General features: G+C 73.5%; 50 protein-coding genes and 4 tRNA genes. 15 read left to right on the top strand and 39 right to left on the bottom strand.

From position 1 onward, the window contains the following. Window positions 1-374: 374 nt before the first annotated feature. From rplL to ACIQPQ_RS04685, 9 genes are all read right to left on the bottom strand, one after another. Entirely contained in the window at window positions 375-758 is a 384-nt protein-coding gene (gene rplL / locus ACIQPQ_RS04725; protein WP_401299769.1) for a 50S ribosomal protein L7/L12, read from the bottom strand. Between the two features lie 125 nt (window positions 759-883). Next, complete coding sequence (gene rplJ, locus ACIQPQ_RS04720) at window positions 884-1,414, bottom strand: 50S ribosomal protein L10 (protein ID WP_383773782.1); 531 nt, start codon at window positions 1,412-1,414, stop codon at window positions 884-886. A 298-nt stretch (window positions 1,415-1,712) separates the two neighbouring features. Then, window positions 1,713-2,570 (bottom strand): DUF1396 domain-containing protein, encoded by an 858-nt coding sequence (locus ACIQPQ_RS04715; protein WP_401299766.1) that lies wholly within the window; start codon window positions 2,568-2,570, stop codon window positions 1,713-1,715. A 206-nt stretch (window positions 2,571-2,776) separates the two neighbouring features. Beyond that, window positions 2,777-3,694, bottom strand: a complete 918-nt coding sequence (locus ACIQPQ_RS04710) for a hypothetical protein (protein ID WP_401299763.1) — start codon at window positions 3,692-3,694, stop codon at window positions 2,777-2,779. Window positions 3,695-3,846: 152 nt separating this feature from the next. After that, entirely contained in the window at window positions 3,847-4,572 is a 726-nt protein-coding gene (rplA, locus tag ACIQPQ_RS04705; protein WP_383773776.1) for a 50S ribosomal protein L1, read from the bottom strand. Between the two features lie 102 nt (window positions 4,573-4,674). Continuing rightward, entirely contained in the window at window positions 4,675-5,109 is a 435-nt protein-coding gene (rplK, locus tag ACIQPQ_RS04700) for a 50S ribosomal protein L11 (RefSeq protein WP_020135826.1), read from the bottom strand. A 180-nt stretch (window positions 5,110-5,289) separates the two neighbouring features. Further along, the gene (gene nusG / locus ACIQPQ_RS04695; RefSeq protein ID WP_401299760.1) at window positions 5,290-6,207 is read right to left on the bottom strand and encodes a transcription termination/antitermination protein NusG; all 918 of its coding nucleotides are present in this window, start codon (window positions 6,205-6,207) and stop codon (window positions 5,290-5,292) included. A gap of 80 nt (window positions 6,208-6,287) precedes the next feature. Beyond that, window positions 6,288-6,575: a preprotein translocase subunit SecE gene (gene secE, locus ACIQPQ_RS04690; protein ID WP_383773772.1), complete on the bottom strand. Its 288-nt coding sequence runs from the start codon at window positions 6,573-6,575 to the stop codon at window positions 6,288-6,290. A gap of 108 nt (window positions 6,576-6,683) precedes the next feature. Continuing rightward, a tRNA-Trp gene (locus ACIQPQ_RS04685) sits at window positions 6,684-6,756 on the bottom strand. A 304-nt stretch (window positions 6,757-7,060) separates the two neighbouring features. Between ACIQPQ_RS04685 and ACIQPQ_RS04680 the strand changes: the two genes are divergently transcribed. Both ACIQPQ_RS04680 and ACIQPQ_RS04675 read left to right on the top strand, forming a co-directional pair. Then, complete coding sequence (locus ACIQPQ_RS04680; protein WP_401299757.1) at window positions 7,061-8,287, top strand: pyridoxal phosphate-dependent aminotransferase; 1,227 nt, start codon at window positions 7,061-7,063, stop codon at window positions 8,285-8,287. 143 nt (window positions 8,288-8,430) lie between these two features. Continuing rightward, window positions 8,431-9,465, top strand: a complete 1,035-nt coding sequence (locus ACIQPQ_RS04675; protein ID WP_401299754.1) for an adenosine deaminase — start codon at window positions 8,431-8,433, stop codon at window positions 9,463-9,465. Between the two features lie 31 nt (window positions 9,466-9,496). Here the strand turns inward: ACIQPQ_RS04675 and ACIQPQ_RS04670 are convergent, their stop codons facing one another. Then, window positions 9,497-10,087: a TetR/AcrR family transcriptional regulator gene (locus tag ACIQPQ_RS04670; protein ID WP_401299752.1), complete on the bottom strand. Its 591-nt coding sequence runs from the start codon at window positions 10,085-10,087 to the stop codon at window positions 9,497-9,499. Between the two features lie 131 nt (window positions 10,088-10,218). Here ACIQPQ_RS04670 and ACIQPQ_RS04665 point away from each other — a divergent pair, with 131 nt between their 5' ends. Beyond that, window positions 10,219-10,851: an NAD(P)-dependent oxidoreductase gene (locus ACIQPQ_RS04665; protein WP_401299749.1), complete on the top strand. Its 633-nt coding sequence runs from the start codon at window positions 10,219-10,221 to the stop codon at window positions 10,849-10,851. Between the two features lie 169 nt (window positions 10,852-11,020). Here ACIQPQ_RS04665 and ACIQPQ_RS04660 read toward each other — a convergent pair whose 3' ends face one another. From ACIQPQ_RS04660 to ACIQPQ_RS04650, 3 genes are read right to left on the bottom strand one after another with little or no spacing between them, the layout of a single operon-like run. Continuing rightward, window positions 11,021-12,577: a hypothetical protein gene (locus tag ACIQPQ_RS04660; protein ID WP_401299746.1), complete on the bottom strand. Its 1,557-nt coding sequence runs from the start codon at window positions 12,575-12,577 to the stop codon at window positions 11,021-11,023. Then, window positions 12,552-13,370, bottom strand: coding sequence for a hypothetical protein (locus tag ACIQPQ_RS04655; protein ID WP_401299743.1), 819 nt, complete (start codon window positions 13,368-13,370; stop codon window positions 12,552-12,554). Before ACIQPQ_RS04655 ends, ACIQPQ_RS04660 begins: the two co-directional genes overlap by 26 nt. Further along, complete coding sequence (locus ACIQPQ_RS04650) at window positions 13,367-13,945, bottom strand: hypothetical protein (protein WP_401299740.1); 579 nt, start codon at window positions 13,943-13,945, stop codon at window positions 13,367-13,369. Before ACIQPQ_RS04650 ends, ACIQPQ_RS04655 begins: the two co-directional genes overlap by 4 nt. 441 nt (window positions 13,946-14,386) lie before the next feature. Here ACIQPQ_RS04650 and ACIQPQ_RS04645 point away from each other — a divergent pair, with 441 nt between their 5' ends. Continuing rightward, window positions 14,387-15,181, top strand: a complete 795-nt coding sequence (locus tag ACIQPQ_RS04645; RefSeq protein WP_401299737.1) for a 4Fe-4S single cluster domain-containing protein — start codon at window positions 14,387-14,389, stop codon at window positions 15,179-15,181. A gap of 167 nt (window positions 15,182-15,348) precedes the next feature. On the opposite strand, the gene ACIQPQ_RS04640 is transcribed toward ACIQPQ_RS04645, so the two are convergent. Beyond that, window positions 15,349-16,446, bottom strand: a complete 1,098-nt coding sequence (locus ACIQPQ_RS04640) for a macro domain-containing protein (RefSeq protein ID WP_401299734.1) — start codon at window positions 16,444-16,446, stop codon at window positions 15,349-15,351. Window positions 16,447-16,823: 377 nt separating this feature from the next. On the opposite strand from ACIQPQ_RS04640, the gene ACIQPQ_RS04635 reads away from it, so the two are divergent. From ACIQPQ_RS04635 to ACIQPQ_RS04620, 4 genes are all read left to right on the top strand, one after another. Then, a complete protein-coding gene (locus ACIQPQ_RS04635) occupies window positions 16,824-19,517 on the top strand; it encodes a protein kinase (protein WP_401299731.1) in 2,694 nt (897 codons plus the stop codon). After that, the gene (locus ACIQPQ_RS04630) at window positions 19,514-21,172 is read left to right on the top strand and encodes a hypothetical protein (protein WP_401299729.1); all 1,659 of its coding nucleotides are present in this window, start codon (window positions 19,514-19,516) and stop codon (window positions 21,170-21,172) included. Before ACIQPQ_RS04635 ends, ACIQPQ_RS04630 begins: the two co-directional genes overlap by 4 nt. A 131-nt stretch (window positions 21,173-21,303) precedes the next feature. Then, window positions 21,304-23,373: an AAA family ATPase gene (locus tag ACIQPQ_RS04625; protein ID WP_401299726.1), complete on the top strand. Its 2,070-nt coding sequence runs from the start codon at window positions 21,304-21,306 to the stop codon at window positions 23,371-23,373. Further along, entirely contained in the window at window positions 23,370-23,993 is a 624-nt protein-coding gene (locus tag ACIQPQ_RS04620; protein WP_401299723.1) for an FHA domain-containing protein, read from the top strand. The genes ACIQPQ_RS04625 and ACIQPQ_RS04620 overlap by 4 nt, the downstream gene beginning before the upstream one ends. A 44-nt stretch (window positions 23,994-24,037) precedes the next feature. Here ACIQPQ_RS04620 and ACIQPQ_RS04615 read toward each other — a convergent pair whose 3' ends face one another. The 9 genes from ACIQPQ_RS04615 to ACIQPQ_RS04575 all read right to left on the bottom strand — a co-directional run bounded on the left by ACIQPQ_RS04615 (window position 24,038) and on the right by ACIQPQ_RS04575 (window position 32,243). After that, a complete protein-coding gene (locus ACIQPQ_RS04615; RefSeq protein ID WP_401299720.1) occupies window positions 24,038-24,700 on the bottom strand; it encodes an RES family NAD+ phosphorylase in 663 nt (220 codons plus the stop codon). Then, a complete protein-coding gene (locus ACIQPQ_RS04610) occupies window positions 24,697-25,485 on the bottom strand; it encodes a hypothetical protein (RefSeq protein ID WP_401299717.1) in 789 nt (262 codons plus the stop codon). The genes ACIQPQ_RS04615 and ACIQPQ_RS04610 overlap by 4 nt, the downstream gene beginning before the upstream one ends. Next, window positions 25,472-29,308 (bottom strand): CHAT domain-containing protein, encoded by a 3,837-nt coding sequence (locus ACIQPQ_RS04605; RefSeq protein WP_401299715.1) that lies wholly within the window; start codon window positions 29,306-29,308, stop codon window positions 25,472-25,474. Before ACIQPQ_RS04605 ends, ACIQPQ_RS04610 begins: the two co-directional genes overlap by 14 nt. Before the next feature lie 268 nt (window positions 29,309-29,576). Beyond that, window positions 29,577-30,632 (bottom strand): UDP-N-acetylmuramate dehydrogenase, encoded by a 1,056-nt coding sequence (locus tag ACIQPQ_RS04600; RefSeq protein ID WP_401299712.1) that lies wholly within the window; start codon window positions 30,630-30,632, stop codon window positions 29,577-29,579. Window positions 30,633-30,759: 127 nt separating this feature from the next. Next, window positions 30,760-31,194: a MaoC family dehydratase gene (locus ACIQPQ_RS04595; protein ID WP_401299709.1), complete on the bottom strand. Its 435-nt coding sequence runs from the start codon at window positions 31,192-31,194 to the stop codon at window positions 30,760-30,762. Window position 31,195: 1 nt separating this feature from the next. Beyond that, window positions 31,196-31,648 carry a MaoC family dehydratase N-terminal domain-containing protein gene (locus tag ACIQPQ_RS04590; protein WP_401299706.1) on the bottom strand — a complete coding sequence of 151 codons (453 nt, stop codon included), beginning with the start codon at window positions 31,646-31,648 and terminating at the stop codon, window positions 31,196-31,198. Window positions 31,649-31,791: 143 nt separating this feature from the next. Further along, the gene (gene rpmG / locus ACIQPQ_RS04585; protein ID WP_003948671.1) at window positions 31,792-31,956 is read right to left on the bottom strand and encodes a 50S ribosomal protein L33; all 165 of its coding nucleotides are present in this window, start codon (window positions 31,954-31,956) and stop codon (window positions 31,792-31,794) included. A 91-nt stretch (window positions 31,957-32,047) separates the two neighbouring features. After that, window positions 32,048-32,120: transfer RNA gene (locus tag ACIQPQ_RS04580), tRNA-Met, on the bottom strand. A gap of 50 nt (window positions 32,121-32,170) precedes the next feature. Then, a tRNA-Thr gene (locus tag ACIQPQ_RS04575) sits at window positions 32,171-32,243 on the bottom strand. Window positions 32,244-32,493: 250 nt separating this feature from the next. On the opposite strand from ACIQPQ_RS04575, the gene ACIQPQ_RS04570 reads away from it, so the two are divergent. Both ACIQPQ_RS04570 and ACIQPQ_RS04565 read left to right on the top strand, forming a co-directional pair. Continuing rightward, entirely contained in the window at window positions 32,494-33,870 is a 1,377-nt protein-coding gene (locus tag ACIQPQ_RS04570) for an amidohydrolase family protein (protein WP_401299703.1), read from the top strand. A 155-nt stretch (window positions 33,871-34,025) separates the two neighbouring features. Next, window positions 34,026-34,682 (top strand): NAD(P)H-binding protein, encoded by a 657-nt coding sequence (locus ACIQPQ_RS04565; protein WP_401299700.1) that lies wholly within the window; start codon window positions 34,026-34,028, stop codon window positions 34,680-34,682. 130 nt (window positions 34,683-34,812) lie between these two features. Here the strand turns inward: ACIQPQ_RS04565 and ACIQPQ_RS04560 are convergent, their stop codons facing one another. Next, window positions 34,813-35,025 carry a hypothetical protein gene (locus ACIQPQ_RS04560; protein ID WP_383773752.1) on the bottom strand — a complete coding sequence of 71 codons (213 nt, stop codon included), beginning with the start codon at window positions 35,023-35,025 and terminating at the stop codon, window positions 34,813-34,815. A gap of 97 nt (window positions 35,026-35,122) precedes the next feature. Between ACIQPQ_RS04560 and ACIQPQ_RS04555 the strand changes: the two genes are divergently transcribed. Continuing rightward, entirely contained in the window at window positions 35,123-35,440 is a 318-nt protein-coding gene (locus tag ACIQPQ_RS04555; protein WP_401299698.1) for a hypothetical protein, read from the top strand. An 86-nt stretch (window positions 35,441-35,526) separates the two neighbouring features. On the opposite strand, the gene ACIQPQ_RS04550 is transcribed toward ACIQPQ_RS04555, so the two are convergent. Both ACIQPQ_RS04550 and ACIQPQ_RS04545 read right to left on the bottom strand, forming a co-directional pair. Further along, window positions 35,527-36,375, bottom strand: coding sequence for a hypothetical protein (locus ACIQPQ_RS04550; protein WP_401299695.1), 849 nt, complete (start codon window positions 36,373-36,375; stop codon window positions 35,527-35,529). Window positions 36,376-36,492: 117 nt separating this feature from the next. Continuing rightward, window positions 36,493-36,574: transfer RNA gene (locus tag ACIQPQ_RS04545), tRNA-Tyr, on the bottom strand. Between the two features lie 245 nt (window positions 36,575-36,819). Here ACIQPQ_RS04545 and ACIQPQ_RS04540 point away from each other — a divergent pair. Beyond that, entirely contained in the window at window positions 36,820-37,308 is a 489-nt protein-coding gene (locus tag ACIQPQ_RS04540; protein WP_383773746.1) for a YajQ family cyclic di-GMP-binding protein, read from the top strand. 296 nt (window positions 37,309-37,604) lie between these two features. Here the strand turns inward: ACIQPQ_RS04540 and ACIQPQ_RS04535 are convergent, their stop codons facing one another. Then, the gene (locus ACIQPQ_RS04535) at window positions 37,605-37,871 is read right to left on the bottom strand and encodes a GlsB/YeaQ/YmgE family stress response membrane protein (RefSeq protein ID WP_401299692.1); all 267 of its coding nucleotides are present in this window, start codon (window positions 37,869-37,871) and stop codon (window positions 37,605-37,607) included. A gap of 365 nt (window positions 37,872-38,236) precedes the next feature. Here ACIQPQ_RS04535 and ACIQPQ_RS04530 point away from each other — a divergent pair, with 365 nt between their 5' ends. Then, window positions 38,237-39,469, top strand: coding sequence for an APC family permease (locus ACIQPQ_RS04530; RefSeq protein WP_401299690.1), 1,233 nt, complete (start codon window positions 38,237-38,239; stop codon window positions 39,467-39,469). Between the two features lie 152 nt (window positions 39,470-39,621). On the opposite strand, the gene ACIQPQ_RS04525 is transcribed toward ACIQPQ_RS04530, so the two are convergent. From ACIQPQ_RS04525 to ACIQPQ_RS04470, 12 genes are all read right to left on the bottom strand, one after another. Further along, a complete protein-coding gene (locus ACIQPQ_RS04525) occupies window positions 39,622-40,014 on the bottom strand; it encodes a YccF domain-containing protein (RefSeq protein ID WP_383773740.1) in 393 nt (130 codons plus the stop codon). Next, window positions 40,011-40,871: a zinc metalloprotease HtpX gene (gene htpX, locus ACIQPQ_RS04520; RefSeq protein WP_383773738.1), complete on the bottom strand. Its 861-nt coding sequence runs from the start codon at window positions 40,869-40,871 to the stop codon at window positions 40,011-40,013. The genes ACIQPQ_RS04525 and htpX overlap by 4 nt, the downstream gene beginning before the upstream one ends. 193 nt (window positions 40,872-41,064) lie before the next feature. Then, window positions 41,065-42,579, bottom strand: a complete 1,515-nt coding sequence (locus ACIQPQ_RS04515) for an NADH-quinone oxidoreductase subunit N (RefSeq protein ID WP_401299687.1) — start codon at window positions 42,577-42,579, stop codon at window positions 41,065-41,067. After that, window positions 42,576-44,156 carry a NuoM family protein gene (locus ACIQPQ_RS04510; RefSeq protein WP_401299684.1) on the bottom strand — a complete coding sequence of 527 codons (1,581 nt, stop codon included), beginning with the start codon at window positions 44,154-44,156 and terminating at the stop codon, window positions 42,576-42,578. Before ACIQPQ_RS04510 ends, ACIQPQ_RS04515 begins: the two co-directional genes overlap by 4 nt. 6 nt (window positions 44,157-44,162) lie before the next feature. Continuing rightward, window positions 44,163-46,157, bottom strand: coding sequence for an NADH-quinone oxidoreductase subunit L (locus tag ACIQPQ_RS04505; RefSeq protein WP_401299681.1), 1,995 nt, complete (start codon window positions 46,155-46,157; stop codon window positions 44,163-44,165). Continuing rightward, window positions 46,154-46,555 carry an NADH-quinone oxidoreductase subunit NuoK gene (gene nuoK / locus ACIQPQ_RS04500; protein ID WP_401299678.1) on the bottom strand — a complete coding sequence of 134 codons (402 nt, stop codon included), beginning with the start codon at window positions 46,553-46,555 and terminating at the stop codon, window positions 46,154-46,156. The genes ACIQPQ_RS04505 and nuoK overlap by 4 nt, the downstream gene beginning before the upstream one ends. Then, window positions 46,555-47,388, bottom strand: a complete 834-nt coding sequence (locus ACIQPQ_RS04495) for an NADH-quinone oxidoreductase subunit J (RefSeq protein WP_401299675.1) — start codon at window positions 47,386-47,388, stop codon at window positions 46,555-46,557. Before ACIQPQ_RS04495 ends, nuoK begins: the two co-directional genes overlap by 1 nt. After that, window positions 47,385-48,071, bottom strand: coding sequence for a 4Fe-4S binding protein (locus ACIQPQ_RS04490; RefSeq protein WP_401299673.1), 687 nt, complete (start codon window positions 48,069-48,071; stop codon window positions 47,385-47,387). The genes ACIQPQ_RS04495 and ACIQPQ_RS04490 overlap by 4 nt, the downstream gene beginning before the upstream one ends. A 2-nt stretch (window positions 48,072-48,073) precedes the next feature. Next, a complete protein-coding gene (locus ACIQPQ_RS04485; protein ID WP_401299670.1) occupies window positions 48,074-49,042 on the bottom strand; it encodes an NADH-quinone oxidoreductase subunit H in 969 nt (322 codons plus the stop codon). Then, entirely contained in the window at window positions 49,039-50,754 is a 1,716-nt protein-coding gene (locus ACIQPQ_RS04480; RefSeq protein WP_401299667.1) for an NADH-quinone oxidoreductase subunit C, read from the bottom strand. The genes ACIQPQ_RS04485 and ACIQPQ_RS04480 overlap by 4 nt, the downstream gene beginning before the upstream one ends. Then, window positions 50,751-51,362, bottom strand: coding sequence for an NADH-quinone oxidoreductase subunit B (locus ACIQPQ_RS04475; RefSeq protein ID WP_383773720.1), 612 nt, complete (start codon window positions 51,360-51,362; stop codon window positions 50,751-50,753). Before ACIQPQ_RS04475 ends, ACIQPQ_RS04480 begins: the two co-directional genes overlap by 4 nt. Next, window positions 51,353-51,835, bottom strand: coding sequence for an NADH-quinone oxidoreductase subunit A (locus ACIQPQ_RS04470; protein ID WP_401299665.1), 483 nt, complete (start codon window positions 51,833-51,835; stop codon window positions 51,353-51,355). The genes ACIQPQ_RS04475 and ACIQPQ_RS04470 overlap by 10 nt, the downstream gene beginning before the upstream one ends. Before the next feature lie 241 nt (window positions 51,836-52,076). On the opposite strand from ACIQPQ_RS04470, the gene ACIQPQ_RS04465 reads away from it, so the two are divergent. Continuing rightward, window positions 52,077-53,432, top strand: a complete 1,356-nt coding sequence (locus ACIQPQ_RS04465) for a sensor histidine kinase (RefSeq protein ID WP_401299662.1) — start codon at window positions 52,077-52,079, stop codon at window positions 53,430-53,432. Window positions 53,433-53,661: 229 nt separating this feature from the next. Beyond that, entirely contained in the window at window positions 53,662-55,083 is a 1,422-nt protein-coding gene (locus tag ACIQPQ_RS04460; protein WP_401299660.1) for a sensor histidine kinase, read from the top strand. The last annotated feature ends 174 nt before the right edge of the window (window positions 55,084-55,257 follow it).

The raw sequence follows: 55,257 nt of genomic DNA, 5'->3' as shown, positions 1-55,257 counted from the left end.
GATGTCCAGTGCGAGTATTTCGCGTCCCTCGTTGTTCTCAACGCCCTCGGTCTGCTAGCCCTCAACGCACGGTGATACTGCCCTCTTCGCCACCGATCCATGCCTCGGATACGGATTCTTGTGACGACGCGTCCTGAGAATTGCGCGCTGCGTGCGGTTCGTCAAGGCCCCCATGCCCGAACGCGGGGCGCCCGGAGACACGACGAAGATCACCATACCCCTCACCGACTCAGGTGCAAGGCAACCGTGGCCGGGCCCGGCAACGCCGAAGAGCGACCACCCGGATGGATGATCGCTCCTCGGTGCGTGAGCGTTACAGCCCCCTCGGGAACTGTTCTACGCCGCCGCTGCGGCCTTCGAGCGGCCGCGGGGTGTTACTTGACCTCGACGGAGGCGCCGGCGGCCTTGAGGGACTCGGCGGCCTTCTCCGCGGCCTCCTTGGCGACCTTCTCCAGGACGGGCTTGGGGGCGCCGTCCACGAGGTCCTTGGCCTCCTTCAGACCCAGGGAGGTCAGCTCGCGCACGACCTTGATGACCTGGATCTTCTTGTCGCCCGCACCGGTGAGGACGACGTCGAACTCGTCCTGCTCCTCGACGGCGTCGGCCGGGGCGCCGGGGGCGGCGGGGCCCGCGACGGCCACGGCGGCGGCGGCGGTGACGTCGAACTTCTCCTCGAAGGCCTTCACGAACTCGGAGAGCTCGATGAGGGTCATCTCCTCGAACTGCGCGAGCAGGTCTTCCTGGCTGAGCTTCGCCATGGTGGCGATCCTTCCACTAATTCGGCTGGTGCCGGATGTACATGTATGGCGGGCGTACGGTCGGCCCGCTACGACCTCTGCCTCAGGCGGGCTGCCCGGCGGCGGGGGTCATTTCGCGAGCCGAGTTACTCGGCACCGCCCTGCTCGTCCTGCTTGGCGCGAAGGGCGTCCACGGTGCGGACGAGCTTCGACGGGAGCGCCTGGAAGACCTGAGCAGCCTGAGTCTGCTTGCCCTTGAAGGCACCCGCCAGCTTGGAGAGCAGAACCTCGCGGGACTCGAGGTCCGCAAGCTTCTTGATCTCGTCGGCGGACAGCGCCTTGCCGTCAAGGACACCGCCCTTGATGACGAGGTTGGGGTTGTCCTTGGCGAAGTCACGAAGACCCTTCGCCGACTCCACCGGGTCACCGGTGACGAAGGCGACCGCCGTCGGACCGTTGAACAGGTCGTCGAGCGTCGTGATCCCGGCCTCGTTGGCCGCAATCTTGGTCAGCGTGTTCTTCACCACGGCGTACTGGGCGTTCTCACCGAGCGAACGGCGCAGCGTCTTGAGCTGCGCCACGGAGAGACCCCGGTACTCGGTCAGCACGGCGGCGTTCGAGCTACGGAACTGCTCCGTGAGCTCGGCCACCGCGGCAGCCTTGTCGGGCCTTGCCATGAGCGTCGGCCTCCTTCCGGGTGATGACGACCGCTCGGAAGGGGCTGGAACAGACGAAACGCCCCGGCGCAGGCGCACGGGGCGTAGCTCGACCGCACAGGATTCCGCGAGCGGATTCCGGTCCGGGAGCACTTCCACAGTCACCTGCGCGGGTCGTTCGCATAACAGCGAATCCTTCGGCCACCGCACCCTCTGCTGAGAACACGGCGACGACCAGCGGTCTTTGGCTTCGTGGGAAGCGTACGGGAACGGGTCGCCGTCAGGCAAATCCGCCTGAACGGGTGTCCGTCCCCGGTGCTCAGCTCTCGCCCGCCCCGGCCATCAGCTCGGCCAGATCGACCGTCTCGGAGGCGGGCGGGGCGGTCACCTTCACCGGCTTGTTGAGGTCGAGGAAGGTGATGGTCATGTCCAGCGGGCCCTTGTCGGCGGCGCCCCGCATGCGGAACTGGCGGGTGTGGTCCTCGCCGTCGATCCAGAGGTCCATGGTGAGCTTGTCGACGCCGAGCTTCTCGTACTGGTCGATGCTCTTCTGGCGCCGCTCGCGGGTGTCCTTCTTCTCGCCCTTGAGGGACTTCTCCAGGTCGGCGAGGGTGACGGTGCCCTTGTAGTGGGTGGTGCGCACGCCCTCGACGGTCTCGGTGCCGACCTTCTCGACGTCGTCGGCGCCGGTGAGGAAGGTGGACTCCACGGCCGGGTTGCGGTCGGCCTGCGAGGCGCCGCTCGGGCGGCCCGCCGTGTCGTCGCCGAGGCCGGAGAGGTCGAACTTGAGCCAGCTCTTGCCGTCCATCTCCTTGGCCGCCTCGGCGTTGCCGCCGATGTACATGGCCTGGTCGACGAGGCGGATCTCGGCGGAGGCGTCGGCGCCCTGGTCGAGGGCGGTCATCTTCATGCTCATCGCGATCTCGGGCTTCATCTGCATCGACGCCTCGGCGCTGACGCGGCCCTCCTCCGGCGTGCGGCCGGTCATGCGGTAGCGGAAGGACGTGATGTCGTCCGCGTTGGCCGAGGCGCGGGCGACGGCCGCCGCCGGGGCCATGGCGGGCGACTCCTCGGCCTTCTTGTCCTGCCCTGCGGAGCAGCTCACCGCACCGGCGGCGAGCAGGAGCGCGGCGAGGCCGGCCCCGGCGGGCGGGGACATGCGGACGGACAGCTTCAAGGTTCTCCCCCTGGGAACGAAGACGGTGACGCGCGCGGCGCGGATCGCCTGCGCGCGGACGTGAGCGTGAGCGTATCGGGACACGGTCGAACGGTCTTCCGCTTTTCCCGGAGCGACCGGCACCGTCCGGGACACGACGCGGCCCCGGCCGGACGGGGACGCCTGACGGCCCTGGCGCGCCCGCTGGGCCCCGGCCCCCGGCGGGCTCAGGACGTGCCGTCAGCCCCCTGTTGCTGAAGCAGCTCGGTGAAGTCGGCGGTGTCGCCCGCGGGCGGCTCCTCGACGTCGACGCCGACGCCGTAGTCGCTGTAGTAGGCGGTCTGGCTGTAGGGGCCGTTGGTCGTGTCGCCCTTCTCGACCTTCTTGACCAGGAGGTCGCGGTCGTTGACCCAGATGTCGACGCGCTCGGTGGTGACCCCGGCCTGCTCCAGCTGGCGCTTGAGGTCGGCGAGTTGGCTCGCGGTGAGTCCGGAGCCGTGGGCGGCGAGGTCGGCGACCTCGACAGTGCCCGCGTAGTGCGTGGCGCGCTCGCCGCGGACGGTCTCCTCGCCGACCCGGCGGACGTCGCCGGAGGCCAGCAGCAGCTTCACCGACTGGTTCGGGGTGGTGTTCTGCATCTGGTCCTTGAGATACGCGCCCGAGCCGCCGCCGAGCTTCTCCAGCGCGTCGTAGGGGTATCTGATCCAGTGCTTGCCGCCGGACTGGGCGGCGAAGGTGTCGCCCATGTGCGCGTAGTACGCGTCGGGCAGATAGCGGGCCTCCATGGAGGTCGCGCCCATCTGCCGCATCGAGTCGGCGACGCTGCCGCCGGTGTAGGTGAGGGTGAGGGTGCCGGTGAGGCCGTCCTCCCAGCCGAGGGCGCCGTCGGCCTCCAGCGTCATGAGGGTGCCGAGGACGGTGGTCGACTCGACCTTCGCGGAGTCCGCGCCGTCGGTGGACCGCTCGGCGCTGCGCAGCGCGGTCATCGCGCCGACCTGCTTCCCGGCGCTGCGGGCCGGTGCGGGGTCGTCCTCGCCGTCGGACGGTGTCCCGCCGCCGGAGCCGAGGCCGCAGGCGGTCGCCCCGGCCAGCAGTGTCATCGCGACGACCGGCAGCCCGGCCCTGCGCACCGACGTACTCCTCATGTGTGTCCTCCCCCACTGGTCCCCGTCCTCGAAAGGTAACCCACGGCACTGACAACCGTGCGGGGAACGTCGGGGCGGCCGTCGGAAAAGGGACGAGCCCCGCACCTCGGAGGGTGCGGGGCTCGCGCCGACGTGAAGTCGAACCGTCAGGTTCAGACCGCGGCCGGGTCCTCCTCGACGAGGAGGTTGCGGGTGCGGTTGGGGTCGATCTGGATGCCGGGGCCGATCGTGGTGCTGACCGCGGCCTTCTTGATGTAGCGACCCTTGGCGGCGGACGGCTTGAGGCGGAGGATCTCCTCCAGGGCCGCGCCGTAGTTCTCCACCAGCTTGCTGTCGTCGAACGACGTCTTGCCGATGATGAAGTGCAGGTTCGAGTGCTTGTCGACGCGGAACTCGATCTTGCCGCCCTTGATCTCGGTCACGGCCTTGGCGGTGTCCGGGGTGACGGTGCCCGTCTTCGGGTTCGGCATCAGACCACGCGGACCGAGCACGCGGCCGAGGCGGCCGACCTTGCCCATGAGGTCCGGGGTGGCGACGACGGCGTCGAAGTCCAGACGGCCCTTCGCGACCTCGTCGATCAGTTCGTCGGAGCCGACGATGTCGGCGCCCGCGGCCTCCGCGGCCGCAGCACGGTCACCGGTCGCGAAGACCAGGACCCGGGCGGTCTTGCCGGTGCCGTGCGGCAGGTTCACGGTGCCACGGACCATCTGGTCGGCCTTGCGCGGGTCGACACCCAGGCGGAAGGCGACCTCGACGGTGCCGTCGAACTTGCTCGTGGAGGTCTCCTTGGCGAGACGGACGGCCTCGAGCGGGGCGTACAGCTTCTCCCGGTCGACCTTGGCGTCCGCAGCGCGGAGAGACTTGCTGCGCTTGCTCACTACTGCTCCTGTGTGTTCTGAGGAGTCGTGGTGCGGGCCGAGCAGGCCCTGCCACGTGCGGCCGAGGCCGCGGTTTCTACGAAGGTGCTACGGGGCTGGAGGTCAGCCCTCGACCGTGACGCCCATGGAACGCGCGGTACCGGCGATGATCTTCGCGGCGGCGTCCAGGTCGTTGGCGTTGAGGTCGGGGAGCTTCGTCGTGGCGATCTCGCGGACCTGCGCCTGGGTGATCTTGGCGACCTTGGTCTTGTGCGGCTCGCCGGAGCCCTTCTCGATGCCCGCGGCCTTGAGGATCATCTTCGCGGCCGGCGGCGTCTTGGTGATGAAGGTGAAGGAGCGGTCCTCGTAGACCGTGATCTCCACCGGGATCACCCAGCCACGCTGCGACTCGGTCGCGGCGTTGTAGGCCTTGCAGAACTCCATGATGTTGACGCCGTGCTGACCCAGCGCGGGGCCGACCGGCGGAGCCGGGTTGGCGGCACCGGCCTGGATCTGGAGCTTGATGAGCCCCGTGACCTTCTTCTTCTTGGGAGGCATTGCTCTCTCCGGGTCCTAGTGAGAGTTTTCAGCCGTCCGGTCCGGATCATCCGGATGGAGGCATACCGCACAACGATAACGGGTATAGCTGCGCGGCCAAAAACCGAGCAGGTCAGACCGGCCGTGAAGGCCCGTCTGACCTGCTCGGAGGCGTGTGCTCCAGGAGGCGGCCCGTGCGGGCTAGTTCTTCTGGATCTGGTCGAAGCTCAGCTCGACCGGGGTCTCGCGGCCGAAGATCTCGACGAGGCCCTTGACCTTCTTCGAGTCGGCGTTGATCTCGTTGATGGTGGCCTGGAGGGTGGCGAAGGGGCCGTCGGTGACGGTGACCGAGTCGCCGACCTCGAAGTCCAGCACCTGGACCTCGACCTTGCGCTGCGGGGCGGGCTTGCCCTCGGCCTCGGCGGCCTCGCGGGCGGCCTTCTCCTCGGCCTCCGGGGCGAGCATCTTGACGATCTCGTCCAGGGTCAGCGGGTACGGGTCGTAGGCGTTGCCGACGAAGCCGGTGACGCCGGGGGTGTTGCGGACCACGCCCCAGGACTCGTTCGTCAGGTCCATGCGCACCAGCACGTAGCCGGGGAGCTTGTTCTGACGGATCGTCTTGCGGTCGCCGTTCTTGATCTGGACGACCTCTTCCTGCGGCACCTCGGCCTGGAAGATGTAGTCCTCGACGTTGAGCGAGACGGCGCGCTGTTCCAGGTTGGTCTTCACGCGGTTCTCGTAGCCGGCGTAGGTGTGGATGACGTACCACTCGCCGGGCAGGGTGCGCAGTTCCTCGCGGAGGGCGGCGACGGGGTCGACCGGCTCGGCGGGCGTCTCGTCCTCGGCCTCTTCGGCGTCGTCGTCGGCCTGCTCGCTGTCGTCCTCGGCGGCGGCCTCGTCGGCGTCGTCGTCCTGGTCGGACGCGTCGGCGTCGGTGTCGCTCTCGTCGTCGGCGGCGTCGGACTCTTCCGTGTCGTCCTCGGCGGCGGCCTCGGCGTCGGCAGCCTCGAACTCGTCCAGTTCCTCGTCCGCGCCCTCGACGGTGTCGAGCTGCTCGTCGGCCGGGTCGACGGCCTCCGTGCGAGGCTCCGTGGCGTCGTTCAGGTTCTGGTCAGACACGGTGGCTGCTTCTTCCTGGATACATAGGGGTGGAACACGCGAAAGGGGCGCCGATCACCCGGCGCCCTTCGCTATTCGGCTCAGCCGAATACGTACTTCGCGGCGTGATCGAGTCCATAGTCAATCACGGTCACCAGACCGATCATGACGATCACGAAGACGATCACGACGGTGGTGTACGTCGACAGCTGCCCCCGCGTCGGCCAGACAACCTTGCGGAGTTCCGCGACGATCTGCCGGTAGAAGAGCGCGAGCCGCTTCAGCGGGCCCTTCTTGGCGCGCTTGCCGCCCTTGCGGGTCTTCTTCTGCGCCTCAGGCACCTCGTCCTGGGCATCAGGCGTGTCGATGGAGCCCACGGCGTCCGCCATCCGTCCTCACCTGTTCCCGGGTCGTGGCCGTGCCGCGCCCGGTGTGAGCCGCACGGCGGTGCATTGCTGTACGTTCCTGCGCACACATCCTGAAACAGAAGTGTGTAGCAGGGCCGGAGGGACTTGAACCCCCAACCGCTGGTTTTGGAGACCAGTGCTCTACCAATTGAGCTACGACCCTTTGTGTGTTCCCCAACGTACCGCATCCGACCGGATGCTCGGTGTGCACCGGTGCAGGCACGGCTGTCGAAGGCCAACGACGTAGGAGTGTACGTGCTCCGGCGGGTCCCGTCGAACGGAAAGTGGCGCGTGGGGTGCCGTGCGCGCAAGATCGCCGGGAAACGACCGGAAGATCACCGGCGGACCGGCGGCGGGGGCGGCGGCGGGCGGCGGGATACGGACGGGTGTTCAGAGTGCGGCCCGTGCATGTTCAGTCTGTGAAACCCGTGTGCCGGGCGGGTTTCGGGTCTGAAACCATGGGCCCCATGAGCGCTGCAACCCCTCCCACCGAGCGCCGGGTCTCCGCGCGTATCGGTGCGATCTCCGAGTCCGCCACCCTCGCCGTGGACGCCAAGGCCAAGGCCCTGAAGGCCGCCGGGCGTCCGGTGATCGGCTTCGGCGCCGGCGAGCCCGACTTCCCGACCCCGGACTACATCGTCGAGGCCGCGGTCGAGGCGTGCCGCAACCCGAAGTTCCACCGGTACACCCCGGCGGGCGGTCTGCCCGAGCTGAAGGCCGCGATCGCCGCGAAGACCCTGCGGGACTCGGGCTACGAGGTGGACCCCTCGCAGATCCTGGTCACCAACGGCGGCAAGCAGGCCATCTACGAGGCCTTCGCCGCGATCCTCGACCCGGGCGACGAGGTCATCGTCCCGGCGCCGTACTGGACGACGTACCCCGAGTCGATCCGGCTGGCGGGCGGTGTCCCGGTGGAGGTGGTCGCCGACGAGACGACCGGCTACCGGGTCGGCGTCGAGCAGCTGGAGGCGGCGCGCACCGAGAAGACGAAGGTCGTGCTCTTCGTCTCGCCGTCCAACCCGACCGGCGCGGTGTACGGCGCGGCCGAGGCCGAGGCGATCGGCCGCTGGGCCGTCGAGCACGGCCTGTGGGTACTCACCGACGAGATCTACGAGCACCTCGTCTACGGCGACGCGACGTTCACCTCGCTGCCCGCGGTCGTGCCGGAGCTGCGCGACAAGTGCGTCGTCGTCAACGGCGTCGCGAAGACGTACGCGATGACGGGCTGGCGGGTGGGCTGGGTGATCGGCCCGAAGGACGTCGTCAAGGCGGCCACCAACCTCCAGTCGCACGCCACCTCCAACGTGTCGAACGTCGCGCAGGTCGCGGCGCTGGCCGCCGTCTCCGGCGACCTGACGGCGGTCGCGGAGATGCGGGAGGCCTTCGACCGGCGCCGCCGCACGATCGTGCGGATGCTCAACGAGATCGACGGCGTGCTCTGCCCGGAGCCCGAGGGCGCGTTCTACGTCTACCCGTCGGTGAAGGCGCTGCTCGGCAAGGAGATCCGCGGGAAGCGTCCGCAGGACTCGGTCGAGCTGGCGGCGCTGATCCTGGACGAGGTCGAGGTCGCGGTGGTGCCCGGCGAGGCCTTCGGCACCCCCGGCTACCTGCGGCTGTCGTACGCGCTCGGGGACGAGGACCTGGTGGAGGGCGTGAGCCGTATCCAGAAGCTGCTGGCGGAGGCCAAGGACTGACGTCCGTAGCCGAAGCACCCGCCGAAGGGGCCGCGTCCGACACCGGGCGCGGCCCCTTCGTGTGGGCGGGGCGTGTGTGCGAGGGCGCGCCCGTTCGGGGAACCGGGTACCGGGAGGGGCCCGGCGTACGGCAGGATCTTTGGATGGAGCGTGTACGTGATGTCTCTGAGCTGCCGAAGGCGCATCTGCATCTGCACTTCACCGGGTCGATGCGGCCCGGGACGGTGCTGGAGCTGGCCGACAAGTACGGGGTGCGGCTGCCGGAGACCCTGAGTGAGGCCCTGACCAGCGGGGAGCCGCCGCAGTTGCGGGCGACGGACGAGCGGGGCTGGTTCCGCTTCCAGCGGCTGTACGACGCGGCGCGCTCCTGCATCCGGGAGCCCGAGGACATCCGGCGGCTGGTGCGGGAGGCCGCCGAGGAGGACGTGCGGGACGGCTCGGGCTGGCTGGAGATCCAGGTCGACCCGACGTCGTACGCGCCCCGGCTGGGCGGGCTGATCCCGACGCTGGAGATCGTGCTGGACGCGGTGGAGTCGGCGTCGCGGGAGACCGGGCTCGGGATGCGGGTGCTGGTGGCGGCGAACCGGATGCGGCATCCGCTGGACGCGCGGACGCTGGCGCGGCTGGCGGTGCGGTACGCGGACCGCGGGGTCGTCGGATTCGGGCTGTCGAACGACGAACGGCGGGGCATGGCGCGGGACTTCGACCGCGCGTTCGCGATCGCGCGGGAGGGCGGGCTGCTGTCGGCGCCGCACGGCGGGGAGCTGACCGGGCCCGCGTCGGTGCGGGACTGCCTGGACGACCTGCACGCCACGCGCATCGGGCACGGGGTGCGGGCCGCCGAGGACCCGCGGCTGCTGAAGCGGCTCGCGGAGCGCGGGGTGACCTGCGAGGTGTGCCCGACCTCCAACGTGGCGCTGGGGGTCTACGAGAAGCCCGAGGACGTGCCGCTGCGGACGCTGTACGAGGCGGGGGTGCCGCTCGCGCTGGGCGCGGACGACCCGCTGCTGTTCGGGGCGCGGCTGGCGGCGCAGTACGAGGTGGCGCGCGAGCACCACGGGTTCACCGACGAGGAGCTGGCGGAGCTGGCCCGGCAGTCGATCCGGGGGTCGGCGGCGCCCGAGGACACGCGGGCGAAGCTGCTGGCGGGCGTGGACGACTGGCTGGCGGCGGGCTGAGACGGCCGTCGGTGGGGCGGGCGGGCCGGGGTCAGGGGGCGATGCCCGCGAGGACGGTGCGGGCGACGCGGGCGGCGAAGTCGTCGGTGTCGGGGCGGGCGCCCTCGACCTCCCAGGCGAACGCGCGCTGGGCGCACGCCCCCACCAGGAGCGAAGCGGCCGCGAACGGGTCGGCGTCCGCGCGGACCCGGCCCACGCCCTGCTCGGCCCGCAGATACGCCTCGACCGAGCGGATCGGCAGGTGCGGGCCCGCGCCCAGTTCCCGCATCGCCTCGTCGTGCCGCCGCTTGAGCTGGGGTTCGGCGTAGAGGGAGGCGGCGATCGGGAAGCTCTGCTCGTAGAAGAGGGCGGCCCGGCGGGCGATCTCGGTGAGGTTGGCGAGGAGTTCGCCGCGGCCCGGTTCGGCGACGAGTTCGGCGAGGAGCGGGGTGAGCCGGGGCAGCCGTTCGGTGAGGACCCGGACGAAGAGGTCCTCCTTGCTGGGGAAGTACTTGTAGAGCGCGGCCTCGGAGCAGCCGGCGGCCCGCGCGATCTCCTTGGTGGTGGTCCGCGCCAGCCCGACGGTGAGCATCAGCTCGTGGGCGGCGTCCAGGACGCGCACGCGTGCCGGCTTGTTCTCCATGCGGTGCCCTCTCGGCCTTGACGCGGGATGACGGCGTGACCACCCTAGTGGGAGCAGGGGTGAGTGAACACTCACCCACCATGTCCGCCGACCGTTCCCCGCGTCCTTCGGCCACGTCCCCGGGAGATCCCATGAAACTCACCGTCGTCGGTGCCACCGGAGGCATCGGGAGCGAGATCGTCCGCCAGGCCCTGGCGGCCGGGCACGAGGTCACGGCGGTGGTCCGGGACCCGGCGCGGCTGGCCGCGGAGGGCGACCGGCTGAAGGTGTTCACCTCTGACCTGACCGGTCCCGAGGGGCTGTGGCCCGCCCTCGCGGGCCGGGACGCGGTCCTGTCGGGGCTCGGCGCCCGCACCCGCGCGGACGCCGGGATCACCACCCGGCTGACCCGGACCCTGCTCACGGCCATGGACTCGACGGACGTGCTGCGCCTGCTGGTGGTGAGCGCCGCCCCGGTGGGGCCCGCGCCCGCCGAGGACACCCTCCTGGACCGGGCGGCGCGCGCCGTGGTGTCGGCGGTGCTGAAGGACGTGTACGCCGATCTGCGGGCCATGGAGGCGGAGGTGGCGGCGAGCACCACGGACTGGACGGTGGTCCGCCCGCCCCGCCTCCAGGACAGACCGCTCACCGGCGCCTACCGGACGGTGATCGGCGGCTTCCCCTCGAAGGGCCGCTTCGTGGGCCGCGCGGACGTGGCCCACGCGATGCTGTCGCTGGTGCAGGACGGGCGGGCGACGAAGCAGGGGGTGGGGGTGGCGTACTGAGCCGCCCGGAGCGATCCGGGGCGGTGGGGCACGGGCTCACCGGGCGCGGTGACGGGCGCGCGGTGGGGTCCTTCGGGGGCGGTGTGCGCGGGTCTTGCCGGAGGGCAGGCGCGGGTCTCGCGGGGGTGGGTCCGCGGCCGCCCCGGTGGGACGGCCGCGGGGTGCCCGGTCAGCGCGGGGCGTGCGCGCGGGACGGGACGGGTTCGGGCAGCAGCGGGTAGCGGGCGGACAGCCGCATCGCGCCCTCGGTGACGGCGGGGTCCTGCGAGGCCGCCTGCGCCCCGTCCAGGTAGGCGTGCGCCGCCGCCTCGAACACGGCGTCCACGGCCGCGAGTTCGGCGGCGAGGGCCTCACCGCGCTCCCTGGCCCGCTCGGGCTGCGTCTCCTGCCTGCGGCGTGCCCCGGCCGCCGCCGCGGTCGCCTCGGCCAGCTTCTTCTCGGCCTTCTTGAGCGTGCGCCGGTGGTGGCGGTAGGCGGCGATGAAGGGGTGCTCCTCGGAGAGCGCCAGCAGGAAGGCGATGCCGCCGGAGAGCAGCAGCAGCGCGATGAAGGTGACGCTGACGGTGTGCAGGTCGAGGCCGAGCTGCTGCAACAGGGTGGGGGACGGCGGCAGTTCGACGTCCAGTTGGTCGGCCAGCTCGGTCATGCCGTTGTCGGGGGTGTCCCGGAAGACGATCCGGGCCCGCAGGTCGCCGAGGTACCAGGCCGCCCACGCCCAGACGGAGGCGAGCGCCGCCGCCACCGGCAGCACCACCCACAGCGACGCGGTGGCACCCCGGCGGCGCCAGCGGCGTCCGGCCTGGAACGGGCCGACCGCCATGGCGGCGCCGACGGCGGCCGAGAGCAGATAGGCGCTCATCCGCCCTTCGGCGGTGCCGTCGTGGATGGCGATGAAGAGCGTGACGTAGACCGGGAGTTCGACCAGGACGAGCAGGCCGGTGAGGGAGAGCCGGGGCAGACGGGCCATGGCGGAGGTCTCCGTCAGCCCCTCCCAGCGCGCCCCGGCGGCCGGGGCGTACGGCGGCGGGTCGTACGTGGGGGCGTCGTCGCCGTCCGCGTCGAAACCGTCGTAGCCGTGGGCGTCGTAGCCGTCGTGGGTGTCGGTGCCGCCGCGGGCGCCGTAGCCGCCGGGGCCTGCCGGGGCGCCGGCGGTGGTGCCGGGGCCGGTGTCCGGGTGCGCCGGGTCGTCCGGGGTGCGGCGGCGGGTGAAACGGCCCATGCCCCAGGGCGCGTCGCGGTCGCGCCGGTCCTCGCGGGCGGCGGTGCGGGCGGCGGCCCGGTCCAGCTGGGCCGCCGCGGCCTGCTGGCGCCGGGTCTCCTCGGCCTGGAGGTCACGGGCCCGGCGGGCCCGCTGCTCGTGGGCGGCCGTGTCGGCGTAGAGCCGCGCGGAGGCGCGCAGTTCGTGCTCCTCGCGCTCGTGGTGCAGGGCCACGAGCCGGTCCCGGGCGTGCCCGCGCAGTCCGGTGAGCCGCCCGAAGTAGGGCAGGCGGTGGACCGAGCCGAGGACGTACGGGTTGAGGGTGTGGTCGCCCGCCGCGCGGCGCCCCGCCTTGTCGGCCTCGGCGAGGAGGCTCCTGGCCTCGCGGGTCTCGGTGGGCGGGACCGGTCCGCGCGGCGCCGGGGTCCCGCTTCCGCCGAGGCCGGGGGCGCGGCCCTCGCCGCGCCGGAAGGAGAGCCGTTCGCGCAGCCTGCGCGGCTCGTCAGGCCCCGTACTCGTCGTCGACACCGACCTTCACCTCCTTCTCCAGGAGCTGCTGCCAGAACTGGCCCATCTGCTCGACCCGTTCCGGCGAGGCCCGGCCGCCGCGCATGGCGAAGCCGACGCGGTGGACGGTGGTGTCCTTCAACTCGGGCAGCCCGCGGCCCGCGACGAGCGCGTCCACCGCGGTGTCGCGCTGGGCGGCGGTCTCCAGCTCGAACTTGGAGAGCCGGAAGTCGGGGTCGGACTGGTCGAAGTCGCTGACCACCAGGACGTGGTAGGTGCCCTTGCCGTCCCGGGGCGCCTTCGCGGCGCGCTCCAGCCCGCCGAGGACGTCGGAGCCGGGCTGGCGCTGCCGGGCGCACGTCAGCATCTTCCGCGCGGCGGCCTCCGCGAGGACGCGGGTCTGCTTCCACAGGCTCTCGCGGTCGGAGCGCTTGTCGGCGTCCGGGTCGATGTCCATCCGGGCCACCTGGCAGGAGGAGGCGACGGACGCGGCGGTGATCGGCGCGTAGGAGACGTACCGGCACTTCTCCCCGGCGAGGAACTTCGGGACGGTCGACTTCAGCTTCTCCTCGGCGCCGAACCCCTTCGCCGTGTCGGCGCCGGAACCGGAGCCGTCCACGACGATCGCGCAGTCCGCGGAGAGGCGTTCCTGTTCGGGGACGCAGGCGGTGAGCAGGAGCGGTGTCGCCGTCAGCAGCGCGGTGAGGAGGCAGGTCGCGGTCCTGGCGCGGCGGGTGGTGGGTGTCGTGACGGTGGGTGTCGTGGGTGTGGTCGTGGTGATGGGTGTGGTCGTCGTGGTGGGTGTGGTCTTCATGCGGTCCCCCGTTCCGCGCGGCCCGCGTCCGGGCCGATCCTCTGGTGCAGCAGGTGCAGGGCCCTGCGGACGGGTACGTCGTCGAGCATCCAGTCCGGTGCCCCCGTCCAGACGTCGCCCGGGTCCGACAGGCCCGCGCCGCCGGGCGGGTACGGCACGTCCCGGCGGTCGGCGCGCGCGTACGCGGCCTCGTAGTGCGCCAGTTCCTGCTCGGCGCAGGCGGCGAGGGCCAGCCCGTGCCGCTGGCAGGCCGTCACCTCCGTGCGCCACTGCGACACCCAGCCGCCGTAGCGGGCCAGGGCGGCGGGCACGTGCTCGTGCCGGTGGTCGTACTCCGTCACGATCCGCGCCGACTCCGCGTGGACGCGGTCGATGAGAGCGGCGTGGCCGGTGACGAAACGGGACCGCAGCTCCTCCAGTGCCGAGCGCAGCCCGCGGTCGAGCTGACGGGCGTAGTGCTCGGTGCCTATGCCGGCCCGGCCGTCCCGCTTTCCGCGGCGGGAGGCCCGCCAGCGGACGCGCGCGGTGAGGCGGCCGCGGCCGTAGTCCGTCGGGACGGACTTCACCTCGCTCATTCTTCCCCCTAGGTCGATTCCCCGGATCGTTCCCCCGGGCCGCCGCGGCCGCCTCCGGCGCCTCTGGTGCTTCAGGCGCTGCCGGTGCTTCGGGCGCGACGGAGTCCTCGCCGCAGCGAAGGCTTCGGCGGAATCCGGGATTTCGCGCAGCCTAGGCGAAAAACGAACGCCGGAGGGAGGTATTTACGACAATCGATTTCCGCTCCTCCGGAAATCGACCGGGGTTCGACCGGGATGCGACCGGAGCGCGACCGGCACGGCCGTGGCGTTCCTGGAAAACTTTCGGAAAGCCAGGTGGGGCGGGGGGGAACTCGGAATAGTCTTCCCTTCCGCCGGGAGCCCTCGGGGTTCCGATCAGGCGAATACATCTTCGAATGCGGGCCGGGGCGATCCGGCGTGCGCGGAGCGTGGAGAAGGCGCGGGGGCGCGAAAGGGGGGCGCATGGCTGGAAACACCACGGGGGATCGCGGAGACCGGACAGACGGCGACGCGGCACGGGAGGTGCGGGTCGCCGACGGGTGGTTCCCCGTCGAGACCCTCGGGCCCGGACGGCGGCTGGTGCTGTGGTTCCAGGGCTGCGGCCTGGCCTGCGCCGGATGCATGTCCAGGCACACCTGGGACGCGGAGGGGGGCCGGACGACCACCGTCGGCGCGCTGCTGCGGCTGTGGGAGGCGGCGCTGGAGCGCGGGGCGGAGGGGCTGACGGTGAGCGGAGGGGAGCCGCTGGCTCAGCCGGAGGCGTTGGGGGCGTTGTTGAGGGGCGCGGGGGTGGTGCGGCGGCGGGCGCGGGGCGCGCAGGGGGCGCGGGAGGCGGGGCTTGTCGGTGGTGACGGAGGGCTCGGGGGGTTCGGGGGCCTCGGCGGAGGGTTCGGGGGTGCTGATCTGCTCGTCTACACCGGGTACGAGGCGCATGAGGTGCCGTCCTCGGTGTGGGCCGCGCTGAGTGGGGCGGACGCGGTGGTGACCGGGCGGTTCCGGGTCGGTGAGCCGACGGATCTGGTGTGGCGGGGGTCGGCGAACCAGCGGATCGTGCCGCGCACGCGGCTGGGGGTGCGGCGGTACGGGCCGCATCTGCGGCGGGTCTATCCGGAGGGGGCGCGGGTGAGTGTGCGGGGGCCGCTTCGTGGGGGTGGGGTGCGGTGGTACGGGGTTCCGGCGCGGGGGGAGATGCGGGGGATGGAGATCGGGGCGGCGGCGGTGGGGGTGCGGTTGGGGGGGTTGAGTTGGCGGGGGTAGGGGGTGGGGGCGTGGGGGGTGGTGCGGGGTCGGACCTCGGCTGCGGGGCGGTGGGGGTTGATCGCGCAGTTCCCCGCGCCCCTGAGGTGGGGGGTGGTGCGGGGTCGGACCTCGGCTGCGGGGCGGTGGGGGTTGATCGCGCAGTTCTCCGCGCCCCTGGGGTGGGGTCAGGGGGTGGGTGGGGTGGCTGTGAAGAGGGGGGTCGTGTCGGGGTGGCGGGTGACGATGTGGATGGTCCAGTCGGGGTCGGCGGTGAGGGCGTCGGCGAGGGACCAGCGGAGCCATTCCGCGCTGGTGTGGCGGTCGAGGCCGCCCCGGCCCGCGCCGAGCAGGGGGAAGCAGAGGGAGCGCAGACCGGGGTGGCCGTCGGCGCGTTCGCGGCGGGCGCGGCTGAAGCAGGCGGCGACGGCGGTGGCGATGCTCTGCGGGTCGACGCGGTAGCCGTGGCCGTCGGGCACCGCGACGGCCGCGTGGTAGACGCGGCTCACCCCCCGCTCGGCCAGGGCGCCGGGGCCGGTGGGCACCACCGTGCCGGGGCTCAGCGGGAGCACACCGGGGCGGGCCGCCACCCAGGCGGCCAGTTCCTCCGCCAGGACGTCCGTGACCGACGCCTCCGGGGCGCAGCCGACCACGGCGGCCCGGCGCAGCGCCCCCGACACGGTGGGCCGGAACGACTTCGACATCTCCAGGTGGACGTTCTCCGAGGACACGAGGACGTCGATGTCCCGCAGCAGTTCGATCGGCGAGACGTGCACGGTCACGGCGTGGTCGCCGACCCGGCCCGGCAGTCCCGGCGTCGGCACCCGCACCGGCCGGGTGCGCGCGCTGTCGGACCGCGGTGCGGGCAGGGAGGGGCGCGGCGGGCCCTGGGGGCGGCGGGCCTCGGCCAGGAGGGCTCCGGCGAGCTGCTCCATGACCCGCTTCTCCTGGCTGTGCCGGAAACGTTCGTCGCTGACGCCGTACACCAGGGCGGCCGCGCGGCGCCGGTCGGCCGCCGGATCACCCCGGCGGCCGGGCAGCAGGCCGAAGACGCACTGGGCGGCGCGGCCGATGAGGTCGTCGGGGCCGAGGCGTTCGGCGGCGGCGCGGATCATCCGTTCCGCGCCGTCGGCGAGGTCGTCCTCGCCGTCCGCGTACCCGGCGTGGAGGGTGACGTCGCGCAACGCCCGCGGCACCAGCGACTGGAGCGACGGCAGTCCGCCCCGGCGCAGAATCCGCAGTTCCTCTTCCAGCTCGGCTCGGTCCGGAAGGCCGTCAGGGTTCATGCCGGTCAACCTATCGGCGGCGGGAGACGGGGTGCGGGGAGTTTCCGGAGGGGGACGGAACAACGCGCGGAACGGGAGGAAGGGGCGGGGTGCGGGAGCGAGAACGCCATGGTCCGCCGGGAATCGTATGTGTATCCGAATATCGGAGGTGGAGGGCGGCACGGGAACCGCGGGGCGGGTAAAGCGGCCGCTTGACCTTTTCCGTCCGGTCCGAACCCCGGCCCTCTCTCTTTCTGCCCGCGCCCGGCCGCCCGCCCGCATCCCCCGTCCTTTCGAATCGCCGCCGCCCCCTTCGCGTTCGGCATTGCATATATCCATTTCCGTTGTCCTCGTCCGCTCCCGGACCGTACGGTCCTTTCCGTCCGCAGGTGAATTCCATGGCTCTCTCCGACGGCCCCGACCGTTCCGCCGCAGGCGACGCGGACGACCTGGCCCCGCCGACGCTCTACGAGCCCGAGGGCGCGGCGCCCGCCGGGATACCCGCGCCCGACCCGCGCGGCGACCCGGACACCCTCCCGCCCGACCTCGCCGACCGCTTCCTGATCCGCGAGCGGCTGCCCCGCCGGGGCGAGCGGACCGAGCACCGGGCCGGGGAGGAGGGCCGCTCCGCCGAGCTGCGCGCGGCCGTGTTCCGCGTCCTCGACCAGCACGCCGAGGGCCCCGACACCGAGCGGGTCCTGAAGTGGTTCCACCCGGACGCCGCCCCCGACGACACAGTGACCGGCCTGCTCTCCGCGCCCCTGCACGCGGGGCTGTCGCACGTCATGGAGCGGGGCGCGGCCCGCGGGGCGCCCTTCCACGTACTGCCCTCGCACGGCTCGACCGACCTGGCGACGTATCTCCGCGACTGCGGGCCGCTGCCCGCCGACGAGGTGCGGGCGCTGGTGCGGCGGCTGCACGGCGCGCTGGCCGCGCTGCACGCGACGGGCGTGGTGCACCGGGACCTGAAGCCGTCCAACCTCGTCCTCGGCGACCTGGCGCGGCCCGCCGAGGGCCTGGTGATCATCGACTTCGGCATCTCGCTGCTCGCCCCCGCCGCCCGCGAGGCGCCCGGCGCCTGGGCCGCGACCCCCCGCTACGCCTCCCCGCAGGCCCTGCTGCGCAGGCCGATGGTGCGGGCCGCGGACGACTGGTGGTCGCTGGGCGTCCTGGTCGCCGAGGCCGCGCGGGGCCGGCACCCGGTGGAGCGGCACCACGAGCCCGCCTCGGTCATGGACGCCGTCCAGGCCGGGGCCCTGGAGCTGGACGGCATCACCGACAGCGGCGTACGGCTGCTGTGCCGGGGCCTGCTCGCCCACCACCCCGAGGACCGCTGGGGCGCCGGGCAGGTCGGGCGGTGGCTCGCCGGGGAACGCCCGCGCGCCGTCGCCCACCTCGGCCCCGCCCCGCGCACCGTGCCGGGCGACGGCTCGGAGCCGGCCGGACCGGACACCCCCGAAGGGGCCGCTGCCAGAGGGCCCGCCCCCGGCACCCCGGACGGCCCGCCCCTCCCCGGCTACCAGCACGAGGGCCACACCTTCACCGACCCGGCCCGGCTGGGCGAGGCGTTCGACGCCAACTGGCCCGCGATGACCCGCAGGCTCGCCCGCGGCAAGGAACGCGCCGCGCTCGCCGAGTGGCTCACCGCGTTCCGCCCCGAGCGCGACCCCGGCCGGGCCGAGGAACTCGACCGGCTGCTCGGGGAGGGCCTGCGCCGTCGGCCCACCCCGCGCGTCCTGGTCGACCTCGTCGCCTGGATGGCCCCGCAGCAGGAACCCGCCTACCGGGGCGTCCCGTTGGGCCCCGGCGACCTGGCCGCCTTCGCCGGGCGGGCCGCGGACGGCGACCGCTGGTGCGCCGACGTGATGACCGAGGTGTATACGCACCGGCTGCTCAGGCGGCTGTCCTCCCGGCGCGGCGGCGAGGGCCTCCACCACGTCGACCAGCGCTGGCACGACCACCACGACCAGTGGGCCGCCGCCACCGCGCGGCTGCGCGAGACACCCGAACTGGACGACGAACGCGAGGCCCTGCGGGCGGCCACCGCGACCGGTCCCGCCCTCACCGCCGAGCTGCTGCGGCTGGCCGCGCTGCCGGGCCCGGCCACCCGCGCGCTGCGGTCCGAGCTGGGCCGGGCCCTGCGCGCCCTGCCCGCGCGCGTGCCCTGGTTCACCCGGCTCGCCCGCGACGCCCACGACCCCGTACCGCTGCTGCTCGCGCTGCGGCTGCATCCGGTCGCCCTGGCCCAGGCACGGGAGATCCGGCGGGCGCGGGAGCGGGACCGGGAGCTGGCCGCGATGGACGACCACGCGCGGCGGTTCCGGCTGGTGCAGCGGCGGTGGGAGCTGCCCGTGGTGGTCGGCCGGGCGGCGGGCGGGGCGCTGCTGCTGTTCTTCCCGCACGCCTTCGTGGTGATCCTCGCCGACTTCGCCGGGTGGGCCCCGCAGGACACGGTGCTGACCGCCTGGGTGCTGAGCGTGCCCGCGCTGGCGGCGCTCCTCGCGGTGGAGTGCTGGACCGCCTGGTACATCGGCGCCCGCTACCACCCCGACTACTCGATCATGGGCCAACTGACGCGCCGGGCGCTGCCGTTGACCCGCAGGGCGGCGGGGCCCCGGCCGTCGCGGGGGCGGCGCGGCGGGCGGTTCGTCGAGCGGCTGCGCAGACGGCTGTGGGCGCTCGTCGGACTCGCCGCGGTGGCGGGCACCGCGGCGGGCAGCTTCCTGCTCGCGGTGTGGATCTGGCCCGCGGGCACGGTGATCATCCTCGCCGTCTCCGCCGCCCTGCGCGTCCGGGCCTGGCACCGGCAGCTCGCCGAGGTGCGCGGACTGGGCCGCGGCCGCCCGGCCCCGGGCGGGCCGGGCACAGCGGTTCCGGGAGACGGTCCGGAGGCGACGGTTCCGGGAGACGGTCCGGGAGCGACGGTGCCAGGGGCGCGGCGGCCCGACACCCCCGCACCCGCATCCCCCTCCGCCGGGCCTCCCCCGACTCCTGACCCGACACCGGACGCGGCTCCCCCGGTGTCCCCTGCGGCCCCGTCCATGGGCCCGTCCCCGTCCCCTGAGGGTTCCCGTTCTGGAGGAGTGGCGTGAGCAACGCGTTCGCGAGTACCGAGCTGTCGACCGTCGTCCCGGACGTCTCGGCGTACGGCTACCCGGGCGAGCCGACCGGCGCGGACCTGGGCCTGGACACGGACCTGGACGTGGACCTGGGCATGGACGTCGGCCTGCCCGACCTGACCGACCTGACCGAACCGCTGACGCAAGCGGCGGGCCACGCCGTCGACCAGCTCCAGGACATGATCGTGCCCGCGCTGATCGGGCTGGCCGACCTCAGCGGGGCGCTGATGGTCACCCGGCTGGCGCTGCGGGGCACCGAGGCGCTCGCCGCGTTCAACAACAAGGTCGCCGCCGAGCAGGAGGCCATGTCCCGGCGGCAGGCGTCGCTGGAGACGGGCAGCGCGTGCTGGCGCCGGGCGGCCGAGACGGCGGCCGGGATCAACGCGCGGATCACCGTCCTCGGGCTGGAGCCGTCCGGCCCCGGCGATCCGCCGCTGCCCGCCCCCGTCGCGGCCGTCGGCGTCCCGCTCGACCTGCTCTGGCGGCGGATGGCCGCGACCGACCGCGCCGTACGGGTCCTGGAGGCGCGCCGCGCCGCCCGCGCCACGGCCCGGCTGCCGTCGGCGCACGCCGAGGACTCCGCGCACGCCGACTGGTACGACCGGCTGCGCGAACGGCGTCGCGCCGCGCTGCTGCGGTACGCGGAGGGCGGCCCCGAGCCGACCGCGCCCACCGGCGGGACCGGTACGGCGGCGGCCGCGCCCCCGTCCACCGGGGCCACGGAGCCGCCCCCGCCCGCCCTCACCGAGGAGGACGTCCTGCGGGAGGGCGCCGACCTGCTGGCCGGGCTGCCGCTGGCGTTCTCCTCGGCGAGCCGCGACCTGATCGACGACTGTCTGCTGGAGGCCCGGCGCGCGGTGGGACGCAGGCCCACCGCCGTCCGCCGCTATCTGGACGAGGCCTCGATCATCGCCCGCAAGGAGTCCGAGCGGGCCCTGGAGTCCGAGCGGGTCCGGCGCGACGCGGCCCTCCGGCTGGACGTCCTGCGGGCACCGGCGCCCGCGGGCGTGGAGCCGCTGCCCGAGGACCCCGCCGCCGTGGCCGTGCTGGAGCGCGCCCTGCGGGACGGCGTCGCGCCCGCGGCGGCCGACGACCGCACCGTGCGGCAGGCTCTCGTGGCCCGTTCGACCGCGCTGCAACGCGCCTACCTGGTCGCGGCGCTGCGCCGGGCGACCGAGGGGTGGGGCGCGGGCTCGACGCACGCCCGCGCCGACGCCGAGCACTGGGACTTCGCCCCGGCGGCGTGGGCCGGGCACTACTGGCTGCGGGTCCGCCTCACCGCCACCGGGCAGGCCCGCGTCTTCACGATGCGCCGCGCGCTGACCGCGGCGGAGGCCGCCGACCCGGAGACGGTGGCCCGCTGGGCGGCCCAGGACGCCGAACGGTGTGCCGAGAGCGCCAAGTACGTCGAGGAACTCGGTGTGCTCACCGAGGCGGAGGGCGTCCGGGCCGAGTTCACCTGGTCCACGAGCAAGGTCCACACCGGTGAACCCGCCCCGGGCCTGACCGCCACGTCCGGCGCGCAGACCGGCGGCACCGGCCGGGCGACCGGCACGGGCAGCAGCCGTACGGCCGCCTCACGCCGCACCCGCAGGCCCGCCCCGCGCGCCCGACGCCACGACGACTGACCCCACCCATCACCCACCGGCACCCATGGCACCCACCGGCACCCGACGACCCTGTCGGCACCCACCGTTCACACCCGTCCCGTCCCGTCCTGTACTACCCCGTCCCGTCCTGTCCCGTACTCGGAGGACCCTTGACCAGCTTTCCCCTCCAGAAGCCGCCCCTGACCGAGCCGACCGTCACCCGGACCGTCCAGCCCTCGTTCGCCGCCGAACTCCTCACGACGCTCAGCGTCCACTCCCAGTACGTCCTGCACGGCAACGTCCGCGACGACTACCTGGTGGCCGACGTCCGGGACGACGGCAGCCGCCGCAACCGCGCGCTGCCGCTGGTGGACCTGTTGTGGGAGGGGCTGTCCCGCAGCGGGTACCGGTGTCTGCTCCGCTACGACCAGGTGTCCGGCTTCACCGTCGCCCGCAGCGACGACAGCCTCGACATGGACACCCTGCTGCGGCGCGCCACCCGCCGGGTGCCCGGCCGCCCCGACGAGGACGACGGCGCGGACGTGGCCCGCGTCTTCGAGTCCCTCGCGCGGGGCTGGGTCGGCGAGCGGCCCGGCCCGCCGCCGGACAACCCGCGCTACGAGGACTACCAGAAGCCGGTGCACGCGGCCCTGCTGGTGGACTTCGCGTCCCGCATCCCCACCCAGGTCAACCAGCTCAGCGACGAGGAGCGGACCTTCTTCCTGCGCTGTCTGCGGACCGCCGAGGAGGCCCGCGCCTTCACCCGCCCCAAGTTCGGCCGCGCCCTGTTCAACCCGATCATCTGGCTCACCGACGGCGAACGCGACCTGCCCTCCTGGCTGGTGACGAGCAGTGTGCGGGTGCGCAGCATCGGCGTGCCGCACCCCGACCTGGGGCAGCGGCGCCGGATGGCCGGACTGCTCGCCGAGCGGGCGGGGGTCGCCGAGTCCGTCCTCGGGCTGGACGTGGGGCCGCTGCTGAAGGGGGCCGGGCGGGAGACGCCGACCGACGAGGACATCGCCCGGTTCGCGGGGGCGGCGGGCGGGCTCACCCTGCGTGGCATGCGGGAGAGCATGCGGTTCGCCCGCGCCCGCGGCATCCCGTTCACGGACATGGACCAGGCGGTGCGCCGGTACGAGCTGGGTGTCAGCCGCAACCCGTGGACGGGCGGCGCGGTCGCCGACAGCATCCGCGACGGCGAGGCGTACATCGCGCAGCGGGTCCGGGGGCAGGACAAGGCGGTCGCGCAGACTCTGGACGTGCTGAAGCGGGCCGCGCTCGGCCTGTCCGGCGCGCAGGCCTCCTCCACCTCGGTGCACCGGCCGCGCGGTGTGCTGTTCTTCGCCGGACCGACCGGCACCGGCAAGACCGAGCTGGCGCGGGCGGTGGCGACGATGCTGTTCGGCGCGGAGGACGCCTGTCTGCGGTTCGACATGAGCGAGTTCTCCACCGCGCACTCCGCCGACCGGCTGGTGGGGGCCCCGCCCGGATACGTCGGCTACGAGGCGGGCGGCGAGCTGACCCGCGCGGTGCGCGAGGACCCGTTCCGGGTGGTGCTCTTCGACGAGATCGACAAGGCCGACAAGGGTGTCCTGGACAAGTTCCTCCAGGTGCTGGAGGACGGCCGGCTGACCGACGGCCAGGGCGTGACGACGTACTTCAGCGAGTGCGTCCTCATCTTCACGTCCAACCTGGGCGTGCACGGACCCACCGGGCCCGACGGGCGGCCCCTGTCCTCCCCGGTCGGCCGCGACCGGCTGCCGACGACACCGCAGGAGCGCCTGGAGTTCGAGCAGGAGATCCTGGGCAACGTACGGCTGCACTTCGAGGAGACCCTGAAACGGCCGGAGCTGCTCAACCGGTTCGGCGGGAACATCGTGGTCTTCCAGTACATCGACGAGCCGACCGGTCGGCTGATCTTCGACGGGCAGCTGGAGAACATCGTCGCGCACATGCGGCGCCAGGGCGGGCTGCGGCTGCGGGTGCTGCCGGAGGCGCGGGAGGCGCTCGCGGCGGCCTGCGTCAGCGACCTGCGCAACGGCGGCCGGGGCATCGGCATGAAGCTGGAGACCCACCTGATCAACCCGCTCGCCCGCGGCATCTTCGACCTCCAGGTGGCCCTCGTGCCGGGGACCGTGGTGACCGTCTCCCGCGTCACCGTCGAACCGGACGGCGGGGTCCGGCTGGACCTCGACGCCGTACCGGGCGAACCGGCCCGCGAGCCGGAACCGACGTGGTGACGGACCCGCCCGAGCCCGGCGCCGGGGAGGCGCGCCCGCCCCGCTACGTCGACAAGACCCTCGCGGAGGACGTCTTCCTCGACGACGAACGGGAGCCGGACGAGATCCACGAGGTCTACGCGCCGGGCGGGGCGGACGAGGACGGGGAACACGCGCCGGAGCCGCCCCCGTGGCGGGAACCCGAGGACGCGGGCGAGGTCCCGTCCCGTGCCCACCCGTGCTGGTCCTGCGCGGCGCAGGTGCCCGCCGGGGCGGAGTCCTGCCCGGAGTGCCTGGAGTCGGCCCGCCACCTGCGGCTGATCAGCACCCGGCCGCGGGTCGACGTCCGGCACGGCAGCTGCGGCCCGCTGCACCTCGGCCGCCTGCCGAGCTGGGCGCCCCTGGTCGCGGGCGCCCTCGACGGCGAGCGGGGCGTGTCGCGGCGGCACGCCGTGCTGGAGCTGACCGGGGACGGCGCGCTGTGGCTGACCGAGAACGCGGAGGGCACCGTCAACGGCACCTTCGTCGACGACGAGCGGATCGCCCCGGGCGTCCGCGTCCCGGTCACCGACGGCGCCACCGTACGGCTCGGCACGCACTGCGCCTTCACGGTGCTGGTGGTCCGGCCGCCGCACGGCTAGGCGCACCCCTGCGCGGGGCGCGCCCAGCTGTGGTCGGCGGGGGGTCAGTCGGCCGGTAGCGGTGGGACGATCGCGGCGCGCAGGGGCGCCAGCAGCCGGTTCGCCGCGTCGACGCCCGCGAAGGTGGCGAGGTCGTGCCGGACGCCGGTCTCGGCGAGCACCGGCTTGGGACCGCACCGGTCGCCGAACAGGACGAGCGCCTCGCGCGGCCGGTGCCGCCGGGACTGCCAGAGCAGTCCGCGGGCCTCCGCCGACTGGCGCCGCAGCTCCTGCGCCCAGTACCGGGTGCGGGAGTAGTCGTCCGGCTCGCAGTCGAGGAGCCAGCTGGTCTGGCAGACCGCGGCGAGGTCCTCCTCGGCGCGAAGCGAGATGAGGGGCAGGTCGGCGGTGGTGACGACCTCGGTGAGGGTGTAGCGACTCGCCTGCGCCCACGGCACCAGCCGGTGTCCGCTGACGGCGTCGAACTCCATGGACCGCAGCAGCACTTCGGCCAGCGCGGTGGCGGGCTCGCGGGTGGCGTACAGGTAGGGGTAGGGGTCCTCGGCGGTGCTGTCGAAGCGGCTGCCGCCGAAGTGGGTGTGCGCCACGACGTCCTTGAACCCGGTCGCCCCGTAGCGGGAGCGGTGGCAGCGCCAGAGGGCGGTGCCGGTGGGCAGGACCGTGAAGCGGGGCACCATGTCGATCGTGGGAGGGGCCTGGCGGGTCATCGGCCGTCCTCCTCGACCAGCGCGCGGGCGGCGTCCGCCAGCAGGGCGTCCGGGACCTGGCCGAGCAGCGCGGCCGGGCGTCCGCCCAGCCAGGTGTTGCCGCCCAGCCACCAGTCGGCGGCTCCCCAGGGGTCGCGGTCGGCGAGCAGCATGCGGTTGATCCGTACGACGATGTCGCGCGGCCGTCCGGTGTCGGGGTCGAACTGGAACTCGGGGCTGCGGCGTCCGTCCTCGGGGTCGGTGAGCACGATGACGTCGGCCGGGCCCTGCCCCGCCTGCGGACTGCCCGCCGGGGCGGCGGCCCGTGAGGGCTCGCCGAGCAGCCGCCGCCGGGCCGCGGCGAGCACGGCCGCCGGGTCGACGGTGGCATCCGGAACGAAAGCGGGATCGGGGCCGGTGTCGGGCCGGGGGCCGGGTACGGCACCGTCCCCCGGCGGGGTCGCGAGAGGGGCCGTGGTCGTGTCCTGCTCCCCCGCCGCCGGGGCCGCGTAGAGCGCTTCCAGGGCCGCGAGGACCGCGTCCGCGGTGGGGACGGCGGCCGTGGCGGAGGCGTGGCCGCGCAGGCCGGACGCGTGGAGGGCCCGGCCGAGTTCGCCCGTGTCCGGGACGGGCCACAGCGCGCCCACCACGGCGGTCAGCACCCTGCGGACCCGTACGGGATCGTCTCCGGCGGCGCGCAGCAGCTCCAGCCGGCTCAGGAAGTCGGCGTACTGCTCGCCGTCCAGCCACCGCCGCAGCTCCGCGCGGTGCCGGACGAGCAGCGCCAGCAGCTCATCGGTGTCCAACGGTGTTCCCTTCGGGTCGTACGGGTGCGGGGTTGCCCTGGTGGATGAACGGCGCCCAGGCCGCCACGGGCAGCGCGGGGGCGCCCTCGACGCGGACGGCCAGCGGCCCGGGGAGTCCGGGGATCGCGGGCCGGTCGGCGTCCAGCGCCCACAGCTGGGCCGTCCGCAGCGCCCGCGCGGGGTCGGTGCCCGTGGCGAGCGCGTGGTGCAGGACGTACATGAGGACGGCGGAACTCGCGTCGCCGATCGACCACTTGGAGCCGATGACGTCGGCGGCGCCGCGCGCGACGAACGCCGTGGTCAGCGTCAGCGTCTCGTCGTGGTCGCGGGTGGTGAGGTCGGTCTCGCAGGCGCTGAGCACGATCAGCGGCCCCGCGCCCGCTGTCCCCGGCCCGCCGCCCGAGGGCGCCCCGAGCAGCCGCCGTACGGTGAGCAGGCCCGCGTCCTCGGCGCCTGCGCCGCCGTCGGGGGTGTGCAGGAGCAGGCCGGAGACGGTGGGGCGACCGCCCGCGAAGCCGTGCACGGAGAACTCGACGAGCGTGGCGGGCCGTTCCCCGCTCCCGCCGGGCAGCAGCGGAAGCAGCTCGTCCGGGGTGCCGTCCACGTCGAAGACGTTGCGGCTGAGGAAGCCGTAGCAGCGGGCGTCCCGGTAGAAGGAGCGCCGCAGCGCCTCGACCTCGTGCTCCGCGTACGGCAGCGTGGCGCGCGGGTCGGCGACGAGCACCGGTGCCCCGGCGAGCGGCAGCCGCTCCCGCCGGGTGGAGCGGACGAACTCGGCGCCCGAGGCGGCGTATCCGAGGACGGCGTGGTCCACGGCGTACAGCGTCCGCTCCCCCGTCGGCGTGCGGTCGGTGAGCCGGGCCGCGTGCCAGGGCACGGTGCCGAGGTTCCCGGCGGGCAGCAGCACCACCCGTACGGGGTCGTCGGGGCGGGCGGGCCGGCCGGGGCGGACCGTGTCGAGGACCGGGCCCATCACGGCGGGCCCCGCCCAGTCGCACAGGTCGGAGAGGGCCGCCTCCCAGGCCGCCACCGCCTCGGCCCGTCCGGGCGCGGTGGGTGGCACGTGGGGCGCGGTGAGCGCGGACCGGTCGCGGGCCGCGTCCAGGTACCGCTCCAGCGGGCCGCGTTCCCCGGCGGAGAGTCCGGCCAGCTCCAGCGGGAGCGGCGCGTGACCGGGCCGCACGACCAGCGCCCAGCCGGGCCCGTCGCCCTGCCCGACGAGCAGGTGCACCACGGCGTCCACCCCGGCCGCGTCCGCCGCGTCGGCGACCTCCTGCCAGGAGGGGCCCCCGCCGAGGGGCGGGACGGGGAGCGGGGTGGCGGGGAGCGGGGTGGCGCCCGGTCCGTCCCCGAGGGCCCCGGAACCGCCGTCGGCTCCGGGACCCGGTCGGCGCAGCGCGCGCAGGGCCCTGCGGCGGAGCGTGCTCGGGATGAGGGAGTCGGCGTCCACCTCGGGCCGGGCCGGGCCGTCGGCGGCCTCCGCCTCCGGGGCCGCCGGACCTGAGGCAGGCGTACCCGAGACGGCCGTGGCCGGGGCGGCCGTACCCCTGGTCGCCGTGCCCGTGTCGGTTCCCGCGCGGGCGGCGGCCCGCCACTGCTCGGCGAGGTCCGGCTCGCCGCACGCCTCCAGTTGCTCCGGGACGCTCGCGGACGCGGCGACCGCGCGCAGGACGAGGGCGCGGCCCGCCTCCAGGACGCGCAGGGCGGTGGCCGCGTCGCCGGTCTCCGCGGCCCAGGCGGCGGCCGTGACCCCGCGGTCGGCGGCGCGGCGGGCGACGTCGAGGCCGTGCTCGGCGCCGATCTGGAGCAGGACGTCCTCCGCGATCAGCTCCAGCAGCCGTTCCGTCGCCGCCAGGGCCCGCCCGGTGTCGCCGGGCGCGCCGCGCCGCCGGTAGTGGTCGGCGAGCATGCGGTGGATGTCCTGGGCGGTGGCGGAGCCGGTGTGGTCGCCGATCTCGGCGCGGGCCGTCTCCAGCTCGCGCACGGCTTCCTCCAGGACGGCCGGGTCGCCGCGCCGCTCGTGCTCGGTGTCCAGGACGATGGCGATGCCGAGGCGGGCCCGGAGGTCCTGGTCGGCGGCGACGCGCGGCCCCCCGAGGGAGGCGCGGACCCGTTCGATCTCCGCGCGGAGGCTCCCGGCGGAGGGGTCGAGGTACTGCTCCAGCGCGCTGCACAGGGCCTCGACAGGCGCCAGCATGCCGCGCAGCGCGACCGGCATCGCGGGATGGTCCCGTGACTCCCGCAGATACATCAGCGCCCGCCGCAGCGGGGGTCCGACCTGGCCGCCCGCCCGCCCGATCGCCATGCCGCGGCGCAGTTGCAGGAAGCCGAGGACGAACAGGACGACGCCCGCGGACGCGGCGTCCTCGGACTGCTGCCGGCGCATGTCCAGGAGCCGTTCGCTGATGTCGTCGAAGCCGTCGAGGTCGTCCTCGTCGGTGTCGCAGACCCGCTGGTACTCCAGGAGGGCGCGGCCCATCTCCATGAGGTCGCGGCCCGCGGACCCGGCGGGCATGGCCGCGGCGAGTTCCTCCAGGTCGAGGTTCTCGGTGAGCAGGCGGCGCGCCGACTCGGCGTCCGCGAGGCTGCCGCCGTGGAGGGCGGCGCCGGACAGCAGCCCGGCCTGGAGGACGGCGGCCACGCCGTCGGGGAGTTCCTCGTGGCGGCCCGCCCGCAGTAGTGGCTCGGCGGCCTCGACCAGGCCTTCGGCGTCGCCGGTGCGCAGGGCGAGGCCGAACCGGGACAGGCCCGCGGTGGCCTGCTCCTGCCAGGTGTCGAGCGGCAGCCCGTCGACGGCCTCGGCCATCTCCTCGGGGTGCAGCACACCGGGGGCGAACAGTTCCATCAGCGGCAGCAGTTCGGCGGCGTCCAGCGCGACCTGCTCGGGAATCGTCCCGGCCGCCGCGCCCGCGTCTCCGGCGTCGGCCGCCGCGGGCGCGCCGTCGGACGGGGCCGCGTGCCGCGGGCCGGCCGCGGTCGGCTGTTCCCCGTCGGGCAGGGCCTTGAGCATCTCCATCGCGGCGCCCATGAGGTTCTGCCACGGGGCGGGGATCGTCGCGGACTCGCCGACGAGGGACCCGAGGCGCAGCAGCGAGTCCCGGTCCTGGGCGCCGTGCAGCATCTCCAGCAGGGCCGTCCAGCGCTCGATGTCGGGGTGGTCGGCCGGGTCGGCGGTGTCCTTCAGCTCGGTGAGGAGCGTGCGCACCTCGGCGAGGTCGTCCCGCAGGAACGAGCCGCCGGGTGCCATGAACGTGGCCCCGACGGTCATGATCTGGAGCATGCTTTGGCGTCCGCCGAACTCGATGGGCGGCAGCGGCGGTACGAGGAGCCGGATGAGCAGCCGGGTGAGGGCCGCGCGTGCCTGGTTCTCCCGCTCGGTGACCGGTTCCGCCTCCCTGGCCTCCCTGAGCAGGGCGAGCGCCTCGGCCCGCTCGGGGTCCGGCGCCTGCGGGACCCCGCCCGGCGGTACGGCCCGCCCGCGTACGGCGAGGTGGCGCAGGGCGAGCAGGGTGCCGCGGGCGGCGCGTAACTCCCGGCGCGCGCCCCGGCCGCCCGGCGGTTCGTCCCCGGCCCGCTCCTCGGCCGCCGTCAGGTCGCCGAGCAGCCGGTCGGTGGCGGCGGCGTCCGGCGACGGGCCGCCCCGCGGTACGGCGGCCCACTCCTCACCGGCCGCCGCGGCCCGGCCCAGCAGTTCCCGTACGCCCCCGTCCCCCGGCCCGGCAGGCTCCGGTTCCCCCGCTCCTCGTCCGCCCGGCCCTTGCCCCCCTGTCCCCTGTCCCGGCGTTCCCTGCCCGGCCGTTCCCGGCCCGTCCTTCGCCGTCACGCGTCCCTCCCCGGTTCCCGTTCGCCCACATCCTGGCGCCGGGGCCGGGCCGCGGGGGCGGGTTCGGCCGTATTTCAGCCGCGGCGACCGGGAAACGGCCATGCTGAGGGGGAGTCTGCCGGTACGCGCGGCGCCACCATCGTGGAGGGGGCGACCGCGGCCGCCGGGGCTACGGATCGGGGGAGGCCCCGGCCCGCGGTCGTCCCCGCCCGCACGGGCCGACGACGCGGCGGGCCGCGGTCGGCGTCGCATGGCGACGCCCGCGGCCTCAGATCGCGACGCCCACCGTCACCGGTTCGTTGACCAGCGTGATCCCGAACGCCTCGTGGACCCCGGCGACGACTTCGCGGGCCAGGGCGAGGAGGTCCTCGGTGGTGGCGGTGCCGCGGTTGGTGAGGGCGAGGGTGTGCTTGGTGGAGATGCGGGCGGGCCCGGTGCCGTAGCCCTTGGTGAAGCCCGCCTTGTCGATCAGCCAGGCGGCGGAGGTCTTGGTGTGGCCCTCTCCCGCCGGGTAGGCGGGCGGTACGGTGTCGGCGCCGAGGCGTTCCGTCACGCGGGCGCGGAAGCGGGCGAACTCGGCGTCGGTGAGGATCGGGTTGGTGAAGAAGGACCCGGCGGACCAGGTGTCGTGGTCCTCGGGGTCGAGGACCATGCCCTTGCCCGCGCGGAGTTTCAGCACGGTCTCGCGGGCCCGCTCCAGCGGCACCCGGTCGCCGGGCTCGACGCCGAGGGCGCGGGCCGTCTCGGCGTACTTGAGGGGGGCGGAGAGGCCGCCCGCGTCCTCCAGGGCGAACCGGACGCGCAGGACGACGTACCGCTCGGGGTCGGCCTTGAAGCGGCTGTGGCGGTAGGAGAAGGCGCACTCCTCGTTGCCGAGGGTGACGGTGTCGCCGGTGCGGCGGTCGTAGGCGACGACCTCCGTGATGGTGGCGGAGACCTCCTGGCCGTACGCCCCCACGTTCTGGATGGGGGTGGCGCCGGCCGAGCCGGGGATGCCCGCCAGGCACTCGACGCCCGCGAGTCCGGCCTCGACGGTGCGGGCGACGGCGTCGGTCCACACCTCGCCGGCCGCGAGTTCCAGCGTGGTGCCGGTGAGGGCGAGGCCGCGGGTGGCGATCCGCAGGGCGGTCCCGGCGAAGCCCGCGTCGCCGATGACCAGGTTGGAGCCGCCGCCGACGATGAGCAGGGGGGTGCCGGTGGCGTCGGCCTCGCGGACGGCGGCGACCACCTCGGCGTCGGTGGTCGCGGTCACCAGCCGGGTGGCGGGGCCGCCCAGCCGGAAGGTGGTCAGCGGGGAGAGCGGGGCGTCGTGGAGTTCCAGCACGCGGCCAAGCCTACGAGACGGCACCGACAGCCCCGCCCACCTCGGCGTCCCGGCGGGCGGGTGCGAAGGGAACAAGGGAACAGCGGGCCCCGGGCGAGGCCTGTTCCCGCGGACCGGCGAACGGGCCTCAGGCGAGGCGGACGACCGCGCGGGACATGCCGAGCACCTTCTGGCCGCCGCTCATGGCGAGCAGGTCGACGCGGACGGTGCGCTCGTCGTCGTCGAGCTTGGCGGCGACCTTGGCGCTGACCTCGACGGTCGCGCCCTGCTCGTCGTTGGGGACGACGACGGGCCGGGTGAAGCGGACGCCGTACTCGACGACCGCGCCGGGGTCGCCGGTCCAGTCGGTGACCACCCGGATCGCCTCGGCCATGGTGAACATGCCGTGCGCGATGACGTCGGGGAGGCCGACCTCCTTGGCGAACTTCTCGTTCCAGTGGATCGGGTTGAAGTCGCCGGAGGCGCCCGCGTACTGGACGAGGGTGGCGCGGGTCACGCCGAAGGAGGCGGACGGGAGTTCGGTGCCGACCTCGACGTCGGCGTAGGAGATCTTCGCGGTCATGTCAGTCCTCCTCCGCCGCGCGGGCGACGAGCTTGGTCCAGGCGGTGACGACGTGTTCGCCGGACGCGTCGTGGACCTCGCCGCGGATGTCGATGACGTCGTTGCCCGCGAGGGACTTGATGGCCTCGATGGTGGAGGTGACGGTGAGCCGGTCCCCGGCGCGCACCGGCCGCCGGTAGGCGAACTTCTGGTCGCCGTGCACCACGCGGCTGTAGTCCAGCCCGAGCTGGGGGTCCTGGACGACCTGCCCGGCGGCCTTGAAGGTGATGGAGAACACGAAGGTGGGCGGCGCGACGACGTCGGCGTGCCCGAGCGCCTTGGCCGCCTCGGGGTCGGTGTACGCCGGGTTGGGGTCCCCCACGGCCTCCGCGAACTCGCGGATCTTCTCCCGGCCGACCTCGTAGGGATCGGTGGGCGGGTAGGTCCGCCCCACGAAGGACTGGTCGAGCGGCATGGGCTCGGCACCTCCTGGTTGGTGTGTCCCGGCTGGTGGGTGTGTCCCGGCCGGCTGGTGGGGACCGGCTGTTCGGTACGGCGCGTCCAACGACGCGAGGCCGCCCCCGAATTCTCGGGGACGGCCTCGCGTACGAGCCTGATTTATCGCGTTTCGCGGTGCGCGGTGTGCGCGTTGCAACGCGGGCAGTGCTTCTTCATCTCCAGTCGGTCCGGGTTGTTACGCCGGTTCTTCTTGGTGATGTAGTTCCGCTCCTTGCACTCCACGCAGGCCAGCGTGATCTTCGGGCGGACGTCGGTGGCAGCCACGTGAGTGCTCCTTGACGAACGGATAGGAAATGATTTAACGCAAGAAAGAGTAGCCGATCGAAGGACCGACCCCGCAATCGGCTACTGTCAGTAGCGGTGACCGGACTTGAACCGGTGACACAGCGATTATGAGCCGCTTGCTCTACCGACTGAGCTACACCGCTTTGATGTGATCCGGACCCCCGCCTCGCGACGGGAGCCCCTCTCACACCAGAGCCCCAATACGGAATCGAACCGTAGACCTTCTCCTTACCATGGAGACGCTCTGCCGACTGAGCTATTGGGGCGAGCGATGAAGACATTACACGGTCCCCAGCGGTTCACCCAAATCCGTTTCCGGGGCCCCCTCGGAGCCCCATCGGCGCAGGTCCCGGCCGCCGCGCACGCCTCCCGGACCCCCGGAACCACACCGGTACGACTATTGCGCTCCTCCCAGTCCGCGCCCGACGCCGGTCCTAGGCTCGACTCACTCTGCGTGATCTTGCCCGTCCCGCCGGGCACCGAGCCGCCACTCACCGCCGAGCCCCCTGGAGCGCGATGCCCGACAGCCAGCCGCAGCCGCCCCCACCGTCGTCGTCCTCCGGCCCGTCGGGCTCATCAGGTTCTTCGGGTTCTTCGGGCTCATCAGGTTCTTCGGGTTCATCAGGCTCGTCGGGCTCGTCCAGTCCGTCCGGCGGCTCCGCGGCGGGCCCGCGCGATCCGTCCGCCCTGCTGCTGTGCGGGGCCCGCCTGACGGACGGCCGGACCGTGGACGTACGGCTGGGACGCGGACGCATCGAGGCGGTCGGCACCGCCGGCAGCCTCGCGGCCACCGGCCCCGCCCCGGGCCCCGGCACCCGCGTGGACCTCGGCGGCTGGCTCCTCCTCCCGGCCCCCGCCGAACCCCACGCCCACCTCGACACCGCGCTCTCGGCGGACGGCGCCCCGGACGGCGGCGGGCCGGTCCCGGACACCCCGGAGGACATCCAGCGCCGCGCCACCGAGGCGGTGCTGCTGCACCTCGGGCACGGCGCGACCGCCCTGCGCACCCACGTCCGCGTCGGCGACGTCCAGGGCCTCGGCGCGCTCGCCGCCACCCTCGGCGTCCGGCGCTCGGTGCGCGGTCTGGCCGAGCTGACCACGGTGGCCATGCCCCGGCTGCTGACCGGGGTGGCGGGCGCGGACGGCCTCGCCATGCTGCGGGACGCGCTGAAGATGGGCGCCTCGGTGGTGGGCGGCTGCCCCGACCTCGACCCGGACCCGACCGGCTACGTCGAGAAGGTGCTGGAGGTCGCCTCCGAGCACGGCTGCCCGGTCGACCTGCACACCGACGCCGCCGACCCGGCCCGGCTGGCCCGCCTCGCCGCGATGGCGGGCGGCCTGCGGCCCGGCGTGACGCTCGGCCCGTGCGCCGCCCTCGGCCGCCTCCCCGCCGAAGCGGCGGGCCGTACGGCCGACCAACTCGCCGCCGCGGGCGTCACGGTGGTGTGCCTGCCGCAGAGCGGCTGCGGCGCCGCGGAGAGCCGCGGCACCCCGCCGGTACGGCTGCTGCGCGCGGCCGGGGTGCGGGTCGCGGCGGGCAGCGGCGCCCTGCGGGACGTGTCGAACCCGGTCGGCCGGGCCGACCCGCTGGAGGCGGCGTACCTCCTGGCCTCCCGCGAGGGCCTGCGCCCCGAGGACGCCTACGACGCGGTGAGCGCCGCCGCGCGTGCCGCGCTGGGCCTGCCCGAGGTGCGGGTGGAGGCGGGCTTCCCGGCCGACCTGCTGGCCGTGCGGGCCGAACGGCTGGCGGGGGCGCTGTCCCTGGCGTACAGCAGGATCGTGATCCACCGGGGGCGCGTGGTGTCCCGTACGAGCGCCGTACGGGAGTACTGCGACACCGCGGCCGCCTCCGAGTTGGGGCTTCCGCGGCAGGGGCGGGGCCTGCTGCCGTAGCGGGTCCGCCGCCGGAAGGGGCAGTGGTGGGGAGCGCGGTGCGGACGGGGGTGCGGAGGGCCGGGGGGCGTGCGCGCGGGCCTTCGCGGCGCCCGCTCGGGCGAGTGCGACGGGTCGGGCGGCGCGGGCCTCCCGCCGGGCGTACGGTCGGAACCATGCGCATTGTCATCGCTGGGGGTCATGGTCAGATCGCGCTGCGGCTGGAGCGTCTGCTCGCCGCGCGCGGAGTCGAGGTCGCGGGCATCGTCCGCAACGCCGGACACGGCGACGACCTGCGGGCCGCGGGCGCCGAACCGGTCGTCCTGGACCTGGAGTCGGCGTCCGTGGAGGACACCGCGGAGGTCCTGCGGGGCGCGGACGCCGCGGTGTTCGCGGCGGGCGCCGGACCGGGCAGCGGGACCGACCGCAAGGACACCGTCGACCGGGGCGCGGCCGTCCTCTTCGCGGACGCGGCACTGCGCGCGGGCGTACGCCGTCTCGTGGTCGTCTCCTCGTACGGCGCCGACTCCGCGCACGAGGGCGACGGCGTCTTCGACATCTACCTGCGCGCCAAGGGCGAGGCCGACGACCACGTGCGGGGTCTGGACGGCCTCGACTGGACGATCCTGCGCCCCGGTTCACTGACGGACGACGCGGGCCGGGGCCTGGTGCGCCTGGAGGCGCGGACGGGCCGGGGGGCGATCCCGCGCGACGACGTTGCGGCCGTGCTGGCGGAACTCCTCGACACCCCGGCGACGGCGGGCCTCACCCTGGAACTGGTGGGCGGCTCGACCCCGGTGCCGGTGGCGGTGAAGTCAGTCGCGGGCGACTGAGGAGGTAGCCCGACGGGCGGCTCGGCACGGAGTGGCCGGTCGGGGGGTCTGTTGTGGGGGTGGCCGGATCGCCGGAGGGGGAGGCGGGTGGCCGGGCAGGCGGGCGGGTGACCGGGAATCCCGTCCGGGATCAGAACAGGGAGAGCTGGCCGGGGACGTCGGGGACGACGTAGCCGTCCAACGCGGGCTGAGCGGCGCCCAGTTGTGCGGTCCGGCGGGAGCCGGGGCAGGAGGTCAGCCCGCCGTCCTGCCGGGCACCGGGCGGGTCGTGCCGGGCGAACCGTCCGGCGACGACGGCGATCTCGCGGCGGCACTCCGGGCAGGTTCTGCGGCGGCTGGACATGCGACCAGTCTGCCCCAGTGCGCCACGCGGGTACCGCGGCGCGGCACGCCTCCACCCATCGCGCACAAAGGCGGACATCTCCCTAGCATCCGTACATATGGCGCATACCTTCGAGGAACTCGTGGCGAAGCAGCGTGCGGCCGACGAGGCCCACACCCGTGTCCTGCACCTGCGGGACACCTACGGCGCACCCACGGCGGCCCCTTGGTCCGAGACCCAGTCCGACACCTACGAGACCGCGTGGCGGGCCTGGCGCGACCTCGCCCGGGAGGTGCAGTCCACGGTCACGGAGTACGCCAAGGACGAGGGCCGGGCCCGCAACGAGGTGGAGGCCGACGTGAAACAGGCGGCGAAGACCCCGCCGGAGGCGCCGGAGAACGGGGACGGCCCGCCACAGACCCCCGAGGCGGGCTGACGCCGCCCGAGTTCACGGACACCGCCGACGCTCCCCCGGACGGGGGGGCTGATCCCGCTCCGGGGGAAGCACTCGGCGTGCGGGCGTCAGCGCACGTCGACCTGATCGGCCGCGCTGGTGGTGGCGCCGGTCGTGGAGTTGCCGGGGTAGAGCCAGCGGTAGGAGCCGTCGACGGTGGCGGTGACGGTGGCTTTCAGCCCCCCGGTGCGGCCGGTCGTCGCCTTCTTGACCGTCCTGAAGGTGTCGGCCCCCTTGGCGCGGAACTGGAGGCTGACCGTGCGGCCGCTGTACGTGTCGTACTTCTTCGTGCTCCAGTTCGCCCGGGTGAGCTTGCCCGTGACGGTGACGGGCCTGCCCTTGGCGACGGGCTCGGGCGACGCGTCGGCGGTCAGCTTGGCGGCGCGCCGGAGGCTGGACGTCAGGGAACGTGTCTCCCGCTCCATGGCCTTGAGGCCGCCGTTGGCCTTGAACAGGCGCAGCGAGACGCCGACCTTCCAGGTCGTGGCGTCGCTGTTGGAGTCGACGTGGTCCTGGGTCGGGTGCGGGTCGATGAAGAGGTCGCCCTCGCAGCGGGCGTGCTTGGCGTCCCGCTCGTAGCAGGTGTAGGTGCCCGGCCCGATGAAGTTCTCCCCCGACTCGGCCGCCGCGCCGATGCTCCCGCGGTAGAGGAAGGGGAAGGCGTCGTGACGGTAGGGGTCGGCGGTGCTGTACCCGGCGGGCAGCGCGTAGTCGAAACGCAGCGACGGCCTCACCGCCTTCGACGTGCCGACGACGATCGGCTTGCCGTCGTTCACGACGATGTTCGACACGGTGATATCCGTGTCGGCCGCCATGGCCTCCGGCGCGTTGAGCACGGAGAGCCCCAGTGCCGCGGCGAGCGCGCCCACCGCGGCGGTCCGTCTGCCGGACTTCACGGCCTGTCTGCCTGACTTCATCGACATCACTTTCTGATCCGGCCGGCGGACAGCTCCGCTCGGCGAACAACCGCACGCGCCAACGAGAAACCCCCTCTGATCAGTTTGCTTACCTGATCAGAGGGGGTTTCCCTCGGGTGGCGGCGCCAGGATTCGAACCTGGGAAGGCTGAGCCGGCAGATTTACAGTCTGCTCCCTTTGGCCGCTCGGGCACACCGCCGGGTTTTGCTGCCGTTCGAACCGCTTTTCGGCGGTTCTCCGTGGCAACGACGTAAACGATACCCGATGGGAGGGGGTGCTTCGCCACCCGGATTGGGCGCCGCCCGGAGCAGGTCGGGTGGCTAGGCTTGTCCGGATGCGGCCCGCGTCCCACACCGGGCCCGGCGGCGGCACCGAGGTGCCCGCCCGCACCTGATCGACCCCGTTTTGCCCCTGATCCACCCCCGATCCAAGGAGCCACAGGACATGGCCGACTCCAGTTTCGACATCGTCTCGAAGGTCGAGCGGCAGGAGGTCGACAACGCCCTCAACCAGGCCGCCAAGGAGATCTCCCAGCGCTACGACTTCAAGGGCGTCGGCGCCTCGATCTCGTGGTCCGGCGAGAAGATCCTCATGGAGGCCAACTCCGAGGACCGGGTCAACGCCGTCCTCGACGTCTTCCAGTCGAAGCTGATCAAGCGCGGGATCTCGCTGAAGGCGCTGGAGGCGGGCGAGCCCCAGCTCTCCGGCAAGGAGTACAAGCTCTTCGCCGAGATCAAGGAGGGCATCTCCCAGGACAACGCGAAGAAGGTCGCCAAGCTGATCCGCGACGAGGGCCCCAAGGGCATCAAGGCCCAGGTCCAGGGCGAGGAACTGCGCGTCAGCTCCAAGAGCCGCGACGACCTCCAGACCGTCATCGCCCTGCTGAAGGGTCAGGACTTCGACTTCGCCCTCCAGTTCGTGAACTACCGGTAGGAACTCCGGCGCGGGCTGCGGGAGTTCGGCAGTTCGGGGGCTCCGGTGGCGGCGGGGAACTCCTGTGAGGCCCCCGCCCGTCGAGCGCGGAGCGTGCGGCGGCGGTGCGGACGAGTGCCGGGGTGCGGAGCGTCAGGACGCGGCACACCAGGGCGCGGGGTGCCGTGGCGGGGGCGCCGTGGCCAGGAGGGGCGAGGCGGGGGTCGGCGGGGCCGGGCGTCCTGGCGGTCCGTCCCGCCGACGCCGCCGCCCCCGTCCGGGTCCGCCCCCGGCCGGATCAGTCCGCGCGCGGTGCGTCAGTCGCGCGAATGCCCGAAGAAGATCCGGTAGAGGATCAGCAGCACCAGCGAGCCACCGATCGCCGCCGCCCAGGTCGCGCCGTCGTAGAAGTCCTTCGAGACGGGGTGGTCCAGCCAGCGGGCCGATATCCAGCCGCCCACGAAGGCCCCCGCCACGCCGATCAGGGTGGTGCCGACGAAGCCGCCCGGATCGCGCCCCGGCAGCAGGACCTTGGCGATGACTCCCGCCAGCAGTCCCAGAATGATCCAGCTGATGATGCTCATGTCCTGAACCTGCCCCTCCGCTCGATGCCGTCACCCGTTCCGGCACTGTGATCCTGATCCCGGTTCGGCCAGCCCCCAGTCGGCTGGCCCGGCCCGGGACGGGACGGCACGGTCCGCTCCGGGATGGGATGGCCCGGTCCGGTCCGGTCCCCGGGAGAGCTTGCTCTGTTTCCACGCTGTCGACCGGGACGACGTCCGCCCGACGCCCCGTGGTTCCCCTGCTCGCTAGGGTGCGAGCCATGAGACGGCCCCTCCGGCCCGCGTCGTCCGGTCAACCTGGTTCATCCGGTTCACTGGGTTCAGCTGGTTCATCCGGTTCACCGGGTTCATCCGGTTCGCCGGGTTCAGCTGGTTCACCTGAGGGGTTGCGGCGCACCCTGGGTGTCGGTGACGCCGTGGTCCTCGGGCTCGGATCGATGGTCGGCGCCGGTGTGTTCGCCGCCCTCGCGCCGGCTGCCCGAGCCGCCGGTTCCGGCCTGCTGCCCGCCCTCGCTCTCGCCTCCGCGGTGGCGTACGCCAACGCCCTGTCCTCGGCCCGTCTCGCCGCCCGCTACCCGGCCTCGGGCGGTACCTACGTGTACGGCCGGGAGCGGCTCGGCCCGTTCACGGGGTACCTCGCCGGTTGGTCCTTCGTGGTCGGCAAGACGGCCTCCTGCGCGGCCATGGCCCTGACCGTCGGCGTGTACCTGTGGCCCGACCGGGCGCACGCGGTGGCGGTCGCGGCCGTGGTGGCGCTGACGGCGGTGAACTACGGGGGTGTGCAGAAGCCGGCCCGGCTGACGCGGCTGATCGTGGTGGTGGTTTTGGCTGTCCTCGCTTCCGTGGTCGTGGTGTGTCTCGGCTCCGAGGAGTCCGACGCCGGGCGGCTCGGCGCGGGCGGCTCCGGTGGCGTCGGCGGTGTGCTTCAGGCGGCGGGTGTGCTGTTCTTCGCCTTCGCCGGGTACGCGCGGATCGCGACCCTCGGTGAGGAGGTGCGGAATCCGTCGCGCACGATCCCGCGGGCGATTCCGCTGGCGCTGGGTATCGCGCTGGTTGTGTACGCGTCGGTGGCGATAGCTGTCCTTTCCGTGCTGGGGTCGTCCGGTCTGGGCTCCGCCACGGTTCCGCTGGCGGACGCGGTGCAGGCGGCCGGGGTGCCGGGGCTGGTGCCGGTCGTGCGGGTCGGGGCCGCCGTGGCAGCGCTGGGCTCACTGCTCGCCCTCGTCCTGGGGGTCTCCCGGACGACGCTCGCCATGGCGCGGGATGGTCATCTCCCCCGTGGACTGTCCGCCGTGCACCCCCGCCACCGGGTGCCGCACCGGGCGGAGCTGGCGGTGGGCGCGGTGGTGGCGGTGCTGGCGGCGACCGCGGTTCTGCGGGGCGTGATCGGTTTCTCCTCCTTAGGTGTGCTCGTGTACTACGCGGTGGCCAACGCGTCGGCCTGGACGCTCGACACCGCCTCTCTGAAACGGGCGGTGCCCGCTGTGGGACTCGTCGGCTGTGTCGTGCTGGCGTTCGCGCTGCCCGTCGGATCGGTGCTGACAGGCGTGGGTGTGCTGGTCGTGGGGGTGCTGGTGTACGGGGTGCGGACCGGGGTGGACCGGGCCATGAGTCGATGATGCGTCAGCGCGGCGAAGTCCGTGTGGGCCTGTGGATAACTCGCCGGTTGTGGACAACCGGCCGCCGCAGAATCGCCTGACCTAGGCAGGCCAGGCAGGCGGCGGCTGCGGACGGGGCCTGGGCGGGGCAGGAACCGGGTCCGAGACCGGCGTCAGCGGACTCCGAACGCCTCGTCGGTGGGCACGATCTCGCGGCCCAGCGGCAGCAGGGACACCGGGATCAGCTTGAAGTTGGCGATGCCGAACGGGATGCCGATGATCGTGATGCACAGGGCGATGCCGGTGACGATGTGCGTCAGGGCGAGCCACCAGCCCGCCAGGACCAGCCAGAGGACGTTGCCGACGCAGGAGGGGGCTCCGGCGTCGCGCCGCTCGACGGTGGTGTAGCCGAAGGGCCAGAGGGCGTACACGCCGATCCGGAACGCGGCGATCCCGAAGGGGATGCCGATGATCGTGATGCAGAGGAGGAGGCCCGCCAGCACATATCCGAGGAACAGCCAGAATCCGCTGAGGACGAGCCAAATGACGTTCAGGATGGTCTTCACTGGGTGCCTGCCATCTTCTCGAGACGGGCGATGCGCTCCGCCATCGGCGGGTGCGTCGAGAACATCTTGGACAGTCCCTGGCCCGGTCGGAACGGGTTCGCGATCATCATGTGGCTCGCGGTCTCGATACGGGGCTCCGGGGGCAGCGGCAGCTGCTTGGTGCCCGCCTCCAGTTTGCGCAGGGCACCGGCGAGGGCCAGGGGGTCGCCGGTGAGCTGGGCGCCGGAGGCGTCCGCCTCGTATTCGCGGGAGCGGCTGATGGCGAGCTGGATGAGGGTGGCGGCGAGCGGGCCCAGGATCATGATCAGGAGCATGCCGAGGAGGCCGGGGCCGTCGTCGTCGCTGGAGCGGCCGATGGGGATCAGCCAGGCGAAGTTGACCAGGAACATGATCACCGAGGCGAGGGCGCCCGCGACCGAGGAGATGAGGATGTCCCGGTTGTAGACGTGGCTCAGCTCATGGCCGATGACGCCGCGCAGTTCGCGTTCGTCCAGCAGGCGCAGGATGCCGTCGGTGCAGCACACCGCGGCGTTGCGCGGGTTGCGGCCGGTGGCGAAGGCGTTCGGCGCCTCGGTCGGGGAGATGTACAGCCGGGGCATGGGCTGGCGGGCCTGGGTGGAGAGTTCTCGGACCATCCGGTAGAGGCCGGGTGCCTCGAACTCGCTCACCGGGCGGGCCCGCATCGCGCGCAGGGCCAGCTTGTCGCTGTTCCAGTAGGCGTAGGCGTTGGTGCCGAGCGCGATCACGACCGCGACGACGAGCCCGACCCGGCCGAAGAAGCTGCCGATGACGATGATGAGTGCGGACAGTCCCCCGAGGAGTACGGCGGTCCTGAGCCCGTTGTGCCGGCGGTGCACGGTGCGCCCTCCAAGTCGTGCGGCGGGGAACCCCTTGCCTGTGATCTGCGGTGCCACTGGTGTGGTGGTGTCACGTCCAGTGCACCCTCCCTTACTGGTCAACGCCAGGCGGGGGCCGCCAGTTCCCCGGCGCGTCCGGGGGCGGACGTCCGCCGTCCGGGTGACAGGGCCGCCGCGCGCGAGGACACGCTGGTCAGAAGAGGGTGGTGTCCGCGAAGCGGAGGACGACCTGCGGGGCAAGCGAGAGGACGACGCCGAGGACCGCGGTGAGGGCCAAGGCCGCCGTGAGGGGCATGGGGACGCGGTGGGCGTCCGGTTCGCCGTCGGGGGCGCGGAACAGCAGGGCCGTCCAGCGGAGGTAGTAGGCGAGGGCGATCACGACGTTGACCGCCATCAGGACGGCGAGCCATCCCAGGCCCGCCTCCACGGCGGCCGAGAAGACGGTCACCTTGGCGAAGAGTCCGATGAGGCCCGGCGGGAGTCCGGCGAGGCAGAGCAGGAAGAAGGCCAGGAGGAGCGCGGTGAGCGGGTTGCGCGCGTACAGCCCGCGGTAGTCGGCGACACGGTTGGCCGAGCGCGTACGGCCCACAAGGGCGGCCACCGCGAAGGCGCCCAGGTTCACGGCGGCGTACATGAGCGCGTAGGCGACGGTGGAGCCGATCGCGTGGTCGGGTTCGTCGGTGTACGCGGCGGCGGCGATCGGCACCAACAGGTAGCCGGCCTGGCCGATGGAGGACCAGGCGAGCAGGCGTACGGCGCTGTACGCGCGCGTGGCCCGCTGGCGGAGGGCGCCGACGTTGCCGACGGTCATGGTGAGGGCGGCCAGGATCGCGAGCGCGGGTCCCCAGACGTCGCCGTACGACGGGAAGGCGACGACGGTGACGAGGGCGAGGCCGGAGAAGCCGACGGCCTTGCCGACGACCGAGAGGTAGGCGGCGATCGGGAGGGGGGCTCCGACGTAGGTGTCGGGGACCCAGAAGTGGAACGGGGCGGCCGCCGTCTTGAAGGCGAAGCCGATCAGGGTGAGGACGACGCCGGTCTGCGCGAGGGTGTGCAACTGCCCGTCGACGTCCTGGATGCGCGCGGCGACCTGGGTGAGGTAGAGGGTGCCGGTCGTGGCGTAGACGAAGCTGACGCCCAGGAGGCTGACGGCGGTGGCCGTGACGGAGGACAGGAAGAACTTGAGGGCCGCCTCCGAGGACCGCCGGTCGCCGTGCCGGATGCCGACCAGGGCGAACGCGGGGAGGGAGGCGACCTCCAGGGCGACGATCAGGGTGGCCAGGTCGCGGGAGGCGGGCAGCAGGGCGGCGCCCGCGGCGGAGGACAGCAGGAGGAACCAGTACTCGCCCTCGGGGAGCCGTCCGCGGTCGTCCTTGAGGGCGGTGACGGAGAGCAGGGCGGCGAGCAGCGCCCCGCCGAGCACCAGGAACTGGACGACCAGCGTGAAGCGGTCGGCGGTGTAGCTGCACACGCGCGCGTCGTCCGTGAGGCAGAACGTGGCGCGGTCGCCGTCCAGGAGGGGCAGCAGGAGGAGCGTCGCGGCGGCGAGTCCCGCGACGGAGATCCAGCCCAGGAGGTGCTTCCTGGCGTCGGGCAGGAACAGGTCGGTGACGAGGACGGCGAGTCCGACGACGGCCGCGAGGGTGGGCGGGGCGATCGCGAGCCAGTCGACGGACTGGACGAGGGAGGGGGCGGCCAGGGCGCTCATCGGGTGCCTCCTGCGAGGAGCTGCTGGACGGCCGGGTCGGTCAGGCCGAGCAGGGCCTTGGGCCAGAGACCGGCGACGACTGTGAGGACGACGAGCGGTGTCCAGGCCGCGAACTCGTAGGAGCGGACGTCCGCCAGGCGCGGGGCGTCGGTGTCTCGGGGGGCCGCGCCCATGCAGACCCGGCGGACCACGACGAGCAGGTAGGCGGCGGTCAGCAGGGTGCCGAACACGGCGATCGCCGTGAAGGTGAGGAAGGCGGGGCGGCTGAGGCCCGCGGCGGGGTCGAAGGCGCCGAACAGGGCGAGCATCTCCCCCCAGAAACCGGCGAGTCCGGGCAGGCCGAGGGAGGCGACGGCGGCGAAGGCGAGGAGGCCGCCGAGGCGTGGTGCCCTGCCGTAGAGGGCGGCGCCGGTCTCCTCGGCGAGGGTGTCGAGGTCGGTGGTGCCGGTGCGGTCCTTCAGGGCGCCGACCAGGAAGAACAGCAGACCGGTGATGAGGCCGTGGGCGATGTTGGCGAAGAGGGCGCCGTTCACGCCGGTCGGGGTGGTGGAGGCGATACCGAGCAGGACGAAGCCCATGTGGCCGACGGACGAGTAGGCGATCAGGCGCTTCAGGTCGCCCTTGGCGCCGCGCCGGGCGAGCGCCAGACAGGCGAGGGAGCCGTAGATGATCCCGACGACGGCGAACGCGGCGAGGTAGGGCGCGAAGGTGCGGAAGCCGTCGGGGGCGACCGGGAGCAGGATGCGGACGAAGCCGTACGTGCCCATCTTCAGCAGGACTCCGGCGAGGAGGACCGAGCCGACCGTCGGTGCGGCGGTGTGGGCGTCGGGCAGCCAGCTGTGCAGCGGCCACATCGGGGTCTTCACCGCGAGCCCGAGACCGATCGCCAGAACGGCGATGACCTGCACGGATGTGCTCAGCGACCGGCCGTTGTCAGTGGCGAGTGCCACCATGTCGAAGGTGCCCGCCCTGACGCCGATCAGGAGCAGGCCGAGCAGCATGACCACGGAGCCGAGCAGCGTGTAGAGGATGAACTTCCCGGCCGCCCGGGTCCGTCCCTCGCCGCCCCAGCGGGCGATGAGGAAGTACATCGGGATGAGGACGGTCTCGAAGGCGAGGAAGAACAGCACCAGGTCGAGGACGGCGAAGGTGGCGAGGGTGCCGGCCTCCAGGACCAGCAGCAGCGCCACGAAGGCTTTCGGGCTGGGGCCCGCGGCCGGGTTGAAGTACGAGTAGAGCGCGCAGAGGAAGGTCAGCAGCGCGGTCAGGACGAGGAGGGGGAGGGAGATGCCGTCGATGCCGAGGTGGATGCGCACGTGGAGTGCGGGAATCCAGCTGATGTCGGTCGTGGCCTGCATCTTCGACGGCTGGTCGTGGTCGAAGCCCGCCGCGAGAACAAGGGCGGCGAGCAGGATCACGCCGGTCACGGTGACGCCGTGCCGCAGCACGGCCTGCTCGGGTGACTTCCCCTTCAGCCCCGGCGGGGCGGGCAGCAGAGCGGCGACGGCGCCGAGGAGCGGGCCGACCACGATCAACGCCAGAAGCAGCTGCATCACGGACTCACTGATATCGATCACGGCTGCTCACGCTCCCGCGGCGACGAGAAGGGCGGCGACCGCCAGGACGAGGGTGCCGGCGAGCAGCGCGCTCACATAGGTCTGGACGTTGCCGGTCTGGGCGCGCCGTACGGCGGCGCCGAGCCAGCGGGGCAGGGTGCCCGCGCCACGTACGTACGTGTCGACGACCTCGCGGTCGAGGAACCGTACGAGGCCCGCCGCGGCCAGGACCGGGCGGACGAGGAGCGCGGTGTACACGGCGTCCAGGTGGAAGCCGGTGGCCGCGTGCCGGTGCAGCGGGCCGAGGAGGAGACGGCCCGGGTCGGCGGGGTCGGGGGCGGACGCCACGTCGCCGTAGGCGGGGGTGTGGCTCGCGATGGCCTCCGCCTCGACGAGTCCGGCGTCGCCCTCGGGGTGCGCGGCGACCGCGCCCAGGGGGACTCGGGCGGTGCGGGCGGTGGTGTGGCGCCAGGCACCGTAGACGACCAGGCCGCCGGTGAGGGCGAGGCCGGTGCCGAGGACGGAGGTGGTGAGGGTGGGGGCGAGGCTGTCGCCGCCGAACCAGTCGGGCAGCGAGCGGTACGCGAGCCCGCCGAAGGCGAGGGACGGCACGGCCAGTACCCACAGCACCACGGTCATCGTCAGCGGCTGGCGGCCGTGGTCGGGGGCCTCGGCGCCCCGGCCGCGGAAGGCGAGCAGCCAGAGCCGGGCCGCGTAGGCGGCGGTGAGGAGCGCGGTGAGCAGTCCGGCGACGAGGACGGTCCAGCCCGCGGCGGCCGGGGCGGGCCCGGTGTGGCCGGTGGCGGCGTGCTCGGCGGCGCCCAGTACGGACTCCTTGGAGAAGAACCCGCTGAACGGCGGGACCGCGGCCAGGGCGAGCAGGGCGACGGTCATCGTCCAGAAGGCGTCCGGGACCCGGTCGCGCAGGCCGGTCATGCGGGACATCGCGGCGAGCGAGTTGGTGCCCGCGGCGTGGATGACCACACCGGCCGCGAGGAACAGCAGCGCCTTGAAGGCGCCGTGCGAGAGGAGGTGGAAGACGGCGGCGGAGCGGTCGCCGACGGCGAGGGCGCCGGTCATGTAGCCGAGCTGGCCGATGGTCGAGTAGGCGAGGACCCGCTTGATGTCGTCCTGGGCGAGCGCGGCGAGACCGGAGCCGACCATGGTGACGGCGGCCATCACGGCGAGGACGACCAGCGCGGCGCGGGACGCCTCGAACACCGGCAGCAGCCGGGCGACGAAGTAGACGCCCGCGGCGACCATCGTGGCGGCGTGGATCAGCGCTGAGACGGGGGTCGGGCCCGCCATCGCGTCGGGGAGCCAGGTGTGCAGCGGGAACTGCGCCGACTTGCCCGCCACGCCCGCGAGAAGCAGCAGCGCGATCAGGGTCGGGTGGTCGAGTCCGCCGTGGGCGACGCTGGCGAGGACCTTCGTGATGCGGAAGGAGCCGGCGTCGGTGGCGAGCGCGAACAGGCCGATGAGGAAGGGGACGTCGCCGAGTTTGGTGACGAGGAACGCCTTGAGGGAGGCGGCGCGGGCCTCCGGGGTCTCCCAGTAGTGGCCGACCAGGAAGTAGGAGCAGATGCCCATGACCTCCCAGCCGACGAGCAGCACCATCAGGTCGCCCGAGTAGACGACGAGGAACATCGCGGAGGTGAAGAGGGAGACCAGCGCGGCGTACGAGGGATAGCGCGGGTCGTCGCGGAGGTAGCCGGTGGAGTAGATCTGCACGCAGGTGGCGACGGTGCCGACGAGGACGGCGACGAGCGCGGCGAAGCCGTCGATGTGCAGGGCGAGTTCGATCGGTACGGAGCCGGTGGGGGTGAGTTCGGTGGCCGCGTCCACGGCCGCGTCCCCGCCCTGCCGTACGGCGACGATCACGGCCAGCGCCAGCGCGGTGAGGGTCGGCAGGACGGCGAGCGGGCGGACGAAGCCGGGGGCCGTGCGGCCGAGGAGAAGTCCGGCGAGGGCGCCGAGGAAGGGCAGGACGGGGACGAGGACGGCGAGGGTGGTCGTGGTCACGCGGTGGCCTCAGCCTTCTCGTCCGCCGGGCCGGTGCCGACGGGTCGGGTGCCGCCGGGTCCTTCGTCATCCGGGCCGTGGCCCTCGGCGGTGTCGCGCAGGCGGTCGATGTCGGCGGTGCCGCGGTTGCGGTGGACGGCCAGGACGATCGCCAGGCCGATGCCGATCTCGGCGGCGGCGATGGCGATGGTGAACAGGGTGAGGGCCTGCCCGGAGTGCAGCTTCTCCTCGGCGGTCCGGCTCAGCCACACGTCGAAGGCGACGAGGTTGAGGTTGACGGCGTTGAGCATCAGCTCGACCGACATCAGGACCAGGATCGCGTTGCGGCGGGCGAGGACACCGTAGAGACCTGTGCAGAAGAGGAGGGCGGAGAGGACCGCGGGATAGGCGAGGTGCATCAGCGGGTCCCGTTCCTGCGGTGGCCGCCGCTGCCGGGGCCCACGCCGTGGTGGCTCTCGACGTCGGGGGCTTGCCCGTCCTGGCTCTCGGCTTCCGGGCTCCGGTCGGCGTGGTTCTCACCGTCGTGATCTTGAGCGGTGGAACCCCCGCCGATTTTTTCGTGACTTTCCGTTACGAAGCGGGAACTCTTGGTGTCCGCTCGGGCGTTCATCGGGTGCGGGGGCAGATCCGGAGACAGATCCGGGGTCGGGTTCGAGGCCGGGATCGGAGAGGGAACCGGAGGTGGGGTCTTCTCCGCTTTCGCCTTGCGGGACAGGACGATCGCGCCGACCAGAGCGGCGAGAAGGAGGACGGAGAGGGCTTCGAAGGGAAGGACCCAGTTCTGGAAGAGGCTGGCTCCGGTGACGGCGGTGGAGCCGGCGGCCGGACCGTCGAGATCGATCCAGGTGGCACGGAAGGCGTCGACGACGACCCACACCAGAGCGGCCGCCGCGGACACGGCGACCACGAGCGCGGCCCAGCGATTGCCGGAGTCTGCGTCCGGGGAGCGGCCGATGGGCGCCCTGGTGAGCATCAGACCGAAGAGAAGGAGGACGACCACGGAACCGACGTAGATGAGGACCTGCACCCAGGCGATGAACTCGGCGGTGAGGAGCAGGTATTCGATGGCGAGGCCGCCGAGGGCGACCACCAGCCACAGGGCGGCGTGCACCAGTTGCCGGGTGGTCACGGTGACCAGGGCGGCGCCGAAGGTGACCAGGCCGACGAGGAGGAAGGCGATCTCGACGCCGGTCGGGGAGAGGAAGCCGTGCGATGCGGCGGCGAGGGTCACGACTGCCCCTCCTCCGGTGCGGACGGACGGGGAGGCGTAGCGGGCCCTGGGGGTGCGGCGGGTCCGGGCGGCTCGGGCCGGTCAGCGGTTCCGGACGGTGCGGGCCGGGCAGCGGGGCCGGACGGTGCGGACCGGGCGGGGAGTCCGGACGGTGCGGGCCCGGCGGCGGTGAGCTTCTCCGCCGTCTTGCGGGCCGCGGCGATCTCCTTCGGTTCCTCGGCTTGGGGATCGAGGGCGGGCGGGGCCGGGACGGTCCACATCCATTCGCGGAGCTTGTCCCGCTCGTGGGTCAGTTCACGGATGTCGGTCTCCGCGTACTCGAACTCCGGTGACCAGAACAGGGCGTCGAAAGGACACACCTCGATGCAGATACCGCAGTACATGCAGAGGGAGAAGTCGATGGCGAAACGGTCGAGAACGTTGCGGCTGCGGTCCCGCCCACCGGGGGTGGCCGCCGGGACGGTCTCCTTGTGGGAGTCGATGTAGATGCACCAGTCGGGGCACTCGCGGGCGCACAGCATGCAGACAGTGCAGTTCTCCTCGAAGAGACCGATGACACCGCGGGTCCGGGGCGGAAGCTCGGGCTGGGCCTCGGGGTACTGCTCGGTGACGGTCCTGCGCGTCATCGTGCGGAGGGTGACGGCCAGGCCCTTGGCCAGGCCCGAGCCGGGGATGGGGGCCATGGTTACTGGATCACCACCTTCACGACGCCGGTGAGGGCGATCTGGGCGAGGGAGAGGGGGACGAGGAGAGTCCAGGAGAGCTTCTGGAGCTGGTCCTCACGCAGACGGGGATAGGTGACACGGAGCCAGATCACGACGAAGGCGAGCAGTGCCGTCTTCAGCAGGGTCCAGACCCAGCCGAGGCCGTCGGCGGCCCAGGGGCCGTGCCAGCCGCCCAGGAAGAGGACGGTGGTCAGCCCGCACAGGACGACGATGCCCGCGTATTCGGCGAGGAGGAACAAGGCGAAACGGAGGCCCGTGTACTCGGTGTACGCGCCGAAGATGATCTCCGAGTCGGCGACGGGCATGTCGAAGGGAGGGCGTTGGAGTTCCGCGAGACCGGCGACGAAGAAGACGATCGCGCCGACGATCTGCCACGGCAGCCACCACCACTCGAAGGCGTCGACGATGCCGGGGAGGGAGACCGTGCCGGCCGCCATCGCCACGGAGGCGGCGGTGAGCAGCATCGGGAGTTCGTAGGCGAGGAGTTGGGCGGCCGTGCGCAGGCCGCCGAGGAGGGAGAACTTGTTGGCGCTGGCCCAGCCGGCCATGAGAGAGCCGAGGACGCCGATGCCCATCACGGCCAGGACGAAGAAGACACCCGCGTCGACGACCTCGCCGACCGTGCCCTCGCCGGGGCCGACCGGGATGACCAGGAGGACAAGGAGGTACGGCAGGAGCGCCACGGCAGGCGCGAGCTGGAAGATACGGCGGTCCGCGCCCGCGGGGACGATGTCCTCCTTCTGCGCGAACTTGATGCCGTCGGCGATGAGTTGGGCCCAGCCGTGGAAGCCACCGGCGTGCATCGGGCCGAGGCGGCCCTGCATGTGGGCCATGACCTTGTGCTCGGTCTGGCCGACGAGCAGGGGGAAGGTGAGGAAGACGACGAAGACGATCAGGAGTCGCAGGGCGACGTCGAGGGCGTCGTTCACTGCGGGCCTCCTTCGGGGGTCTCGGGTGCGGAGTTGGGCGTATCCGTGTCCGCGGGCGCATCCGTATCTGCGTCAGGGTCCGGGTCTGAGGTCGAGTCCGGGTCTGGGGTCAGGTCCGGGCCTGGGGTCGCGTCCGGGTCTGGGGTCGGGTCCGGTTCCGCCCTGGTGGCCTTGGTCGGGGCCGCGCCCGAGTCCTTGGCCGGGGAGAGGGGCGGGGTCGCGGCAGGGGGCCGAGGCGGTTTGCCGTGGGGCTCGCTCTGGGGGGTCGTGGGCTCCGGTTGGGGCTCGTCGTAGGCGGGGCGGGCATGGTGCCAGGGGGCGTCGGAGCTGCGGGGTGCCGTGGTCGGCCGGGTCGGGGAGCCGTCCGGGGTGGTGGCCGCGCGCTGGCTGGCTGAGCCGTCGGACGCGGAGCGGGAACGGCGCGGGCCCGCCGCACGACGGACGGGTGCCGATGAGGGCTCCGCCGGGGCCTGGCGCTCGGCCGGGGCCGTCGGCTCGGCAGGAGCCGGAGGCTCGGAAGAGGGCGCGGTCGGGGCCGGGGACTCGGGGGGCGTGGCCTCCGTGGCCGACGGCCGGGCGGTTCCCTCCAGGGACGGCGCGGGCTCCGCTCGACCGGATTCCGGCGGGGTGGACTCCTGCGGGCCCGCCGCCTGGGGGCCGGGCTCCTGCGGGGTGGCAGGTGTCCGCTGGGAGGCCGAGCCGCCGCTGGCACTGCGGGAGCGGCGCGGGCCGCGGGCCGGGGCGGGCGGCGGGGATTGCGGGTCCGCCGGGGGCTGCGAGTCAGGCGTGGACGGTGTGGGCGTGCCCGACAGGGCACCGCTTGCCGGGGCACCGCCTTCCGGGGCACCGCCGACCGGGGCACCGCCGGCCGAAGCACCCCTCGCCGGAGATCCACCCGGCAAGGAAGCCTCAGGCGGGGAGTCCGAGGTGGAGGGCCCGGCCGGAGCCTGGGGAGCAGCGGGCTGGGGAGGCGCGGCCTGGGGAGCGGGCGCCTGGGATGTCGGGGCCTGGGGAGCAGGGGTCTGGGAGGCGGAGCCCTGGGTGGCTGTGCGGGTGCGGCGGGCGGGGCGGTCGGGGGTGGGGCCCGAGGGGCGGTCGGCCGGGGTGCGTGGTGTGCGGGTGGGGCGGGCGGGGGCGGCGGGGAGGGTGCCTTTGAGGGGGCCCCATTCGTTCGGGTCGGGGACGCCTGGGGGGAGCATCTGGCGGCGTTTGGGGGTGCCGTGCTCGGACTCGCCGGGTTCCTTGGCGCCGGGCCAGGCCTTGGCGACGCGGGCGGCGAGGACGAAGTCCTTGCGGAGGGGGTGGCCTTCGAAGTTCTCGGGGAGGAGGAGGTGGTCCAGGCCCGGGTGGTCCTCGAAGTGGACGCCGAACATCTCGTGGGTCTCGCGTTCGTGCCAGGCGGCACCGGCGTAGACGTCGACGGCGGTGGCGAGGGCGGGGTGCTCGTGCGGGACGGTCGTGCGCAGCAGGAGGCGGCGGACCGGGGAGAGGGCGACGAGGTGGGCAGAGACGCGGAAGCCGGTGCCGGGTTCGTCGACCGCGCTCAGCCAGTCGAAGTAGGTGCAGGACAGCCGGTCGCGGGCGGTGGTGAGGGCGGCGGTCCAGGTGGCCGGGGGGACGTCGACGGTGAGGACGTCGTAGGACTCCTCGGCGGTGGCGTCGGGGCCGAAGAGGTCCTCGGTGGGGGCGGGCAGCCAGCCCGTCGTGGTCATCGGGGGTCACCCTCCGGGGCGGGCGGGCGGACCAGGTCGCTCTGGAGGGCGGCCGGGGAGGCGTGCCCGGCGGCGGGGGCGGGGGCGTAGCGCTCGCCGAGGGACTCGCGGGCGATCTTCTCCTGGAGCTTGAGGATGCCCTGGAGGAGGGCCTCGGGGCGGGGTGGGCAGCCGGGGACGTAGACGTCGACGGGGATGATCTGGTCGACGCCCTTGGTGACGGAGTAGGAGTCCCAGTAGGGGCCGCCGCAGTTGCTGCACGCGCCGAAGGAGATGACGTACTTCGGCTCGGGCATCTGCTCGTAGAGGCGCTTGACGGCGGGGGCCATCTTGTCGGTGACCGTGCCGGACACCACCATCAGGTCCGCCTGGCGCGGGCCGGGAGCGAAGGGGATGACGCCGAGGCGGATGAAGTCGTGGCGGGCCATGGAGGCGGCGATGAACTCGATCGCGCAGCAGGCGAGGCCGAAGTTGAAGACCCAGAGCGAGTAGCGGCGGCCCCAGTTGAGGACGACGTTCATCGGCTCGGGGGCGAGACGGGCGAGGGCGCCCAGCCGTTTCGGCTCCGGGAGGAGCACGGGTTCGGGGGTGGACGGAGTCACGTCCATGTCAGGACGCCCTTCTTGTACGCGTACAGCAGGCCGACGGCGAGGAAGCCGAGGAAGACGAACATCTCGACGAGGGTGGCCGCGCCGTAGCCGGGGGCGGCGAAGACCGTCGCCCAGGGGAACAGGAAGATCGAGTCGACGGCGAAGATGACGTAGAGGAAGGCGTAGACGTAGTAGCGGACCTGGGTGTGGGCCCAGCCCTCACCGACGGGGTCGACGCCGCACTCGTAGGTGAGGAGCTTCTCGGGGGTGGGGACGACGGGGCGCAGCAGGCGGCCGGCGCCGAAGGCGAGGGCCACGAACAGGACCCCGACGGCGGCGAGGACGCCGACGACGGCGTACGAGTCGAAGTAGCCCGAAGGGTCCGCGTAGCCCGAAGGGTCCGCGTAGCCCGATGGGTCCGTGTGGCCCGAGGGGGGCGCCGCCAGGGCGGCCGTCGGGTCCGTCGGCGCCGCGTGCGCTGTCTGCTGCACGGTCCCGTCCTCGCTCCCCGGTCCCGGTTTCCGGTCTCCGCCCGGCCCCCGGCCCCGCTCGACGCTTCGATCCGACGATCTCTCGGCCTGTCGATCTCTGTACGCACGGGAGTCTAGGGCCTGATAAAGACACGGTAAGCAGCCCGTGGCCCCTGGGACCACGGTGGTGGGGTTTTCCCCAGGGACAGGTCGGCGGCGTACGTCATGGCGCGGCGGCCCGGCGCACGGCACGCTAGCCCGTATGACCGTCTCCAAGCCCGCGTGCTCGGCCGTGAGTCCGCGCGCGGTATCCGCCGAGTCCTCCGTAGGGGCCGGGCCCTCCGCGCCCGCCGGGTCGTCCGTGTCCGCCGGGTCCGTCCCGCCCGCCCAGTCCGTCCCGCCTGGCACATCCTTCGCAACCGCCGAGTCGTTCGCGCCCGGCGGGCCGGGCGGGGCGCGCTCCGACCGGTTGCCGCCCGCCGGGTTCGCGCTGGGGGCGCAGACCTGGAAGGAGATCGCGCATCTGCTGGTGAACCTTCCGATGTCGCTGGTGGGCTTCGTCTACGTCATGACGGTGCTGTTCACCGGTGCCACGCTGACCCTGACGGTGGTCGGGCTGCCCGTGCTGGCACTGGGGCTGCTGGGCGCGCGGCTGATCGGCCGGTTCGAGCGGGGCCGGGCGCGGCTGCTGCTGGGGCTGCGGGTCGAGGAGCCGAGCCCGCTGCCGCTGCGGCGGGCGGGCAACGTGTTCCAGCGGCTGTGGCTGGTGCTGAAGGACCCAGTGGCGTGGCGGACGGTGCTGTACGACTTCATCCGGCTGCCGTGGGGGATTCTCACCTTCACGGTGACGTTCGTGTCGCTGTTCGTGCTGTGGCCGGTGCTGCCGTTCCTGGTGCGCGGCCTGACCAACGCGGACCGGGCGATGGTGCGCGCCCTGCTGTCGCCGTCCGACGAACTGGAGCGGCGGATCGCCGAACTGGAGTCCGACCGGGGCGTGGTCGTGGACACGGCGGCGGCCGACCTGCGGCGCATCGAACGCGACCTGCACGACGGGGCGCAGGCCCGGCTGGTGGCGCTCGCGATGGGGCTCGGGCTGGCGAAGGAGAAGCTGCTGGAGGACCCGGACGCGGCCTCGGTGATGGTGGCGGAGGCGCACGGCGAGGTGAAGCTGGCGCTCCAGGAACTGCGCGACCTGGCGCGCGGTATCCACCCGGCGGTGCTGACCGACCGGGGGCTGGACGCGGCGCTGTCCTCGGTGGCGTCGCGGTGCACGGTGCCGGTGCAGGTGACCGCCGACCTGGCGTCGCGGCCCGCCCCGGCCATCGAGGGCATCGCCTACTTCACCGTCTCCGAGCTGTTGCAGAACGTCAGCAAGCACAGCGGGGCCCGGTCGGCGGCGGTCGAGGTGTGGCGGGTGGAGGATCGGCTGCTGATCCAGGTGCGGGACGACGGCCGGGGCGGGGCCCGGCTCGACGGGGGCAGCGGGATGCGGGGGCTCGCGGAGCGGCTCGGCGCGGTGGACGGGCTGTTCGTCGTGGACTCGCCCGAGGGCGGCCCGACGACGGTGACGGCGGAGCTGCCGTGGCGGGACCGTACGGAGGCGGACGGGGCGGCGTAGGGGGTGGCCCGCCCGTAGCCCGTAACTCGCAGGTCGCAGGTCGCAGGTCGTGACCCGTAGGGGCTGGAGAGCGGGTGGGCGAGGGGCGGGAGGTAGGGATAACCCCCCTTACGGGACGCCGACGGACTCCATGGTCCGGGGGACCGTCGGCGGGGAGGCTGGAGGCAGGCAGGAGGCGGGCCCCGGCTGCGGGACGCCGGGCGTCGAGACGACTGAATGGACGGCGGCGATGGCTGCGCACTACGGACAGGGCTACGACGGCTACGACGGCTACCAGGGCTACGACGGCCGCGAGAGCTACGGGAGCCGTGAGAGCTACGGGGACGACCGGTACGGGGCCTACGGGTATGAGGGCGGCGGGCGGCGCCGGTGGCGGGTGCCGACGGCCCTGCGGGCGCCGGTCGAGGGACGGGCCTGGCGGGAGTTCGGTTACGTCCTGCTGAGCCTGCCGATCAGCATCGCGCTCTTCACCTTCACCGTGACGATGCTGTCCGTGGGGGCCGGGCTGCTGGTGACGTTCCTCGGGGTGCCGGTGCTGGCGGCCGGGCTGGCTGCGTGCCGGGGTGTCGGCGCGGTGGAGCGGGCGCGGGCGCGCGGGCTGCTGGGTGTCGCGGTCGAGCCGCCGGAGCCGTTGCGGCGGCGCGGGACCGGCGCGATGGCCTGGATGGGCGCGGTGCTGCGCAGCGGGGCGTCCTGGCGGCACGCGTTGTACGCGTTGATCCAGTTGCCGTGGGCGGTGTTCTCGTTCGTCACGGCGGTGACGTTCTGGGTGATGGGCTGGGCCCTCCTGACGTATCCGCTGTGGTTCTGGGTGTTCCCGATGTACGGCGGGCAGGACGGGCTCCAGCTGTACGGGGACGAGCGGCACCAGGTGTATCTGGACAACCCGTTCGAGATCGGCGTGACCGCGTCGGCGGGGCTGCTGATCACGCTGGCCACGCCGTGGATCGTGCGGGCGCTGACCACGGTCGACCGGGCGATGGTGCACGGGCTGCTCGGGCCGTCGCGGCTGGCGTCGCGGGTGGTGGAACTGGAGTCCGACCGGGGGGTCGTCGTCGACACGGCGGCGGCCGACCTGCGGCGCATCGAACGCGACCTGCACGACGGGGCGCAGGCCCGGCTGGTGGCGCTCGCGATGGATCTGGGGCTGGCGAAGGAGAAGCTGCGGGAGGACCCGCGGGCGGCGGCGCGGATGGTGGACGACGCGCACGGCGAGGTGAAGACGGCGCTCCAGGAACTGCGGGACCTGGCGCGCGGCATCCACCCGGCGGTGCTGACCGACCGGGGGCTGGACGCGGCGCTGTCCTCGGTGGCGTCGCGGTGCACGGTGCCGGTGCGGGTGGAGGTGGATCTGGCGGAGCGGCCCGCTGCGGCGGTGGAGGGCATCGCGTACTTCACCGTCTCGGAGCTGTTGCAGAACGTCAGCAAGCACAGTGGGGCGCGGGAAGTCGTGGTGGATGTGTGGCGGGCGGAGGAGCGGTTGATGGTGCAGGTGGTGGACGACGGGGTGGGCGGCGCGGATGCCTCCGGCGGGTCAGGGTTGGCGGGGCTCGCGGGGCGGGTGGGGGCGGTGGACGGGGTGATGGTGGTGGATTCGCCGGTGGGGGGGCCTACGCGGGTGACGGTTGAGTTGCCGTGGCGGGAGGGGTAGGGGCGACGGGAGGGGTAGGGGTGGAGGTGGGGGTTTTCGCCCCCGCCGCCCCTTCCCGACCCGACCCCAGGGGCTGTGCCCCTTAGACCGTGTCCTACGTGGTGAGGCGGATGAGTCGTTTGTAGCAGCAGAGGGCGGCGGCTAGGCCGAGAAATGCCAGGTAGTTGCGGGGGT

This window comes from Streptomyces sp. NPDC091281, assembly GCF_044757425.1.
In the GTDB taxonomy this organism is placed as follows: domain Bacteria; phylum Actinomycetota; class Actinomycetes; order Streptomycetales; family Streptomycetaceae; genus Streptomyces.
This window is presented reverse-complemented; position numbering and strand designations above follow the sequence as displayed.

What these genes read in the sequence shown, in the direction of transcription:
- ACIQPQ_RS04515 (WP_401299687.1), bottom strand. Translation starts at nt 42,579, where the DNA reads ATGAGCGCCCTGGCCGCCCCCTCCCTCGTCCAGTCCGTCGACTGGCTC.
- ACIQPQ_RS04560 (WP_383773752.1), bottom strand. Translation starts at nt 35,025, where the DNA reads ATGTCCAGCCGCCGCAGAACCTGCCCGGAGTGCCGCCGCGAGATCGCC.
- ACIQPQ_RS04460 (WP_401299660.1), top strand. Translation starts at nt 53,662, where the DNA reads ATGGCTGCGCACTACGGACAGGGCTACGACGGCTACGACGGCTACCAG.
- ACIQPQ_RS04475 (WP_383773720.1), bottom strand. Translation starts at nt 51,362, where the DNA reads ATGGACGTGACTCCGTCCACCCCCGAACCCGTGCTCCTCCCGGAGCCG.
- ACIQPQ_RS04555 (WP_401299698.1), top strand. Translation starts at nt 35,123, where the DNA reads ATGGCGCATACCTTCGAGGAACTCGTGGCGAAGCAGCGTGCGGCCGAC.
- ACIQPQ_RS04615 (WP_401299720.1), bottom strand. Translation starts at nt 24,700, where the DNA reads ATGACCCGCCAGGCCCCTCCCACGATCGACATGGTGCCCCGCTTCACG.
- ACIQPQ_RS04570 (WP_401299703.1), top strand. Translation starts at nt 32,494, where the DNA reads ATGCCCGACAGCCAGCCGCAGCCGCCCCCACCGTCGTCGTCCTCCGGC.
- secE (WP_383773772.1), bottom strand. Translation starts at nt 6,575, where the DNA reads ATGGCGGACGCCGTGGGCTCCATCGACACGCCTGATGCCCAGGACGAG.
- ACIQPQ_RS04490 (WP_401299673.1), bottom strand. Translation starts at nt 48,071, where the DNA reads ATGGCCCCCATCCCCGGCTCGGGCCTGGCCAAGGGCCTGGCCGTCACC.
- ACIQPQ_RS04595 (WP_401299709.1), bottom strand. Translation starts at nt 31,194, where the DNA reads ATGACCGCGAAGATCTCCTACGCCGACGTCGAGGTCGGCACCGAACTC.
- ACIQPQ_RS04645 (WP_401299737.1), top strand. Translation starts at nt 14,387, where the DNA reads ATGGCTGGAAACACCACGGGGGATCGCGGAGACCGGACAGACGGCGAC.
- ACIQPQ_RS04565 (WP_401299700.1), top strand. Translation starts at nt 34,026, where the DNA reads ATGCGCATTGTCATCGCTGGGGGTCATGGTCAGATCGCGCTGCGGCTG.
- ACIQPQ_RS04635 (WP_401299731.1), top strand. Translation starts at nt 16,824, where the DNA reads ATGGCTCTCTCCGACGGCCCCGACCGTTCCGCCGCAGGCGACGCGGAC.
- ACIQPQ_RS04540 (WP_383773746.1), top strand. Translation starts at nt 36,820, where the DNA reads ATGGCCGACTCCAGTTTCGACATCGTCTCGAAGGTCGAGCGGCAGGAG.
- ACIQPQ_RS04670 (WP_401299752.1), bottom strand. Translation starts at nt 10,087, where the DNA reads ATGGAGAACAAGCCGGCACGCGTGCGCGTCCTGGACGCCGCCCACGAG.
- ACIQPQ_RS04590 (WP_401299706.1), bottom strand. Translation starts at nt 31,648, where the DNA reads ATGCCGCTCGACCAGTCCTTCGTGGGGCGGACCTACCCGCCCACCGAT.
- ACIQPQ_RS04650 (WP_401299740.1), bottom strand. Translation starts at nt 13,945, where the DNA reads ATGAGCGAGGTGAAGTCCGTCCCGACGGACTACGGCCGCGGCCGCCTC.
- rplJ (WP_383773782.1), bottom strand. Translation starts at nt 1,414, where the DNA reads ATGGCAAGGCCCGACAAGGCTGCCGCGGTGGCCGAGCTCACGGAGCAG.
- rplK (WP_020135826.1), bottom strand. Translation starts at nt 5,109, where the DNA reads ATGCCTCCCAAGAAGAAGAAGGTCACGGGGCTCATCAAGCTCCAGATC.
- ACIQPQ_RS04665 (WP_401299749.1), top strand. Translation starts at nt 10,219, where the DNA reads ATGAAACTCACCGTCGTCGGTGCCACCGGAGGCATCGGGAGCGAGATC.
- ACIQPQ_RS04675 (WP_401299754.1), top strand. Translation starts at nt 8,431, where the DNA reads ATGGAGCGTGTACGTGATGTCTCTGAGCTGCCGAAGGCGCATCTGCAT.
- ACIQPQ_RS04710 (WP_401299763.1), bottom strand. Translation starts at nt 3,694, where the DNA reads ATGAGGAGTACGTCGGTGCGCAGGGCCGGGCTGCCGGTCGTCGCGATG.
- rplL (WP_401299769.1), bottom strand. Translation starts at nt 758, where the DNA reads ATGGCGAAGCTCAGCCAGGAAGACCTGCTCGCGCAGTTCGAGGAGATG.
- ACIQPQ_RS04655 (WP_401299743.1), bottom strand. Translation starts at nt 13,370, where the DNA reads ATGAAGACCACACCCACCACGACGACCACACCCATCACCACGACCACA.
- ACIQPQ_RS04680 (WP_401299757.1), top strand. Translation starts at nt 7,061, where the DNA reads ATGAGCGCTGCAACCCCTCCCACCGAGCGCCGGGTCTCCGCGCGTATC.
- ACIQPQ_RS04465 (WP_401299662.1), top strand. Translation starts at nt 52,077, where the DNA reads ATGACCGTCTCCAAGCCCGCGTGCTCGGCCGTGAGTCCGCGCGCGGTA.
- ACIQPQ_RS04480 (WP_401299667.1), bottom strand. Translation starts at nt 50,754, where the DNA reads ATGACCACGACGGGCTGGCTGCCCGCCCCCACCGAGGACCTCTTCGGC.
- nuoK (WP_401299678.1), bottom strand. Translation starts at nt 46,555, where the DNA reads ATGCACCTCGCCTATCCCGCGGTCCTCTCCGCCCTCCTCTTCTGCACA.
- ACIQPQ_RS04550 (WP_401299695.1), bottom strand. Translation starts at nt 36,375, where the DNA reads ATGAAGTCAGGCAGACAGGCCGTGAAGTCCGGCAGACGGACCGCCGCG.
- ACIQPQ_RS04640 (WP_401299734.1), bottom strand. Translation starts at nt 16,446, where the DNA reads ATGAACCCTGACGGCCTTCCGGACCGAGCCGAGCTGGAAGAGGAACTG.
- ACIQPQ_RS04535 (WP_401299692.1), bottom strand. Translation starts at nt 37,871, where the DNA reads ATGAGCATCATCAGCTGGATCATTCTGGGACTGCTGGCGGGAGTCATC.